Source organism: Nocardioides sp. Root1257 (assembly GCF_001425175.1).
Taxonomy (GTDB): Bacteria; Actinomycetota; Actinomycetes; order Propionibacteriales; family Nocardioidaceae; genus Nocardioides.
On sequence record NZ_LMDV01000009.1, the window covers coordinates 223,710 to 278,941 of the forward strand.

General features: G+C 71.7%; 57 protein-coding genes, 3 tRNA genes and 1 pseudogene (2 of these 61 cut by a window edge). 24 read left to right on the top strand and 37 right to left on the bottom strand.

From position 1 onward, the window contains the following. The 11 genes in view from ASC77_RS15330 to ASC77_RS15380 are tightly spaced (at most 10 nt apart) and all read right to left on the bottom strand, a layout consistent with a single transcriptional unit that may run on beyond the window. On the bottom strand, nt 1-49 hold the 5' portion of the coding sequence (locus ASC77_RS15330; protein ID WP_056154726.1) for a hypothetical protein. Its footprint begins 311 nt before the window's first position; 49 of the gene's 360 nt are visible here — the first part of the coding sequence; it begins with the start codon at nt 47-49; its stop codon lies beyond the left edge, outside the window. Further along, nucleotides 46-333, bottom strand: coding sequence for a hypothetical protein (locus tag ASC77_RS15335; protein ID WP_056154728.1), 288 nt, complete (start codon nt 331-333; stop codon nt 46-48). The genes ASC77_RS15330 and ASC77_RS15335 overlap by 4 nt, the downstream gene beginning before the upstream one ends. A 1-nt stretch (nt 334) precedes the next feature. Next, nucleotides 335-577: a hypothetical protein gene (locus tag ASC77_RS15340; RefSeq protein ID WP_235547705.1), complete on the bottom strand. Its 243-nt coding sequence runs from the start codon at nt 575-577 to the stop codon at nt 335-337. A 2-nt stretch (nt 578-579) separates the two neighbouring features. Further along, nucleotides 580-807, bottom strand: a complete 228-nt coding sequence (locus ASC77_RS15345) for a hypothetical protein (protein WP_056154732.1) — start codon at nt 805-807, stop codon at nt 580-582. Nucleotide 808: 1 nt separating this feature from the next. Further along, complete coding sequence (locus ASC77_RS15350) at nt 809-1,063, bottom strand: hypothetical protein (RefSeq protein WP_056154735.1); 255 nt, start codon at nt 1,061-1,063, stop codon at nt 809-811. Nucleotides 1,064-1,073: 10 nt separating this feature from the next. Next, complete coding sequence (locus ASC77_RS15355) at nt 1,074-1,655, bottom strand: SRPBCC family protein (protein WP_056154739.1); 582 nt, start codon at nt 1,653-1,655, stop codon at nt 1,074-1,076. A gap of 3 nt (nt 1,656-1,658) precedes the next feature. Further along, on the bottom strand, nt 1,659-2,573 hold the full coding sequence (locus tag ASC77_RS15360) for an XdhC family protein (protein WP_056154741.1): 915 nt from the start codon (nt 2,571-2,573) through the stop codon (nt 1,659-1,661). Then, entirely contained in the window at nt 2,570-4,975 is a 2,406-nt protein-coding gene (locus tag ASC77_RS15365; protein ID WP_056154744.1) for an aerobic carbon-monoxide dehydrogenase large subunit, read from the bottom strand. Before ASC77_RS15365 ends, ASC77_RS15360 begins: the two co-directional genes overlap by 4 nt. Beyond that, complete coding sequence (locus tag ASC77_RS15370) at nt 4,972-5,496, bottom strand: (2Fe-2S)-binding protein (protein ID WP_056154746.1); 525 nt, start codon at nt 5,494-5,496, stop codon at nt 4,972-4,974. The genes ASC77_RS15365 and ASC77_RS15370 overlap by 4 nt, the downstream gene beginning before the upstream one ends. Continuing rightward, a complete protein-coding gene (locus ASC77_RS15375; protein ID WP_056154751.1) occupies nt 5,493-6,368 on the bottom strand; it encodes an FAD binding domain-containing protein in 876 nt (291 codons plus the stop codon). The genes ASC77_RS15370 and ASC77_RS15375 overlap by 4 nt, the downstream gene beginning before the upstream one ends. Continuing rightward, complete coding sequence (locus ASC77_RS15380; protein ID WP_056154753.1) at nt 6,368-6,607, bottom strand: hypothetical protein; 240 nt, start codon at nt 6,605-6,607, stop codon at nt 6,368-6,370. Before ASC77_RS15380 ends, ASC77_RS15375 begins: the two co-directional genes overlap by 1 nt. Nucleotides 6,608-6,855: 248 nt before the next feature. Here ASC77_RS15380 and tsaA point away from each other — a divergent pair, with 248 nt between their 5' ends. After that, the gene (gene tsaA / locus ASC77_RS15385) at nt 6,856-7,371 is read left to right on the top strand and encodes a tRNA (N6-threonylcarbamoyladenosine(37)-N6)-methyltransferase TrmO (RefSeq protein WP_056154757.1); all 516 of its coding nucleotides are present in this window, start codon (nt 6,856-6,858) and stop codon (nt 7,369-7,371) included. Between the two features lie 5 nt (nt 7,372-7,376). Here tsaA and ASC77_RS15390 read toward each other — a convergent pair whose 3' ends face one another. The 6 genes and pseudogenes from ASC77_RS15390 to ASC77_RS27870 form a co-directional block, all read right to left on the bottom strand. Next, a complete protein-coding gene (locus tag ASC77_RS15390) occupies nt 7,377-8,336 on the bottom strand; it encodes a LysR family transcriptional regulator (RefSeq protein WP_056154760.1) in 960 nt (319 codons plus the stop codon). A gap of 9 nt (nt 8,337-8,345) precedes the next feature. Beyond that, nucleotides 8,346-10,721 (bottom strand): aerobic carbon-monoxide dehydrogenase large subunit, encoded by a 2,376-nt coding sequence (locus tag ASC77_RS15395; protein ID WP_056154763.1) that lies wholly within the window; start codon nt 10,719-10,721, stop codon nt 8,346-8,348. After that, the gene (locus ASC77_RS15400; RefSeq protein WP_056154766.1) at nt 10,718-11,188 is read right to left on the bottom strand and encodes a (2Fe-2S)-binding protein; all 471 of its coding nucleotides are present in this window, start codon (nt 11,186-11,188) and stop codon (nt 10,718-10,720) included. The genes ASC77_RS15395 and ASC77_RS15400 overlap by 4 nt, the downstream gene beginning before the upstream one ends. Beyond that, a complete protein-coding gene (locus ASC77_RS15405; protein WP_056154769.1) occupies nt 11,188-12,072 on the bottom strand; it encodes an FAD binding domain-containing protein in 885 nt (294 codons plus the stop codon). Before ASC77_RS15405 ends, ASC77_RS15400 begins: the two co-directional genes overlap by 1 nt. Before the next feature lie 9 nt (nt 12,073-12,081). Next, nucleotides 12,082-12,453, bottom strand: a complete 372-nt coding sequence (locus tag ASC77_RS27475) for a hypothetical protein (protein WP_056154772.1) — start codon at nt 12,451-12,453, stop codon at nt 12,082-12,084. A gap of 36 nt (nt 12,454-12,489) precedes the next feature. Next, nucleotides 12,490-12,654 (bottom strand): annotated as a pseudogene (locus tag ASC77_RS27870) (TetR/AcrR family transcriptional regulator); the annotation flags it as partial. Nucleotides 12,655-12,753: 99 nt separating this feature from the next. Between ASC77_RS27870 and ASC77_RS15415 the strand changes: the two are divergent. Then, nucleotides 12,754-13,548 (top strand): phosphatase PAP2 family protein, encoded by a 795-nt coding sequence (locus ASC77_RS15415; protein WP_056154774.1) that lies wholly within the window; start codon nt 12,754-12,756, stop codon nt 13,546-13,548. Beyond that, nucleotides 13,479-13,859 (top strand): DUF4267 domain-containing protein, encoded by a 381-nt coding sequence (locus tag ASC77_RS15420; protein WP_056154778.1) that lies wholly within the window; start codon nt 13,479-13,481, stop codon nt 13,857-13,859. The genes ASC77_RS15415 and ASC77_RS15420 overlap by 70 nt, the downstream gene beginning before the upstream one ends. Before the next feature lie 82 nt (nt 13,860-13,941). On the opposite strand, the gene ASC77_RS15425 is transcribed toward ASC77_RS15420, so the two are convergent. Together ASC77_RS15425 and ASC77_RS15430 are read right to left on the bottom strand one after the other, a co-directional pair. Then, the gene (locus ASC77_RS15425) at nt 13,942-15,816 is read right to left on the bottom strand and encodes a phosphoenolpyruvate carboxykinase (GTP) (protein ID WP_235547706.1); all 1,875 of its coding nucleotides are present in this window, start codon (nt 15,814-15,816) and stop codon (nt 13,942-13,944) included. 124 nt (nt 15,817-15,940) lie between these two features. Beyond that, nucleotides 15,941-17,107 (bottom strand): ROK family transcriptional regulator, encoded by a 1,167-nt coding sequence (locus tag ASC77_RS15430; RefSeq protein WP_235547707.1) that lies wholly within the window; start codon nt 17,105-17,107, stop codon nt 15,941-15,943. 216 nt (nt 17,108-17,323) lie between these two features. On the opposite strand from ASC77_RS15430, the gene ASC77_RS15435 reads away from it, so the two are divergent. From ASC77_RS15435 to dhaL, 6 genes are all read left to right on the top strand, one after another. Further along, nucleotides 17,324-18,610 (top strand): ABC transporter substrate-binding protein, encoded by a 1,287-nt coding sequence (locus tag ASC77_RS15435; protein WP_056154786.1) that lies wholly within the window; start codon nt 17,324-17,326, stop codon nt 18,608-18,610. Nucleotides 18,611-18,772: 162 nt separating this feature from the next. Further along, nucleotides 18,773-19,609 carry a carbohydrate ABC transporter permease gene (locus ASC77_RS15440; RefSeq protein ID WP_082574797.1) on the top strand — a complete coding sequence of 279 codons (837 nt, stop codon included), beginning with the start codon at nt 18,773-18,775 and terminating at the stop codon, nt 19,607-19,609. Next, the gene (locus tag ASC77_RS15445; RefSeq protein WP_056154792.1) at nt 19,606-20,496 is read left to right on the top strand and encodes a carbohydrate ABC transporter permease; all 891 of its coding nucleotides are present in this window, start codon (nt 19,606-19,608) and stop codon (nt 20,494-20,496) included. Before ASC77_RS15440 ends, ASC77_RS15445 begins: the two co-directional genes overlap by 4 nt. Then, nucleotides 20,496-21,686, top strand: coding sequence for an AGE family epimerase/isomerase (locus ASC77_RS15450; RefSeq protein WP_056154793.1), 1,191 nt, complete (start codon nt 20,496-20,498; stop codon nt 21,684-21,686). The genes ASC77_RS15445 and ASC77_RS15450 overlap by 1 nt, the downstream gene beginning before the upstream one ends. A gap of 39 nt (nt 21,687-21,725) precedes the next feature. After that, nucleotides 21,726-22,739: a dihydroxyacetone kinase subunit DhaK gene (locus ASC77_RS15455; RefSeq protein ID WP_056154797.1), complete on the top strand. Its 1,014-nt coding sequence runs from the start codon at nt 21,726-21,728 to the stop codon at nt 22,737-22,739. A gap of 7 nt (nt 22,740-22,746) precedes the next feature. After that, entirely contained in the window at nt 22,747-23,364 is a 618-nt protein-coding gene (dhaL, locus tag ASC77_RS15460) for a dihydroxyacetone kinase subunit DhaL (RefSeq protein ID WP_082574799.1), read from the top strand. A 4-nt stretch (nt 23,365-23,368) separates the two neighbouring features. Here dhaL and ASC77_RS15465 read toward each other — a convergent pair whose 3' ends face one another. The 3 genes from ASC77_RS15465 to ASC77_RS15475 all read right to left on the bottom strand — a co-directional run bounded on the left by ASC77_RS15465 (nt 23,369) and on the right by ASC77_RS15475 (nt 29,547). Next, on the bottom strand, nt 23,369-24,337 hold the full coding sequence (locus tag ASC77_RS15465; RefSeq protein ID WP_056154800.1) for an endonuclease/exonuclease/phosphatase family protein: 969 nt from the start codon (nt 24,335-24,337) through the stop codon (nt 23,369-23,371). Nucleotides 24,338-24,388: 51 nt separating this feature from the next. After that, complete coding sequence (locus tag ASC77_RS15470) at nt 24,389-29,212, bottom strand: carboxypeptidase regulatory-like domain-containing protein (RefSeq protein ID WP_056154803.1); 4,824 nt, start codon at nt 29,210-29,212, stop codon at nt 24,389-24,391. Nucleotides 29,213-29,334: 122 nt separating this feature from the next. Beyond that, on the bottom strand, nt 29,335-29,547 hold the full coding sequence (locus tag ASC77_RS15475) for a hypothetical protein (RefSeq protein ID WP_056793435.1): 213 nt from the start codon (nt 29,545-29,547) through the stop codon (nt 29,335-29,337). 119 nt (nt 29,548-29,666) lie between these two features. Between ASC77_RS15475 and ppdK the strand changes: the two genes are divergently transcribed. Further along, nucleotides 29,667-32,339: a pyruvate, phosphate dikinase gene (gene ppdK / locus ASC77_RS15480; RefSeq protein WP_056154807.1), complete on the top strand. Its 2,673-nt coding sequence runs from the start codon at nt 29,667-29,669 to the stop codon at nt 32,337-32,339. 51 nt (nt 32,340-32,390) lie between these two features. Here the strand turns inward: ppdK and ASC77_RS15485 are convergent. Continuing rightward, a tRNA-Arg gene (locus ASC77_RS15485) sits at nt 32,391-32,463 on the bottom strand. A gap of 73 nt (nt 32,464-32,536) precedes the next feature. On the opposite strand from ASC77_RS15485, the gene ASC77_RS15490 reads away from it, so the two are divergent. The 3 genes from ASC77_RS15490 (at nt 32,537) to ASC77_RS15500 (ending at nt 36,257) form a co-directional block, all read left to right on the top strand. Further along, the gene (locus ASC77_RS15490) at nt 32,537-33,043 is read left to right on the top strand and encodes a hypothetical protein (RefSeq protein WP_056154810.1); all 507 of its coding nucleotides are present in this window, start codon (nt 32,537-32,539) and stop codon (nt 33,041-33,043) included. A 250-nt stretch (nt 33,044-33,293) separates the two neighbouring features. Then, nucleotides 33,294-35,123 (top strand): phosphoenolpyruvate carboxykinase (GTP), encoded by a 1,830-nt coding sequence (locus tag ASC77_RS15495; protein WP_056154814.1) that lies wholly within the window; start codon nt 33,294-33,296, stop codon nt 35,121-35,123. Nucleotides 35,124-35,246: 123 nt separating this feature from the next. Further along, nucleotides 35,247-36,257 (top strand): hypothetical protein, encoded by a 1,011-nt coding sequence (locus ASC77_RS15500; protein ID WP_056154817.1) that lies wholly within the window; start codon nt 35,247-35,249, stop codon nt 36,255-36,257. A 451-nt stretch (nt 36,258-36,708) separates the two neighbouring features. Here ASC77_RS15500 and ASC77_RS15505 read toward each other — a convergent pair. Both ASC77_RS15505 and ASC77_RS15510 read right to left on the bottom strand, forming a co-directional pair. Continuing rightward, nucleotides 36,709-36,802, bottom strand: a tRNA-Ser gene (locus ASC77_RS15505). Nucleotides 36,803-36,867: 65 nt separating this feature from the next. Next, nucleotides 36,868-37,338 carry a hypothetical protein gene (locus ASC77_RS15510; RefSeq protein ID WP_156391123.1) on the bottom strand — a complete coding sequence of 157 codons (471 nt, stop codon included), beginning with the start codon at nt 37,336-37,338 and terminating at the stop codon, nt 36,868-36,870. A 109-nt stretch (nt 37,339-37,447) separates the two neighbouring features. Here ASC77_RS15510 and ASC77_RS15515 point away from each other — a divergent pair, with 109 nt between their 5' ends. Then, nucleotides 37,448-37,831, top strand: coding sequence for a hypothetical protein (locus ASC77_RS15515; protein WP_056154823.1), 384 nt, complete (start codon nt 37,448-37,450; stop codon nt 37,829-37,831). Nucleotides 37,832-37,895: 64 nt separating this feature from the next. Beyond that, nucleotides 37,896-37,980 (top strand) — tRNA-Ser (locus tag ASC77_RS15520). A gap of 121 nt (nt 37,981-38,101) precedes the next feature. On the opposite strand, the gene ASC77_RS15525 is transcribed toward ASC77_RS15520, so the two are convergent. Beyond that, nucleotides 38,102-38,335, bottom strand: a complete 234-nt coding sequence (locus ASC77_RS15525; RefSeq protein WP_056154824.1) for a biotin/lipoyl-binding carrier protein — start codon at nt 38,333-38,335, stop codon at nt 38,102-38,104. 68 nt (nt 38,336-38,403) lie between these two features. Here ASC77_RS15525 and ASC77_RS15530 point away from each other — a divergent pair, with 68 nt between their 5' ends. After that, on the top strand, nt 38,404-39,045 hold the full coding sequence (locus ASC77_RS15530) for a hypothetical protein (protein WP_056154827.1): 642 nt from the start codon (nt 38,404-38,406) through the stop codon (nt 39,043-39,045). Here ASC77_RS15530 and ASC77_RS15535 read toward each other — a convergent pair. Together ASC77_RS15535 and ASC77_RS15540 are read right to left on the bottom strand one after the other, a co-directional pair. Beyond that, a complete protein-coding gene (locus ASC77_RS15535; RefSeq protein WP_235547708.1) occupies nt 38,957-40,165 on the bottom strand; it encodes a hypothetical protein in 1,209 nt (402 codons plus the stop codon). The two genes, ASC77_RS15530 and ASC77_RS15535, sit on opposite strands and share 89 nt — an antisense overlap. 11 nt (nt 40,166-40,176) lie before the next feature. Next, nucleotides 40,177-40,941 (bottom strand): carbon-nitrogen hydrolase family protein, encoded by a 765-nt coding sequence (locus tag ASC77_RS15540; protein WP_156391124.1) that lies wholly within the window; start codon nt 40,939-40,941, stop codon nt 40,177-40,179. An 18-nt stretch (nt 40,942-40,959) separates the two neighbouring features. On the opposite strand from ASC77_RS15540, the gene ASC77_RS15545 reads away from it, so the two are divergent. The 4 genes from ASC77_RS15545 to ASC77_RS15560 are packed head-to-tail and all read left to right on the top strand — an operon-like array spanning nt 40,960 to nt 43,524. Beyond that, nucleotides 40,960-41,508: a molybdenum cofactor guanylyltransferase gene (locus ASC77_RS15545; RefSeq protein WP_056154833.1), complete on the top strand. Its 549-nt coding sequence runs from the start codon at nt 40,960-40,962 to the stop codon at nt 41,506-41,508. A gap of 55 nt (nt 41,509-41,563) precedes the next feature. Continuing rightward, nucleotides 41,564-41,917 carry a DUF6457 domain-containing protein gene (locus ASC77_RS26210; RefSeq protein WP_082574801.1) on the top strand — a complete coding sequence of 118 codons (354 nt, stop codon included), beginning with the start codon at nt 41,564-41,566 and terminating at the stop codon, nt 41,915-41,917. Nucleotides 41,918-41,953: 36 nt separating this feature from the next. After that, nucleotides 41,954-42,928, top strand: coding sequence for an NAD(P)H-quinone oxidoreductase (locus ASC77_RS15555; RefSeq protein ID WP_056154836.1), 975 nt, complete (start codon nt 41,954-41,956; stop codon nt 42,926-42,928). 23 nt (nt 42,929-42,951) lie between these two features. Next, complete coding sequence (locus ASC77_RS15560; protein ID WP_056154839.1) at nt 42,952-43,524, top strand: bacterial proteasome activator family protein; 573 nt, start codon at nt 42,952-42,954, stop codon at nt 43,522-43,524. Between the two features lie 2 nt (nt 43,525-43,526). Here the strand turns inward: ASC77_RS15560 and ASC77_RS15565 are convergent, their stop codons facing one another. The 5 genes from ASC77_RS15565 to serS are packed head-to-tail and all read right to left on the bottom strand — an operon-like array spanning nt 43,527 to nt 47,512. Next, nucleotides 43,527-44,102, bottom strand: a complete 576-nt coding sequence (locus ASC77_RS15565) for a hypothetical protein (protein WP_056154841.1) — start codon at nt 44,100-44,102, stop codon at nt 43,527-43,529. Nucleotides 44,103-44,118: 16 nt separating this feature from the next. Continuing rightward, nucleotides 44,119-44,940, bottom strand: coding sequence for an HAD family hydrolase (locus ASC77_RS15570; RefSeq protein WP_056154844.1), 822 nt, complete (start codon nt 44,938-44,940; stop codon nt 44,119-44,121). Next, a complete protein-coding gene (locus ASC77_RS15575; protein ID WP_235547709.1) occupies nt 44,933-45,430 on the bottom strand; it encodes a GNAT family N-acetyltransferase in 498 nt (165 codons plus the stop codon). Before ASC77_RS15575 ends, ASC77_RS15570 begins: the two co-directional genes overlap by 8 nt. Then, the gene (locus ASC77_RS15580) at nt 45,427-46,254 is read right to left on the bottom strand and encodes an HAD family hydrolase (RefSeq protein ID WP_056154851.1); all 828 of its coding nucleotides are present in this window, start codon (nt 46,252-46,254) and stop codon (nt 45,427-45,429) included. Before ASC77_RS15580 ends, ASC77_RS15575 begins: the two co-directional genes overlap by 4 nt. Beyond that, nucleotides 46,247-47,512 carry a serine--tRNA ligase gene (gene serS, locus ASC77_RS15585; RefSeq protein WP_056154853.1) on the bottom strand — a complete coding sequence of 422 codons (1,266 nt, stop codon included), beginning with the start codon at nt 47,510-47,512 and terminating at the stop codon, nt 46,247-46,249. The genes ASC77_RS15580 and serS overlap by 8 nt, the downstream gene beginning before the upstream one ends. Nucleotides 47,513-47,599: 87 nt before the next feature. Between serS and ASC77_RS15590 the strand changes: the two genes are divergently transcribed. Continuing rightward, complete coding sequence (locus ASC77_RS15590) at nt 47,600-49,171, top strand: diacylglycerol kinase family protein (RefSeq protein ID WP_056154855.1); 1,572 nt, start codon at nt 47,600-47,602, stop codon at nt 49,169-49,171. 111 nt (nt 49,172-49,282) lie between these two features. On the opposite strand, the gene ASC77_RS15595 is transcribed toward ASC77_RS15590, so the two are convergent. Further along, on the bottom strand, nt 49,283-49,750 hold the full coding sequence (locus ASC77_RS15595; RefSeq protein ID WP_056154859.1) for a nitroreductase family deazaflavin-dependent oxidoreductase: 468 nt from the start codon (nt 49,748-49,750) through the stop codon (nt 49,283-49,285). 21 nt (nt 49,751-49,771) lie between these two features. Continuing rightward, on the bottom strand, nt 49,772-51,355 hold the full coding sequence (locus tag ASC77_RS15600) for an MFS transporter (RefSeq protein ID WP_056154862.1): 1,584 nt from the start codon (nt 51,353-51,355) through the stop codon (nt 49,772-49,774). A gap of 106 nt (nt 51,356-51,461) precedes the next feature. On the opposite strand from ASC77_RS15600, the gene ASC77_RS15605 reads away from it, so the two are divergent. Then, a complete protein-coding gene (locus ASC77_RS15605; RefSeq protein ID WP_082574803.1) occupies nt 51,462-52,355 on the top strand; it encodes a MarR family winged helix-turn-helix transcriptional regulator in 894 nt (297 codons plus the stop codon). An 11-nt stretch (nt 52,356-52,366) separates the two neighbouring features. On the opposite strand, the gene ASC77_RS15610 is transcribed toward ASC77_RS15605, so the two are convergent. Then, nucleotides 52,367-52,762: a DUF4446 family protein gene (locus tag ASC77_RS15610; protein WP_056156507.1), complete on the bottom strand. Its 396-nt coding sequence runs from the start codon at nt 52,760-52,762 to the stop codon at nt 52,367-52,369. Nucleotides 52,763-52,832: 70 nt separating this feature from the next. On the opposite strand from ASC77_RS15610, the gene ASC77_RS15615 reads away from it, so the two are divergent. Beyond that, the gene (locus ASC77_RS15615; RefSeq protein WP_056156509.1) at nt 52,833-53,678 is read left to right on the top strand and encodes a prephenate dehydratase; all 846 of its coding nucleotides are present in this window, start codon (nt 52,833-52,835) and stop codon (nt 53,676-53,678) included. Here the strand turns inward: ASC77_RS15615 and ASC77_RS15620 are convergent. Continuing rightward, a complete protein-coding gene (locus ASC77_RS15620) occupies nt 53,675-54,451 on the bottom strand; it encodes a VOC family protein (protein ID WP_056154870.1) in 777 nt (258 codons plus the stop codon). The two genes, ASC77_RS15615 and ASC77_RS15620, sit on opposite strands and share 4 nt — an antisense overlap. Before the next feature lie 100 nt (nt 54,452-54,551). On the opposite strand from ASC77_RS15620, the gene larB reads away from it, so the two are divergent. Further along, nucleotides 54,552-55,232: the 5' portion of a nickel pincer cofactor biosynthesis protein LarB gene (larB, locus tag ASC77_RS15625; protein ID WP_056154872.1), read on the top strand. It continues 18 nt past the right edge of the window; 681 of the gene's 699 nt are visible here — the first part of the coding sequence; it begins with the start codon at nt 54,552-54,554; its stop codon lies off the right edge, out of view.

Consider the following 55,232-nt stretch of genomic DNA (forward strand, 5'->3'; position numbering starts at 1 on the left):
CGATGAGCGCGAGGACGTCGACGACCGTGAGTACGACGAGCGTGGTCACATCCGCACCTTTCCGAGGACCCGGCCGAGGAAGAGGTGGTGCTCGAGGCCTTCGGCCAGCACCGCCTCGACGCCGTCGGCGGTCTGCGCGATCAGCACCGTGTCGTCGGTGTTGCGCTCGGCCGCGAGCAGCGTCTCCTTCACGCCCGCGACCCGCTGGTCGATGGTGCGTACCAGCAGCACGAGGATCGTGAGCAGTGCCGCGACGGCGAGCACGACGACGAAGCCGCCGATCACCGCACCCCACCACAGCGAGCGCTGCGTGTCCGTCAGCAGGATCGTCATCTCAGCCACCCAACCTGGTCCGGCCGCGGTGCAGGCCCGCGACGATGATCCCGGCACTCTCGATCGTGGTGTGCAGGCCGGCCAGGCCGGCGGTGTTGGTCACCGACTCCTGCAGCGACTCGTCGATAGCGGCCGCCTGCTTCCCGATCCGGTGCGCCAGCAGCAGGATCGGCACGACGAGCGCGACGACGACCAGCACCACGACGATGCCGACCGTGTAGCCGATCGCCCAACCTGTGTCCACGACTACACCCCCTCGCAGAAGTCGCGGACCGGCTTGAGGTAGCCGTTCACGGCCTCGACCGACGCCGGCACGGTCGACGTCCGGGCGGCGACCACGCCGACCCCGCCGATCACCCCGTCGAGGGTCTTCGACACGGCCCGCAGGTGGCCGATCACGCGGATCAGGCCGAGCGCGGCGGCCGCGATGATCAGTACGGCGAGCACCACGGTCACCCAGGCGACGACTGGCATCTCAGCTCCCCAGCAGCTTGGCGACGGAACCGGCGTACCGGACGGCACCGGAGGAGACGGCGTCGACCGTGGCCCCGGTCTTCGCGAGGGTCTCGGGCACGTCCTCGAGCTCGGCGGCGAGCGCGCCGCCGCCGGCGAGGATGTCGTCGGAGGCCTGCCGGATGCGCTCCAGGGCCGCGAGCACGCGGTTGAGCAGCGCGACGAGCACCGGTACGACCACGACCAGCAGCACGATGTTGCCGATCCACCACAGCATGGGTGCCTCCTCAGCTCGGGTTCGGTTGGTAGGGCAGGAAGAAGCGGCGGAAGACGCGCATCAGCGCCATCCGCATGGCCTGGAGGCCGATCGAGAGCCCGCTGGCCGGCTTGGCGGAGAGGTCGTCCACCGACTCCCCGCGCTGCAGCGCACCGATCCGGCGCTGGGCGTTGTCGGCGAACTGGCCCATCAACACCTTGGTGACGTCCGAGATCATGCCGCGGCCGTACTGCGCGGCCGCACCGGAGAGCTGGATGTCCTGATCCATCCGCACCGTCGTGCCGCTGCCCTTGCCGGTCAGCACCGCGGTGACGGTCATCGCCGCCTGGCCGCGGCCCTTGAGGTCGGCGCCCGAGGCGTCGATCAGCATCCGCTTGGTGGCGTCGTCGCGCTCGACGATCGTCGCCTTGCCGGCGAACTCCAGCTTGACCGGGCCCATCCGGATGCCGACGGTGCCGCCGTACGCGCCGTTGCCGAGGTCCTCGGTGAGGTCGGCGCCGGGCAGGCACGCGGCCACGCCGGGGATGTCGCCGAAGAACTCCCAGACCCGGTCGATCGGCTGGGCGACGTCGAACTCGTTGCTGATCAGCATCGGTCAGGCTCCCGTCCTGGCGAGGAAGGCGTCGTGGCAGCCGACGCAGCAGAAGTGGTATGTCGCGCCGTCGACCTCGGCCGGGAAGTGCGCGTCGTCGGCGGCCACCGTCATGCCGCACACCGGGTCGAGCACCTCGGCGGTCTGGACGAGCGGCAGCGACCTGCCCACCCCTTCGACCGCGAACCCTCCGGCGGCGCGTGCCTGGACCAGCTCGGCGAGGATCGAGACCGCGATCTCCTGGTGCGTGGTGCGGCCGAGGTCGAGACCGACCGGCGTGTGCACCCGGTCGAGCAGGTGCTGCGGCACGGAGCGCTCGGCGAGGTAGCCGAGCACGGCCTCACCGCGCTTGCGGGAGGCCACCAGGCCGACGTACGCCGGCATCGACGCGGCCGCGTGCTGCACGACGTCCTCGTCGTTGTGCCCCTGCGTGGCCACCACGACGACGGACCGGTGGTCGACGGGGGCGCCGACGAAGTCGGAGCCGTCGACGCGCTCGGCCCGCCAGCCGAGCGTCAGGGCGAGGTCGGTCAGCGTCTGCGTCATCGGCGAGTGGCCGACGACGACGAGGTGGACGGGTGGCAGGACGGGCTCGACGTAGATCTGCAAGGCACCCTCGCTCTGGCAGGACATCGGGATCGCGGTCATCCCCTCGGGCAGCACCAGCTCGTCGCTCGCGCCCAGGAAGAGCAGCTTGGACTCGCCCGCGCGGATCACCCGCTGCGCCTCGCGGATGACGGTCGGCTCGGCGCAGGCGCCGCCGATCCAGCCGTGCAGCTCACCGTCGGCGGTGACGATCGCGCGCGAGCCGATCTGCCCGGACGACGGCGCCTGGCGCCAGACGACCGTGGCGACGGCGTACTCGATCCCCCGGCGCTCCAGGCCGAGGGCGACCTCGTCGAGTCCGACCTGAGTCATCGGTCGGTCCTGATCGGTGGTGCGCCGGACACGTCGTGGCGCTCGGTGATGGCCTCGTAGACCCGGTCGGGCAGCAGCGGCATGTCGACGTTGCGGACGCCGTGGCCCTTGAGGGCGTCCATGACGGCGTTGACGAAGGCGGCCGGTCCGCCCACGGTCGCGCACTCGCCGACGCCCTTCGCGCCGATCGGGTGGTGCGGGCAGGGGGTCACGACCTCGTGCAGCTCCCAGCCGGGGGTCTCCCAGGCGGTGGGCAGCAGGTAGTCCATGAAGTTGGAGCCGATGCAGTTGCCCTCCTCGTCGAAGGTGATGAACTGCATGCTGGCCATCGCGTAGGCCTCGGTGAGGCCGCCCATGATCTGGCCCTCGACGATCATCGGGTTGATCCGCACCCCGCAGTCGTCGACCGCCACGAACCGCAGCACGTCCCACACCCCGGTCACCGGGTCGATCTCGACGGTGGCGATGTAGCAGCCGAACGGCCAGGTGAGGTTGGGCGGGTCGTAGTAGGCGTTGGCCTCCAGGCCGGGCTCGAGGCCGTCGGGCATGTTGGAGTACGCCGCCATCGCGCACTCCTGGATCGTGACCCCACGGTCGGGCGCGGACCGGACGTAGAACCGGCCGAGCTCCCACTCGACGTCCTCCTCCGAGACCTCCAGCAGGTGGGCGGCGAGCTTGCGCGCCTTGGCCTTCACCTTGCGCGCCGCCATCGCGATCGCAGCACCCGCGACCGGCGTACTTCTCGAGGCGTAGGTGCCCATGCCGAACGGCGCGGTGTCGGTGTCGCCCTCCTCGACGACGATGTCGTCGGCGGGCAGGCCGAGCTCGTGGGCGACGATCTGCGCCCAGGTCGTCTCGTGACCCTGGCCCTGCGTCTTCGCGCCGGTGCGCAGGATCGCCTTGCCGGTCATGTGCACCCGCAGCTCGGCGGAGTCGAACATCTTGATGCCGAGGATGTCGTACTCGCGGCTGTTGCCGGCGCCGAGCGGCTCGGTCATGCACGAGATGCCGATGCCGAGGAGCCGGCCGTTCTTGGCCGCCTCCTCCTTCTCCTTGAGGAAGCCCGGGTAGTCGATGGCGTCGAGACCGACCTGCAGGCACTTCTCGTACTGCCCGGAGTCGGTGAGGAAGCCGAACGGCGTCCGGTGCGGGAAGTCGTCGTCGCGCACGAAGTTGATCCGCCGGAACTCCGCCTGGTCCATGCCCAGGTCGTCGGCCGCGGCCTGCACCATCCGCTCCTGGAAGAACATCGCCTCGGTGACCCGGAAGGAGCACCGGTAGGCGACGCCGCCGGGCGCCTTGTTGGTATAGACGCCGCGCGCCGTCAGGTGCGCGGTCGGGATGTCGTAGCAGGCGAACGCCGAGTGCAGCAGGCCGATCTTGAACTTGCTGGGCTGGGCGTCGCCGAAGAACGCCCCGTGGTCGGAGTCGGTGTGCATCCGGATGCCCAGGATCCTGCCGTCCTTGCGCAGCGCCATCTCCCCCTCGAGGTAGACGTCGCGCCCGAAGCCGGTGGAGATGAGGTTGCCGGTGCGGTCCTCGATCCACTTCACCGGCCGCTCGGTGAGGATCGAGGCGAGGATCGACATCACGTAGCCGGGGTAGACCGGCACCTTGTTGCCGAAGCCGCCGCCCAGGTCGGGCGAGACGATCCGGATCAGGTGCTCGGGGAGCTCGGCGATCAGCGCGACGGCGGCGCGCACGATGTGCGGGGCCTGCGTCGTCATGTAGACGGTGAGCTTGCCGGTCGCCCGGTCGAAGTCGGCCACCGAGCCGCAGGTCTCCAGCGGCGACGGGTGCGAGCGCGGGTAGTGCAGCTGGATCTTCGAGACCACGTCGGCGTCGGCGAAGGCCTGGTCGGTGCGATCGCGATCGCCGACCTCCCAGTTGAAGCAGACGTTGTCGGGCTGGTTCTGCTTGTCGTCCCGGATGATCGGAGCGTCGGGGGCGAGCGCCTGGGTCGGGTTCACGATCACCGGCAGCGGCTCGTAGTCGACGACGATCGCCTCGCACGCGTCCTTGGCGATGTAGGGGTCGTCGGCGATGACGCACGCGACCTCCTGGCCCTGGAAGCGGACCTTGTCGGTGGCCAGCACCGCCTGGGTGTCGTAGCTCAGCGTCGGCATCCACGCGAGGTTGCGGGTCGCCATCATCTCGCCGGTCAGCACCAGGCGTACGCCGGGGATGTCCCAGGCCGCGCTGGCGTCGATCGACTTGATCCGGGCGTGCGCGAGCGGGCTGCGCAGGATCTCCATGTGCAGCATCCCGGGCAGCACGACGTCGTCGACGTAGTGACCCCGGCCGCGGATGAAGCGGTTGTCCTCGACGCGCTTGCGGCTCGCGCCCATACCGCCGATCTTGATCTCGTCCAGCGCACGGCTGGTGGGCTCGGTGACCGTCATGCCTCACCCCGCATCGTCGCGGCGGCCGCGAGGACCGCCTTCACGATGTTCTGGTAGCCCGTGCAGCGACACAGGTTGCCGGACAGCCCGAACCGGACCTCGTCCTCGGTGGGGTCCGGGTTCTCGGCGAGCAGCGCCTTGGCGGCCAGCATCATGCCCGGCGTGCAGAAGCCGCACTGGAGACCGTGCTCGTCCTTGAAGCCCTCCTGCAGCGGGTGCAGCGAGCTCGGCCCGGCCAGCCCCTCGACCGTGGTCACCTCGTGGCCGTCGGCCTGGACGGCCAGCATCGTGCAGCTCTTCACCGGCAGGTCGTCGACGAGCACCGTGCACGCACCGCAGTTGGTGGTGTCGCAGCCGGTGTGGGTGCCGGTCAGCTTGAAGCCCTGGCGCAGCAGGTGGGCCAGCAGCAGCCGTGGCTCGACGTCGGCGGTGCGCGGCTGGCCGTTGACGGAGATCGTCACCCGCCGGACCGGGACGCCCTCGGCGGCCGCCTGCGGGATCTCTTCGAACAGGCTCGTCATGCTGCCCTCTCACTGGTGGTGGTGATCCGGGTGAGGATGCGGGTCACGAACGTGTGGATCACGTGCCGCTTGTACGCCGCGCTGCCGCGGTGGTCCGAGTTCGGCTGGGCCGCCTCGGCGGCGAGGTCGGCGGCCTGGGCGATCGCCTGCGCGCTGAGCACCTGCCCGATCAGCGAGTCGGCAGCAGCCCGGGCGTCGATGGTCCGGCTGCCCACCCCGGTCAGGGCGATGCCCGCCCTGCTCACCCGGTCGCCCGTCAGCTCGAGCGCGACCGCCGTGCCGGCGGTGGCGAAGTCGCCGACCCTGCGCTCCAGCTTGAGGAAGCCGCCGGCGACCTGCCCGGTCGGCGCCGGGATCACGGCCTCGACCGCCACCTCGTCGTACGCCAGGACGTTCTGGAACGGCCCGGTGACGAAGTCGGCGATCGGGATCGTGCGGCGCCCGCCGGGGCCCTGCGCCACCACGTGTCCGCCGACCGCCGTGACCGCCGCCGCCCAGTCCCCCTGGGGATCGGCGTGGCACAGCGAGCCGACGAGCGTGCCCCGGGTGCGCACGATCGGGTCCGCGATGAGCGGCGCCGCCGCGGCCATCACCGGCTGCACGCGGGCCAGGTCGGTCGACCTCTCGAGGTCGCGGTGGCGCACCAGCGCGCCGACCCGGATGCTGCCGTCGGCCGCGACGTCCAGCGTGTCGAGCCCGGGCAGCCGGTTGATGTCGACGAGCAGCTCGGGTGACGCGAACCGGAGCTTGATCAGCGGCACCAGGCTCTGGCCGCCGGCCAGCACCTTCGCCTCACCGGCCCCCTGGTGGAGCAGGCCGATCGCCTCGTCGAGGCTGCTGGGTGCTTCGTACGCGAAGCGGGACGGGTACATCAGCTCCCCTCCCCGGGGTCGGGGATCGCCACCGGCAGCGACTCGATCTCGGTCGGGTCCGGGCGCGGCTGCTGGTGCGGCGGCCACGGGCCCTGCACCGGCTGGCTCGCGACCTTCATGAACTCCACGAGCTGCGGGAACGCGAACACCGTCGGGCTCGCGCCCTCCTTCGGGGCGTTCTCGATCAGCTCGTACATGCGCGGGTTGCCGCGGCTGTGTCCGTCCGACTCGATCGGCACGCGCGCCTCCTCAACCTCGGGTCCACCTCGGGTCGAGAATCACTGTGCTCCCCGTCACAGTCCCCCGCAACAGCGGATCAAGAGAACCCTTAGGTGGGGGACGGCGGGTCTGCGGGTTTCACCGGTCAGCCGCCGAAACCCGCACGACACGCCGCGGGCCGGCGGCGCGTCCTCCGGGTCTTGGCTGACAGGTCCGCGGGTTCTGGCGGCCAGCCGGTGAAACCCGCAAGGCGCGTCATGATGAACAGGTGGACGCGACCTTCACCCCCGTCGGCGTCGTACGCACGCCGTACACCCGCGCCGAGGACACCCCCGTCCAGGCGGCGCTCAACCGCGGCCAGGACGCCGTCGTCGAGATCGCGCCGGAGTACGCCGCCGGGCTCGACGGACTGGCCGGCTTCTCGCACGTCTGGCTGGTGACCTGGCTGCACCGGCCGCACGACGGCGCCGAGCCGGCGACCCGGCCGGCGCCGCTGCGCCTGGTGCCGTTCCTGCTGCGCGGCACCGGGCGCGAGCTCGGCGTCTTCGCGACCCGCGCGCCCCGACGGCCGAACGCGATCGGCCTGTCCCTGGTGCGGATCCGCTCGGTCGAGGGCGCCCAGGTGCACGTCGTCGGCGTCGACCTCCTCGACGGCACGCCGGTCCTCGACCTCAAGCCGTTCTTCCCCGACGCCGACACCCCGGACCCACCGCTCAGCGGCGGGTGGTTCGACGAGGTCGAGCTGCGCGACGGCATCCGGCCGAGCGACGTCGGCCCGCCCTGACGGCGCTAGCTCCAGAGCGTCACGTGCACGGCCGGCTTGAACCGGCCGTGCGTGACACCGCGGCCGCGCAGCATCGCCTGGGTCGCGCGCGGGGTCGTGACGAAGCGGGCCATCTCCTCGGCGGCCGGCGTCGCGCGGTCGCCGGCCAGGATCGAGATGTTCCAGGTGCCCTGGCCCTGGAGGGCCCGGCCGGGCACCCGGGCGAGGGTGCCGGCGGCGAGGTCCTGGGCGACGGCGAACGCCACGGCCAGGCTGATCCCCCCGCCGCGCTTGGCCTCCTCGACCGCGGCCGCGTGGCTCTGGAAGATCTGCTGGCGGTCCTCGGGTACGCCGATCCGGTGCAGCATCCCGGGGATCACGCCCGAGTCGTCGGCGGCCGACGGGCCGAGCAGCCAGGTCTGGTCGCGCAGCAGCGCGGCGCCGGGCTGGCCGGTGCGGGTGAGCGGGTGGTCGGGCGCGACGACGCCGAGGATCTGGTAGTTCAGGAAGAGGGTGCTCGTCACTCCCGGGTCGCTCGTCGCCGGCCGCGGGCCGACCGTCGCGTCCACGGTCCGGGTGAGCAGCATCGACTCGAAGTCCCGGGCCCGGTGCACGCTGAGCTCGACGTCGAGGTCCTTGGCCCGGTCGGCGAAGATCCCGATCAGCCCGGGTGCGGCGTACTCCGCGAAGAGCGACGTCGTCGCCAGCCGCAGCATCCGTCGGCCGGCGCCCGCCTCGCGCACCTCCAGCACGGTGCGGTCCTGGAGGCCGAGCAGCTCGACCGCCCGACTGGCCAGCCGCAGCCCACCGGGCGTGAACGCCAGACCGGACGACGTCCGGTTGAAGAGCTGGTCGCCGAGCTCCTTGCGCAGCTGGCCGACGTGCAGCGAGACCGCCGCCTCGGTGACGCCGATCTCCGCGGCGGCGGCCTTGACCGACCCGAGCCGGACCACGGACGCGAACGCACGCAGCTGGGTGGGGGTCATATGGAGACCTCAGAAGGGAGCAGTCGCACGGCCCTGCATCGCCTCCCACACGCGGGACGGGGTGAGCGGCATGTCGGCGTGCCGGACGCCGTACGGCGCGAGCGCGTCGACGACCGCGTTGACGACCGCCGGCGGCGAGCCGACCGTCGCCGACTCCCCGACGCCCTTGGCACCGATCGGGTGGTGCGGCGACGGCGTGACGGTCGTGCCGCACTCCCAGTCGGGTACCTCGAGGGCGGTCGGGATGAGGTAGTCCATCAGCGAGCCGCCGAGGCAGTTGCCGTGCTCGTCGAAGCCGATGAACTCCATCAGCGCCATCCCGATCCCGTCGGTCAGACCACCGTGGATCTGCCCCTCCACGATCATCTCGTTGATCCGGGTGCCGCAGTCGTCGACGGCGATGAAGCGGCGCACCTTCACCGCCGCCGTCCCGGGATCGATGTCGACGACGCAGATGTAGGCGCCGAACGGATAGGTCAGGTTGTCCGGGTTGTAGGAGATCTGCGCGTCCAGCCCGCCCTCGACGCCCTCGGGCAGGTCGCCGGCGCCGTGGGCGCGCATCGCGACCTCCTGGATCGTCACTCCCACGCCGGGCACGCCGCGCACGTCGAAGCGCCCCTTGGTCCACTCGAGGTCCTCGGGCGCGACCTCGAGCATCCCGGCCGCGATCAGCCGCGCCTTGTCCCGCACCCGTCGCGCCGCCAGCACCGCCGCGGCACCCGACACCGGCGTCGAGCGGGAGCCGTAGGTGCCCAGCCCGTACGGCGTGTTGTCGGTGTCGCCGTGCACGACGTCGACGTCGTCGGGGTGGATGCCCAGCTCCTCGCCGACGATCTGGGCGAACGTCGTCTCGTGCCCCTGCCCCTGGGTCTGCACCGCCAGCCGGATCACCGCCGACCCGGTCGGGTGCACCCGCAGCTCGCAGCCGTCCGCCATCCCGAGCCCGAGCATGTCCATGTCCTTGCGCGGCCCGGCGCCTACGGCCTCGGTGAAGAAGGAGACCCCGATCCCCATGAGCTCGCCACGCGACCTCTTGTCCGCCTGCTCGGCGCGCAGCTCGTCGTACCCCGCGATCCGCAGCGCCTCGTTCATCGCCGCCGGGTAGTCGCCGGAGTCGTAGACCCAGCCGGTGCGGCTCGTGTAGGGGAACTGCTCGGGCCGGATGAAGTTCTGCATCCGGAGGTCCACCGGGTCACGACCGAGCTCGGCGGCCAGCAGGTCGACCATCCGCTCGACCAGGTAGACCGCCTCCGCGATCCGGAAGGAGCAGGCGTACGCCACCCCGCCCGGCGCCTTGTTGGTGTGCACCGCCGTCATCGAGCAGTACGCCGCGTCGATGTCGTAGCTGCCGGTGAAGACGCCGAAGAACCCGCCGGGGAACTTCCGCGGCGCCGCCGTCCCGTTGAACGCGCCGTGGTCGGCGAGCACGTGGCTGCGCAGCGCGAGGATCCGCCCGTCCCGGGTCGCGGCGATCTCGCCCTGCATCACGTAGTCGCGGGCGAAGCCGGAGGCGACCAGGTTCTCGGTGCGGTCCTCGGTCCACTTCACCGGCCGGCCGGTCATCATCGAGCCGACGATCGCGCAGACGTAGCCCGGGTAGATCGGCACCTTGTTGCCGAAGCCGCCGCCGATGTCGGGCGAGATCACCCGGATCCGGTGCTCGGCGATCCCGGCGAACATCGAGAGCAGGGTGCGGTGCGCGTGCGGTGCCTGCGTCGTGGCCCAGAGCGTCAGCTTGTCGTCGACCCGGTCGTAGTCGGCGATCGCGCCGCAGGTCTCCATCGGCGCCGGGTGCACGCGCGGGAAGACCAGCTCCTGGCGCACCACGACCTCGGCGCGGTCGAAGACCGCGGCGGTGGCGGCCTCGTCGCCCGTCTCCCAGTCGAAGCAGTGGTTGTCGCGCTTGCCGTCGACGTCGTCGCGGATCAGCGGGGCGTCGGGCTCGAGCGCACGGCGTACGTCGACGACGGGCTCGAGCACGTCGTACTCGACGTCGATCAGCTCGAGCGCGTCGCGCGCGGAGTAGCGGTCCTCGGCGACGACGAACGCCACCTCCTGGCCCTGGAAGCGGACCTTGTCGGTGGCCAGCACCGCCTGCACGTCGCCGGAGAGGGTCGGCATCCAGGCCAGCCCACGCTCGGCGAGCATGGCGCCGGTGACGACGGCCTTGACCTTGGGGTGCGCCTCGGCGGCGAGGGTGTCGACGGACACGATCCGGGCGTGCGCGACGGGAGAGCGCAGGACGGCGAGGTGCAGCATCCCGGGCAGCTGGAGGTCGTCGACGTACGTGCCGCGCCCGCGCACGAACCGCCGGTCCTCCTTGCGCAGCATCCGGCCGTGACCCAGCGGGCGCTGGTCGTTGTCGACGAACTCCTGGGCGCTCACTGCTTGCCCTCCGGGTGCGCGGCCGCCCACTGGATCGAGCGCACGATCGACGCATAGCCGGTGCACCGGCAGATCTGGCCGGAGATCGCCTCCCGGATCGTGTGCTCGTCCGGGTCGGGATCGCGGTCGAGCAGGGCCCGCGCCGACATCAGCATCCCGGAGGTGCAGAAGCCGCACTGCAGCCCGTGGCACTCCATGAATCCCTGCTGCACCGGGTCGAGGACGCCGTCGTACTCGAGGTCCTCGACGGTGCGTACGTCGTGACCGGCGGCCATCGCAGCGAGCACCGTGCAGGACTTGACCGGCTCGTCGTCGTACAGGACGACGCAGGTGCCGCAGTTGCTGGTGTCGCAGCCCCAGTGCGTGCCCGTGAGGCCGAGCTCGTCGCGCAGGAAGTGCACCAGCAGCAGCCGGGCCTCGACGTCGCGGGTGACCTGCTCGCCGTTGACGGTCAGCGTGATCTCCATCAGGCGGCGCCTTCCGCGCTGGCGCGCTCCCACGCGGTGCGGAGGGTACGGCGGGTCAGCTCGCCCGCGAGGTGGCGCTTGTAGTCGGCGGAGCCCCGGCTGTCGGTGACCGGGCGGCACTGGGCGGCGGCGATCGAGCCGGCCAGCTCCCACGCCTCCTCCGACGGCCTCCGCCCACGCAGCGCCTCCGACACCTCGGGGATACCGGTGGTGTTGGGACCCACCGCGGCGAGCCCGACCCGGGCGTCCGCGATCGCGTCGTGGTCGTCGAGCCAGATGGCTGCCCCGGCCGCCGTGACTGCCCAGTCCCCCGCCCTTCGGTCGACCTTGGCGTAGGCGCTGCTGCCGCGTGGCCGGACCGGGATGCGGACCTCGATGAGCATCTCGGCATGGCCGACGACGGTCTCGTAGGGCCCGACGTGGAAGTCGTCCATGGACACCAGCCGCTCGCCCCCGGTCCCGCGGATCACGCAGCTGGCGTCGAGGGTGGTGCACACCGACGACAGGTCCTCGGACGGGTCGGCCTGGCAGAGCGCGCCGCCGAGCGTGCCCCGGTTGCGGACCGGCGGGTCGGCGATCACCCGCTCCGCGTCGCGGAAGATCGGGCAGACGGCCGCGAGCTCGTCGGACTCGAGCAGCTCGCGGTGCCGGGTCATCGCCCCGATCCGCACCTCGGTCGGGCCCACCCGGACGTAGCTGAGCTCGTCGTGCAGGTCGTTGATGTCGACGAGGTACTCGGGGTTGGCGAGCCGCAGCTTCATCATCGGCAGCAGGCTGTGCCCGCCGGCGATCAGGCGGGCCTCCTCGCCCAGGCGCTCGAGCAGGCCGATGGCGTGGTCGACGCTGGTCGCGCGCTCGTACTCGATCGGGGCCGGGACCTGCACGGCCCGATGCTACGAGCCCGCGCCGTCGGCCGCGCAGGGTTCGGCGGGGCCGAGCACCCGCGTCGACACCTCCACGAGCTGCTCGGCCAGCTCCGGCGCGCCCGGTCGCTCCGGGCCGTCCGGCGTCAGCAGCCAGGCCCGCACGACGCCGAGGAAGCCCGCAGCCGCGTAGCGGACCACGGTCGCTCCGGCCTGCGGCGCCTTCTCGGCGAGCCGCTCGGCGAACCAGGTCTCGACGGCATCCCGGGTCGCGACCAGGGCGGTCCGGCCCCCGAGGGTGCGCTGCCAGGCCCCGCGCTCGGCGTCGAGCTCGGCGAGGAAGGCGACGAGCAGCCGGTACGGCGCGTCCGGGCCGTCCGGCAGCTCCGCGCGCAGGCGCACGAAGCGGCGCTCGACGCTGGCGACCGCGACCTCGTCGATGGTGGCGAAGTGCTGGTAGAAGGTCGGCCGGCTGACGCCCGCGGCCGCGCACAGCGCGGAGACCGAGATCGCGCCCGCGTCCTGGCAGCGCAGCAGGTCGCCGAGGGCGTCGGTCAGCTGCGTGCGACTGCGGGTCGCCCGCGGGTCTGCGGTATCTGCGATGACCTTCGCCCCTCCTCCGAGTCATACCCCGTGGGCGGCTCGTTGCCGCCCCTGCACTATCTTACAGTTGTAAGAGATCTGGGAAGGACGGTCCGGACGATGGCGGTGAGCACGGTCGCGCCCGCTGCGTCCCGTCGTACCGTCCGCCCGGCCGGACTGGTCGAGCTGGCCCAGGTCCTCGGCGCGTTCCTGGTCTACAACCTCGGCCGCCTGCTCGCGACCCAGGAGCTGGGCCGGTCCGACGCACACGCGCACGACGTCGTCCGGGTCGAGCGCTGGCTCCGGCTGCCGACCGAGGCCACCCTCCAGACCTGGGCCCTGGGTCACGACTGGCTGGTCGAGGCGGCCAACCGCTACTACGTGTCGGTCCACTTCCCGCTCACGATCGCCGTGCTGGTCTGGCTCTACCGCTACCGGCGCCCGACGTACCACTGGGCGAAGCGGGCACTGCTCGGCGCCACCGCCGTCGCCCTGGTCTTCACCGTGCTGCTCCCGGTGACGCCGCCGCGGCTGCTGACCTCGCTCGGCATGGTCGACACCGGGCACGCGGGCGGGATCTCGATCTACCAGGCGCCGGTGCTCGGCAGCATGTCCAACGAGTACGCCGCGATGCCGAGCCTGCACGTCGGCTGGGCACTGCTGATCGCCGTCGTGCTGATCGCCGCGTGCCGGACCCGGTGGCGCTGGCTGTGGCTGCTGCACCCGCTCGCGACGCTCTTCGTCGTCGTCAGCACGGCCAACCACTACTGGCTCGACGGCATCGCCGGCGCTGCTCTGGTGCTCGGGGCGTTGTGGCTCACGCGCCCGGCCACTAGCGTCCGGGCATGCCGAACGTCGACCGAGCCGCCCTCCTCGCCGGCTCCATCCGCCTCGCCTCGGGCGTCTCGTTCCTGATCTCGCCGATCAAGGCCAACCGCTTCTGGGGCGACCGCTCCGAGCCTGACCCGACCACGCGCCTGCTGCTGCGCTCGATGGGCTACCGCGACGCGCTCATCGGCGGCGCGCTCGTCGTGACCGCGATCCGTGGTCGCGACACCCGCCGCTGGTTCCTGGCCTCGGGGGGCGTCGACGCGTCCGACCTGCTCGGCGGGCTCGCCGTCCACGACCAGATGTCGGCGTCCCAGAAGGCGATCGGCCTCGGCGGTGCCGTGGTCGGCATCGGGGTCGGCCTCTGGGGTGCGGCTCGGCCCCGGCGTCAGCTGTAACGCCGGGTTAGCCACTGTTCCCACCAGGTTGCAACACCCTGGGAAGAGCAGACAACCCGGCGTTACAAGCGGTACGGCGGGTTCAGGCCTCGGCGTCGAGGGCGGCGGCGACCCGGCGGTGCGCCTCCCAGATCTCCTCGGGGACGCGGTCGAAGCCCTTGAGGTGCGCCTCGCGGAAGCCCATCTCCTGGCGCCACCGCTCGTTGTCGATCGACAGGACGATCTCGAGGTCCTCGGGGGTGATCTCGACGCCCTCGAGCTCGAGCTCCTCGACGGTCGGGAGCACACCCACCGGGGTCTGGCGGCCCTTGACGTCGCCGTCCTTGAACCGCACGAGCCACAGCAGCGCCCGCAGGTTGTCGCGGTAGCCGGGCCAGCGGAAGTGGCCGTCGTCGCCGCGCTGGAACCAGTTGACGTGCGCGAAGATCGGCTGCTCGGTGGCCGAGCCGATGATCTTCAGCCAGTGCGCGGCGTAGTCGCCCTCGCCGTACGCCATGAAGGGCCGCATCGACATCGGGTCGTAGCGCAGCTGGCCGTCGACGCCCTCGGCGGCGAACGTCGCCTCCGCGCCGAGCGTCAGGCCGTCGTAGACGCCCTCGGCGAGGTCGGTGATCGCGCGGACCAGCGGCTCGCGGTCGCTGGTGCGGCCGCCGAAGATGATCGCGTCGATCGGGACGCCGGCGGGCGCCTGGAAGTCACCGGCGACGTTGGGCACGTTGGCCAGCGTCGTCGTGAAGCGGCTGTTGGGGTGCGCCCACGGCGACGTGTCGTCGGCGGCGCGCTCCGAGATCAGCTCGCCCTTCCAGTCCTGCCAGTCGGTGACGTCCTCGGGCGGGTTCTTCGTCATGCCCTCCCACCAGACCTCCTGGGTCCGGGGGTTGTAGGCGACGTTGGTGAAGATGACCCCGGTGCCCTCGCGGATCGACTCGAGAGCGCCCGGGTTGGTCTTCTCGTTGGTGTCCTTGGCGACGCCGAAGACACCGAACTCCGGGTTCATCCCGTAGACGCGGCCGTCGTCGCCGACCCACAGCCAGGCGATGTCGTCGCCGTAGAACTCCACGTGGTAGCGGTCGCCGAGCGCGTCCGGCGCCAGCGTCATCGCGAGGTTGGTCTTGCCCGACGCGCTCGGGAAGCCGCCGCAGATGTGCCAGCGCTGGCCGGTCTCCTTGTCGGTGATGCCGAGCAGCATGAACTGCTCCGCCAGGAAGACGCCCGACGCGCGACCGTCGTAGCAGGCCTGTCGCAGGCCGTGCGCGATCTTGCCGAGCAGCGCGTTGCCGCCGTACGACGAGCCAAAGTGCAGGATCGTCCGTTCGTCGGCGACGGTCGCGAAGTAGCGCTGGTCATCGGGGGTGCCCTGGCCGAGGTTCTCCAGGTCGCCGGTGACGTGCACCGCGCGCACGAAGCTGTCGGGGTCCTCGAGGTCGTTGACGTACGACGCGGCCACGCGCGACATCCGGATCATGTGCAGCACGACCGGGCGGCTGTCGGTGAGCTCGACGCCCGCGGCGTACGCCTCGAGCGGAGATCCCGGGGGCGCCATCAGGTAGGGGATGACGTACATCGTCTTGCCGGCGGACGCACCGGTCATCCGCTCGGTGAGCAGCTCGGTCATCTCGGCCGCGGGCTTCCAGTTGTTGTAGACGCCCCGGTCGTCCTCCTTGCTGGTCGCGACGACGGTGCGCTCCTCGGAGCGGGCGGTGTCCTTGTGGTAGCTGCGCGAGTAGTAGCGGCCCTCGCCGGCGGGCAGCAGCTCGCCCGCGTCGACGGCCTCCTGGAGCAGGCGCGCGTCGTCGGCGGCGCTGACGACCTCGACCCGGTCGGGTCGGGTGATCGCGGCCCAGTGGGCCACGTACTCCCGCACGCGAGGGTTGGTGAGCCCTGCCTCGTCCAGCGCGCTGTTCACGTCGACCATGTTCGTCGCAAGCCTCTCGATCCGTCCGGCGGTGCTGGGCACGGTACCCACAATTCGAGGAACCGTAGCCGTCGGGTAGGGCCGAAGTGCCCAGATCCCAATGCACACTGTGCTTTCGTCTTCGGAGGGCTTAAGTACCGGGGTCCGGAACGGGTCTTCGCGGGGCTCAGCGACGGGCGGTCGGCGAGCTCGCGGCGAGGGCCACGGCGATCGCTCCCATCAGCTCGGCGCGTACGCCGAGCTCGCCCCGCACGACGTCCGCGGCGGCCGCGGAGTTGGGCTGCGCGTGGCGGTCGAGCGACTCCCGGATGCCCGCGATCGTGGCGCTGGCGGAGCCGATGTCACCACCCATCACGATCCGCTCGGGGTTGAGCATCGTGCAGAGGTCGGCGAGGACGCGCCCGATCCGTCGGCCCGCATCGCTCAGCGCGCGGTTGACCCCGGCATCGCCCTCCTCCGCCAGGACCAGGACCCGCTCGAGGGTGAGCGGCTGGTCGTGGGCGGCCTGGAGCAGCTCGAGCATCTTGGGGATCGACACCTCGGTCTCGAGGCAGCCGCGGCTGCCGCAGCGACACATGATCCCCTTCTCGTCGACCTGGACGTGGCCGAGCTCGCCGGCCTCGCCCGTCGAGCCACCGACGAGGCGGCCGTCGACGATCACGCCGGCACCGATCCCGGTCGAGGCCTTCACGTAGATCACGTCCCTGCGTCCCCGGGCGGCGCCGTACGCCAGCTCGCCGCGGGCGCCCATGTGCGCGTCGTTGTCGACGACGGCGGTGAAGCCGGTCCGCTCGGCCAGCGCGTGGACCGGGCGGGCTCCGCGCCAGTAGGGGAGGATCCCGGAGGTCATCCGGCCGTCGCGGTCCACGGGCCCGGGGACCCCCATCGCGACGGCGCGCACGTGCTCGCGGGCGCTGCCGTTCTCGGCGAGCAGCTCGTCGATGAGTGCCGCGACCCGGTCGATGGTCGCGTCCGGCGAGTCGTCCACGTCGAGCGCGAACGAGCGCTCCAGCGCGATGCTCGAGTCGGGCCGGGCCAGGGCGGCGCGGACGTGCCGGTGCCCGAGGTCGACCCCGACCACGATCCCGGTGCCGCCGGAGAGCTCGAGCAGCGTCGGCGGCCGACCGCCGCGGCCGTTCAGCGGCGTGCCCCGGCCCTCGCGCTCCTGGAGGAGGTGGTCGTCGATCAGCTGCGCGACCAGGTTGGAGACGGTCGAGCGGGAGAGGCCGGTGTGCCGCATCAGGTCGGCCCGGGAGAGCGGCCCGTTGGTCTCCAGGACCCGGACCAGCTGGTCGCGGTTGGCGGCGCGCAGCTCACCCAGGGACCCGGTCATGGCCAGAGAGTAGCCAACACCGCCACGTTCTGGTTACTCCACAATCAAAACTAATTACTGCTCGATTGTTGCTGTTTTATGTCTTGACGCGGACTAACTGACGCTCCTACGTTGCCAACGCGACCGCCACTCGGCAACAGTTTTGCTTTACGTGCGCGCTCGTGTCCGTGTCCGCGGCGAGGGCTGGACCTCAGCGGACCTAGCAATGGAGGAACGATGACACGCACACGACGCGCGCTCGGCGCGCTGGTGGCGACCGGCGCCATGCTGGCGTTGGCCGCCTGTGGTGGAAGCAGCAGTGACGACGGCTCGTCCGCGAAGGGCGGCGGCGAGGTCGAGGTCTTCACCTGGTGGGCCGAGGGCAGCGAGAAGGCCGGCCTGGACGCGCTGGTCAAGGTCTTCGACCAGCAGAACCCGGGGGTCAAGTTCGTCAACGGAGCCGTCGCCGGTGGTGCGGGCAGCGACGCGAAGGCCGTCCTCGCCTCGCGCCTGCAGACCAACGACCCGCCCGGGACCTTCCAGGCGCACGCCGGTGCCGAGCTCACCGACTACATCAACAACGGGCAGATCGAGGACCTGTCCGACCTGTACGAGAAGAACGGCTGGAACGACCAGTTCCCGCAGTCCCTGCTCGACCGCCTGACGGTCGACGGCAAGATCTACTCGGTCCCGTCCAACATCCACCGGGCCAACCTGGTGTGGGCCAACCCGGCCGTCCTCCAGGACGCCGGGGTCGACCCGGCCGCGACGTACGACTCGATGGACGCCTGGATCGCGGACCTGAAGAAGATCAAGGCCGCCGGCAAGATCCCGCTCTCCATCGCGACCGACTGGACGCAGGTCAACCTCCTGGAGACCGTGCTGCTCTCCGACCTCGGCGTCGACGGCTACAACGGCCTGTGGGACGGCTCGACCGACTGGGCCGGGTCCGACGTCACCGACGCTCTGGACGACTACAAGACCCTGCTCGACATGACCAACGAGGACCGGCAGTCGCTCGACTGGCCGGACGCCACCCAGCTCGTGATCGACGGCGACGCCGCGTTCAACGTGATGGGTGACTGGGCGGTCGCCGCGTTCGAGGGCCAGGACAAGGAGTTCAACAAGGACTTCCTCGCCTACCCCGTGCCCGGCACCGACGGGGTCTTCGACTTCCTCGCGGACTCCTTCACGATGCCGGTCGGCGCCCCCGACCCGGCCACCACCGAGGACTGGCTCAACACGGTCGCCAGCCCGGAGGGCCAGGAGGCGTTCAACAAGGCGAAGGGCTCGATCCCGGCCAACACCGAGGCGGACACCTCCGACTTCGGCGCCTACCAGCAGACCGCGATCGAGTCGTACGCCCAGGACGACATCGTCTCGTCCCTGGCGCACGGCGCGGCGGCGCCGATCACCTGGCTGACGGACATCACGGCCGCGGTCGCGAAGTTCGGCTCGACCGGCGACGTCGACGGCTTCCAGTCGGACCTGGCCGACGCTGCCGACAAGAACGCCGCCGGCTGATCCGTCGCAGCCGGTAGCACCCCCTGCGCCGGCCCGGTCCCACCCTCGACCGGGACCGGGCCGGCGCAGCACCCGCACCCGCCGTACCAACCTTGTGAGGAGCACCCGGTGAACCGAGGATGGCGATCATGGGGACCGCCGGTCCTGCTGGTCCTCCCGTCGATGATCCTGATCGGGGTCTTCGTCTACGGACTGATCGGCGTGAACATCAACACGTCGCTGACCGACCAGCACCACCGCCTCGGCGGCGGCAGCTTCGTCGGCCTGGAGAACTACCGCACCCTGTTCCACGACGACACGTTCGTCTACTCGCTGCGCAACCTGGGGATCTACACGGTCACCTTCGTGTGCGGCACCCTCTTCTTCGGGTTCCTGTGGGCCTGGCTGCTCGAGAAGGGCGTCCGGGGCGAGGGCGGCTTCCGCGCCGTCTACCTCTTCCCGATGGCGGTGTCCTTCATCGCGTCGGGCGTCGTGTGGCGCTGGCTGCTCAACAGCGCCGAGGGTGACCGGGCCGGCGGGCTCAACCGGCTCTTCGAGAACGTCGGCCTCGGCTTCCTGGCCAACCCGTGGTGGACCAACGAGACCTGGGGCATCGTCGCGATCGCCATCCCCGCGATCTGGCAGCTGTCCGGGTACGTCATGGCGCTCTTCCTCGCGGGCTTCCGCGGGATCCCCGACGAGCTGCGCGAGGCGGCGCGCGTCGACGGCGCGTCCGAGTGGCAGCTCTACCGCCACGTCCTCTTCCCGCAGCTGAGCCCGGTCGCGCTCTCCGCGATCGTGATCGCCGGCCACATGTCGCTGAAGGTCTTCGACCTGATCATGGCCATCGCCGGTCCGACGAACTACACGACGCAGGTGCCGGCCACCCAGATGTGGACCAAGTTCACCAGCGGCGACTACGCCACGTCCGCCGCGATCGGCACCATCCTGCTCTGCATCGTGGCGCTGCTGATCGTCCCCTACCTCGTCTACACCTACCGGCAGGAGCGCAGGTCGTGAGCGCCTCGACGTTGACCGCGGCCATCCCCGCGGAGACCCACCACGACCGGCCGCCCGCGACGGGCCGGGGCCGGCGCGCCCTGGTGCGGTCGCTGCGCTACGCGCTGCTGCTCGCCTTCGTGGTCATCGTGCTGACCCCGGCGTACGTCCTCATCGTGACGTCGTTCAAGGGGCTGGGCGACGCGAGCCCGTCGCGGGCCTGGGACCTCCCGCAGAGCTGGGAGACGGCGGGCTGGTCGCGCGCCTGGACGACGCTGTCCCCCGCACTGGGCCGCACCTTCGCGATGGTGATCCCCGCCGCCCTCATCTCGGCGCTGCTCGGCTCGATGAACGGGTTCGTGCTGTCCCGGTGGCGCTTCCCCGGCGCCGACATCGTCTTCACCCTGATGCTCTTCGGGATGTTCATTCCGTACCAGGCGGTGATGATCCCGCTCGTGCAGCTGATGCAGGACCTCGGCGTCCCGAGCGGGGTGCCGAGCCTGATCGTGCTGCACGTCGTCTACGGCATCCCGATCACGACCCTCATCTTCCGCAACTACTACGCCGGGGTGCCTCAGGAGCTGATCGAGGCGGCGCGGGTCGACGGCGCGGGGATGCTGCGGACCTACGCCTCGATCATGCTGCCGCTCTCGGCACCGGCGTTCGTCGTCGTGATCATCTGGCAGTTCACGTCCGCGTGGAACGACTACCTGTTCGCGCTGTTCTTCTCGAACTCCCGCAACGGGCCGGTCACGATCGCCCTCAACTTCCTGGCGAGCGGCCAGCTCCAGGACTACTCCGCCAGCATGGCGGGTGCGCTGATCGCGTCGCTGCCGACGTTGGTCGTCTACGTCATCCTCGGGCGCTGGTTCGTCGGCGGCCTGATGGCCGGCTCGGTCAAGGGCTGATGGACCTCGACGCCGAGGGGCGACGGCTGCTCGCCTTCGCCGCCGGCGGCGAGCTGCCGGGGACCGGGTTCGGGTGGCTCGACGACGCGGGCGCGGTCGACCGCTCCCGGGGCGTGCACACCTGGATCACGGCCCGGATGACCCACGTCTTCTCCCTGGCCGCGCTGGCCGGCGAGCCCGGAGCCGCGGCCCGGGCCGCCACCGGGGTCGAGGCCCTCCTCGCCGGGCCCCTCCGGGACCGGTCGTACGACGGGTGGCTCGGCGCCGTCGACCTCACCGGGTCGCCGCTCGACGAGCACAAGCGCGCCTACGACCACGCCTTCGTGGTCCTCGCGGCCTGCAGCGCCGTGACCGCCGGCGTACCGGACGCGGAGACCCTGCTCGACGATGCCGTCGCCGTCTTCGACGAGCGGTTCCTCGACGACGCCGGTCTCGTGGTCGACGGCTACGGCCGCGACCTCTGCCGGGCGGACGACTACCGCGGAGCCAACAGCAGCATGCACACGGTCGAGGCCCTGCTGGCGCTGGGCGACCTGCGCGGCGACCGCCGCTGGCACGACCTCGCCCTCGGCATCGCCGAGCTCCTCATCCACCGAGTGGCGACCGCGTACGACTTCCGACTGCCGGAGCACTACGACCCGGCGTGGACGCCGCTGCCGGCCTACAACGCGGACCGGCGCGACGACCAGTTCCGTCCGTACGGCGTGACCCCCGGCCACCTGCTCGAGTGGTCGCGCCTGCTGCTCCAGCTGGAGGCCTCGGTCACCGATCCGCCGCCGTGGCTGGCGTCCGACGCGATCCGGCTCTTCGACGTCGCCGTCCGGATCGGCTGGGCGGTCGACGGTCGGCCTGGCTTCGTCTACACCACCGACCTGCAGGACGCGCCCGTCGTACGCCACCGGATGCACTGGGTGCACGCCGAGGCGATCGGCGCCGCCGCTGCGCTCGGCGCCCGCACGGGTGCCGCGCCGTACGCCGTGTGGCAGTCGACCTGGTGGGAGTTCGTCGAGCGGCACCTCCGCGACCCCCGCACCGGCACGGCCAACTGGCACCACGAGCTCGACGCCGAGAACCGGCCGGTCGCCCAGGTGTGGTCGGGGCGCCCGGACGTCTATCACGCCTACCAGGCGATCCTGCTGTCCCGGCACCCGCTGGGGGCGTCGCTGGCGGGAGCCCTCTCCCGGGCCTGAGACCTCGCGGGCAGGCCGGCGGCCGCGACACAATGCCCCATGCGACGAAGCCTGGTGAACGACCCCGACGACCTGGTCGTGGAAGCCCTGGAGGGCCTCGCCCTGGCCCATCCCACCCTGGTCCGGCACGACGCGGAGCACGGGTTCGTCGCGCGCGCGACGCCGGCCCGCGACAAGGTCGGCCTGGTCTCCGGCGGCGGGTCGGGGCACGAGCCGCTGCACGCCGGGTTCGTCGGGCACGGCATGCTCGACGTCGCCGTCCCGGGTGCCGTGTTCGCGAGCCCGACGGCGCTCCAGCTGTACGACGCGACGCGGGCGGCCGACGCCGGGCGCGGGGTGCTGCACATCGTGAAGAACTACACCGGCGACGTCATCAACTTCACCGTCGCGCGCGAGCTCGCCGACGAGGACGACGACATCGCGACCGAGGTCGTGCTGGTCGACGACGACCTGGCGACCGACCTCGGTGAGGAGCCGGACGACCCGGACGCACCCGGACGCCGCGGCACCGCCGCCGTCGTCGCCGTGGAGAAGATCTGCGGCGCGGCCGCCGAGGAGGGCGCCGACCTCGGCTCCCTCGCCGAGCTCGGGCGGAGCGTCGCCGCCCGCGCGCGGAGCATGGCGTTCGCGATCGAGGCGGGCACCCACCCCGGCTCGTCCCGGCCCGCCTTCGACCTCGACGCGGACGAGGTCGAGCTCGGCGTCGGGATCCACGGCGAGCGTGGGCGGTCTCGGGTGCCCTTCGGGCCCACCGACGAGCTCGTCGCCCGACTCGTCGACCCGCTCGTGGAGGCGCTTCGGCCCGCCCGCGGCAGCGGCGTCATCGCGATCGTCAACGGACTGGGATCGACGTACCCCTTGGAGCTGTACGCCGCCGCCCGCGCCGTGCACGGCGGCATGACGGCTCGGGGTGTCCGGGTCGACCGGTTCCTGGTCGGCAGCCTCGTCACCTCGCTCGACATGCACGGCGTCTCCGTCACCCTGCTGCCCGTCGACGACGAGCTGCTCCGCCTGTGGGACGCACCCGTCCGCACTCCCGCCCTGACCTGGTGAGGCCACGATGAACGCACGCGACACCGCCCTGGACGCCGGCTTCGGCGAGCGCTGGACCCGGGCCATGACCACCGCCTTCGCCACCGAGGCCGACCGGCTCGGCGAGCTCGACCGCCTCGCCGGGGACGGCGACTTCGGCCGCAACCTCACCTCGGCCTTCGGACGCGTGCAGCAGGAGGTGGACGCCGCCGGGCCGACGACGTACGCCGCCTGGCTGACGTGCGTGTCCCGCGGCTTCCTCGGGACGGGTGGGACGAGCGGCCCGCTGTTCGGGATGTTCTTCCGCGAGCTGGCCCGCTGCTCGACCGGGGACGAGCCCACCGTCGCGGAGCTCGGCCGGGGACTGTCCGCCGGTCTGGCGACGGTGCAGCGCTACGGCAAGGCCCAGGTCGGCCACAAGACGATGGTCGATGCCCTGGCGCCGGCGGTCGACGCGCTGGGCGCGACGGACGGCACCCTGCGCGGCGCGGCGGAGGCCGCCGACGAGGGCGCCCGGTCGACGGCCGACATCATCGCGAAGCGGGGTCGGGCGAGCTACGTCGGCGAGGCCTCGCGCGGGGTGCTCGACCCCGGGGCGGTGGCGATGGCGATGGTGCTCGCCCTCGCCGCGGACTCGGCGAGCTGACCAGTCAACCGGTGAGCCCGAACTCGATCCAGAGCGGGTAGTGGTCGCTCACCCGCCACGACAGCGCCGACTTCGACGTGCTCGGGTAGACGTACGGGACGAAGTCGAAGTTGCCGGCCCGGCCGGTGAACTCGAGACCGTGGAGCAGGCTCGTGACGGTCCCGGCGTCGTCGACGGTGGAGAACCAGGCGATCTGGTCGTAGTGGTGCGGCTTGGTCGGGCTGTCGAAGATGGTGCGGGGCAGGGTCGAGAGCTGGCCGGGGGGAAAGAGCCCGGTGGAGACGAAGGCCCGGTAGACGGGAGTCCCGGGACCCTCGAGGTTGAAGTCCCCCAGGACGAGCAGGTTGGAGTTCCAGTCGCGCGGACGGTCGGCCCAGTCGCGCATCCAGCGGGCGAACGCCGTCACCTCCGGCACCCGCCTGGCGGGCGCCCCGTCCCAGACGACGTGCACGGTCGTGAGGATGACCTCGACGCCGTTGCGGCTGAAGGACGCGGCGTACGGCGTGCGGGCGAACTGGCGGACCGCCCGTCCCGCCTGCGGCGGGAGCACCACCTCCCCGACCAGCCCGGAGGAGACGACCCGGGTCCTGTCGAAGAGGAACGTCAGCCGCTCGCCGTTGCCACCGTCACCCTCGGTGACGTCGCTGCACACGAAGTCCCAGCCTGGCCCGAGCTCGGCGAGCACGGCCCGCAGGCCGCTGATGTCGCGCCGGACCTCCTGGACGGCGACGACGTCGAACCTCGAGATGACCGCAGCGATGAGCGCGACGGCCCGCCGGTCCCGCTTCGGGGACGCGGTGTCCGGGGCGTCCCAGGAGTCCGTCAGCCCCGCCAGGGCCCGGATGTTCCACGAGCCGATGAGCAGGTTGCCCGGCGTACGGCGCGGCACGACCCTCGACGCGGCGGTGCGCAGGCGTCGTACCTCCGCACGCACGGCCGCCGGCTTCGTCCCCGCCGCAGTGGTGTCGGGCATGCCTCCACGAGAGCACCGGGACACGCCCGGCGCCATAGGTCGTCTGGGCGGTCAGACGATCTTGCGGCTCGGCTTGGTCTTGACCGTCGTCGCCTGGTAGCCCGCCGCCGTGGCCGTGACCTTGACGAAGACCTTCTTGCCCTTCAGCGCCCTGCTCAGCTTCAGCTTGGACTTGGTGGCCCCCTTCACGGCCTTGGCGCCGACGAACCACTGGTACGTGAGCCTGACACCCGGCGCCGACCAGGTCCCGCCCGACACCGTCAGGGTCTTGCCCACCTTCGCCGTGCCGGTGATCGCGGGCGCCCGCGTGGCCGTGATCGTGCCCGCCGCCACTCGGGCACTCGCCGCGGACGTCGCTGTCGCCGCTGCGAACCCGGCCGCGGATGCCGTCACCCGCACCTTGAGCACCTTGCCGACGTCGCCGGCCACGGGCGTGTAGGTGGACTTCGTCGCCCCTGCGACCGGGACGTCGCCCGCCAGCCACTGGTAGGCGAAGGTCGCACCGGCCGGCGTCCAGCTCCCGGGGTTCGCGGTCACGACCCGCCCGACCACCGGCGTTCCCGGGATGCCCGGCGCCGTGTTGTTGACGACCGACGCCGTCCCCGCATCGACGACGGGACCCACCCCGGCCGAGGTCACGGAGGCCGACGGCGTACCCGCCTTCGACGCGGTCACCCGCACCTTGATCGTCTTCCCGATGTCACCAGCCACCGGCGTGTACGTCGACGCGGACGCCCCGCCGATCGCCACATCGTCCGCCAGCCACTGGTAGGCGAACGTCGCGCCCGACGGCGTCCACGTGCCGGGCGCCGCGGTGAGAACCGACCCGACCCGTGGCGTCCCGGAGATCGACGGAGGCACCGTGTTCGCCATCGGAGGCACCACGGACGCGGCGAGCTGGGCGTTGCGGCCACCCACCGTCGCGCCGGCGGGCACGACCACGTCGGTCCCCGCCGCCACGGTCGCGACGTTGTCGAAGAACTCGCTCTGGTAGGTACCGGCCGGGTCGGCGAATCCGAGACGGTAGGTGCCGGCAGGCAGCTGGAGCGAGTACGTGCCCCCGAGACCGGTCGAGGCGGACGCAACCTGCGGGAACGAGCCGCCGTCGTTGCGGTATGCCGTCACCGTGATGCCCCCCAGCGCCTGTGCCGAGGGGCCGGTGACCGTGCCGGTGACGGTCCCCCGCTGCTGCATCGAGAAGCTGATGCTGTCCGCGCCGCCGGCCGCCCCGAGGACGATGTCGGTAGCGGTCGCGAGCGTCGCCTTGTCGTTCCAGTACTCGTCGATGTAGCCATCCCAGCTCGCGCTGGCACCGACCCGGTAGGTGCCCGGTGCGAGGCCCTCGAAGAAGTAGAGACCGGTGTCGCGGCTGCCGACGTCCTCCAGGGCCACGTAGGAGCTGCCCACCAGCTGGTAGAGCGTGACGTCCGCGCCGGTGACAGGACCGCCGCCCTGCGCGGTGATGACACCGGAGATGTGACCGCCGGCGCCCAGCACCGCGTTCCGACCGGTGGTCATCGCGCCACCTGCGACGGTGACGTCGCTGGCGGTGGCGATCGTGGGCTGGTCGTTCCACAGCTCGCGCCCGTACACGCCGTCGGGGTCCCGGAACCCGACGCGGTAGGCACCGTCGGCCAGCCCCGCGAGCACGTACGCGCCGGCGTTGTCGGTGTCGTCCTCCGCGACGGCCACCCAGTTCCCGCTGCGCGAGGTGTACGCCGTGACCTCGATGCCCGGCAGGGCGCCGCCGGCGTCGCTGACCGTGCCGCTGATGCCTCCGGACTTCGCGAGGCCGGCGTCCCGGGTCACGGTGGCGCCGGCGGCGATCGCGATGTCGTCGGCCTGCTCGACCGACGCCTTGTCGTTCCACCACTCGAGCTGGTGGCCGGCCGGCGGGTCGAACTGCAACCGGTAGGTCCCGGCACGCAGGCCCTGGATGCGGTACGTGCCGGAGCTGTCGGTCGAGACACCACGGACGTCGTCCCAGAACCCGTTCGTGAACTGGTACATCGAGACCCAGACCCCGGACAGGGGCCCGCCACCGGTCTCGGTCACCGTTCCCGTCAACGTCGCACCGGCCTCGAGGGCGGCGTCGACGGTGCTGAGCGTGGCTCCGGCCGCGAGCACGATGTCGTCGGCGGTGTCGAACGAGGCCCGGTTGTTCCAGTACTCCCCGAGGTAGGCGCTGCCGTCGGGCGCGTCGAAGCCGACCCGCCAGGTCCCCGCCTGCAGCCCGTTGAACGAGTAGCCACCCGTGGCATCGGTGTCCGTCGAGGACCAGTACCGCCACGCCGTGCCGACCTTGCGGTAGGCGGTCACGGATGCGTCCGCGAGCGCCGCACCACCGGTGCCGGTGACGTGGCCACCGATCGTCGCGCCCCCGGCGAGCTGCGCGTTCTTTCCGGTGACCGCCTGGGAGGCCGCGACGGTCACCGCGGTCGCACCGTCGCGCTCCGGCTGGTTGTCGAACCACTCCGGGGCGAACCCGCCGGCCGGGTCGCTGAACTGCAGCCAGTACGTGCCCGGGTCGAGATTCGACACGATGTACGAACCGGACGCGTTCGTCGTCGCCGACCCGGCGAAGCTGTCGAAGCCGCCCGCGTCCCGGTAGGCCTGGATGCGAATGCCGGCGAGCGCCGTACCCGAGCTGTTGGTCACCGTGCCCGCGATGCTGCCGCGCGGTGCGAGCGTGGCGTTGCGGCCGCTGGTGGTGGCTCCGGCCGTGACGACGACATCGGTCGCCGCGTCCACACTCGCCTTGTCGTCGTAGTACTCGGTCAGGTAGGCCGGGTGGGCGTAGCGGAGCCGGTAGCTGCCCGGCGTCAGCCCGCTGAGGTCGAACGCGCCGGTCGCGCTCGTGTTCGTGGTCGTGAGCGCGCTCCAGCCCGACCCGTCGTTGCGGTAGGCCGTGACGGAGACGCCCTGCAGGTTCCCGCTGGGGCCGCTCACCGTGCCGGTGATGTGGCCGGCCCTGGCGAGCACGGCGTTGGTGCCGGCGACGGTGCCGGCCGCCGGGACCGCGATGTCCGTGCCCGACCTGAGGTCCGGCTTGTCGTTCCAGGCCTCGGAGAGGTAGCGGCCGCTCGGGTCGCTGAAGACCACTCGGTGGGTGGTGGCCCGCAGGCGCGAGAGCGTGTATGCGCCTGCGGCGTCCGTGGTGGCGGTCTGCGCCGACTCCCAGTCGCCGCGGACGAGCTCGTACGCCGTCACCCGGACGCCCTGAGCCGCTCCGGTGCCGTCGGTGACCGTGCCCGAGATGGCTCCCGACCGGGTCAGCTGGGCGCTGATGCCGGGCAGGGTCGCAGAGGCCGGCACGTGCAGGATCTTGGCCTTGCCGAGCAGCGTGACATCGTCGAAGAACTCCTCGGAGTACGTGCCCGTGCCGTCGGCGAACCCGATCCGGTACGGGCCGGGGTCGAGTCCTCCGACGTCGTAGGTGCCGTTGGCCGCGGTCGTCGTCTCGCGGAACGAGTACCAGCCGTCGTCGTAGCGGTAGACGGTGACGTCGACGCCCGGGACGCCGACACCGGTCGAGCTCGTGACCGTGCCGGTGATGTGGCTGGCGGAAGCGAGCGACGCGTTGCGACCGGTCACGGTCTGCGACGCCACGACGGCGATGTCGATCGCCGTCTCGAGGGTGGCCTGGTCGTTCCAGTACTCGCCGCGGTAGACACCTGCCGGGTCGGCGAACCCGAGCCGGTAGGTCCCCGAGTCCAGCCCCGAGAGCGTGTAGGCGCCCCTCGCGTCCGTGGTGGCGTCGGCGACGCTGTCGTAGCCGAACTCGGTGCTGCGGTACGCCGTCACGTGGATGCCGGTCAGGGCCGCCCCACCGGCCGCAGCGGTGACCGTTCCGGTGATCCGCCCCGGCGTCGCCAGCTGGGCGTTCCGACCGCTGGTGGTCGAGCCCTGCACCACCGCGACGGCGTCCGCAGTCTCCACTGTGGGCTTGTCGTTCCAGTACTCCGAGAGGTACCCGGTCGCCTCGAACCCGAGCCGGTACGCACCGGTCGCCAGGCCACCGATCGAGTAGGTGCCGTCGGCTGCGGTCTGGTCGCTGCCCACCTCGTCGAAGAAGCCGCCGTCCGGCTGGTAGACCGTGACCGTCGCGTCGGCGATCGGGGCGCCTCCGGGCGCCGTCACGGTGCCGGTGACCCGGCCCGGCTCGGCGAGGACCGCGTTCTTCCCGGTCACGTCGGTGCTCGCCGCGACGACCACGGGATCCGCGGTCGCCAGGTCGGGCTTGTCGTTCCAGTACTCGCCGACGTGAGCACCGCTGAAGTCCTCGAACCCGATCTTGTAGGTGCCGGCGCTCAGCCCTCCGACGGTGTACGTGCCGTCCGCGGCCGTGAACGCATCGCCCACCCAGTTGCCGTCCGACGCCCGGTAGACCGATACGTCGACGTCCGCCAGGCCCGTCGCGCCGTTCGTGACCGTCCCGGAAATGGTGCTCGCGCGGGCGAGCGTCGCGTTCCTCCCGGTCACCGCCTGACCGGCACCGACGACGACGTCGTCGGCAGTCTCGACGCTCGGCTTGTCGTTCCAGTACTCCGACTGGTAGCCGGAATCGGAGAAGTCGTCGAAGCCGACGCGATAGGTCCCCGCGGGAAGGTCGGTGACCGCGTAGTGCCCGCTCGCGTCCGTGGTGGCACCGGACACGTAGTCCCAGAAGTCGAAGTCCTGGTCGTAGGCGTAGACGGTGACCTGGATGTTCTCGAGGGGTGCGGCGCCTCCACCCGTCACGGTGCCGCTGATGGATGCGGTGTCGGCCGCACGGGCCGGTGCGGCGAGGACGCCGAGCGGCACCAGCACGGAGCTGACCAGGAGGAGCGATGCGAGGAGCCGTCCACGACCGGGACGCTGCGAGGGTGCCGACATGCTGACCTCCGGGGTGCGGGATCAGCGCAACGTAGGACTCCTGGCCGGGCCTGCCTGCCGGCGTTCACCGCATTCCCCTGTTTGTGGGGTCCGGTCCAGTCCAGTCCCACGAGCAGCCGGCTCTACTGCTGGGGGGCCTCCGTCGCGCGACGGCCCTTGGGCCTCCGCGCCTCCCACTCCGCCCAGGTCATCTCCTCGTCCAGGTCCCACTCGGGATGGTCCGCCACAGCGGTGGCCTGGCTCTGGGCCGCCTGCTCCTGCGTGGCACCGCCGTCGATGATGGCCTGGTAGGCAAGGAAGTGTCGCCGGCTGAACCTGTCGTTCGTCTCGGTCACGCCACGATCCTCCGTCAGCACTCCGGGGGAGGCGGGAGTCGTCGGGCGCACATACCCTGAATGGTCGATGACCAGCGGTCACTGGGCCCGCGGGCTGGTCGATGCGGAGGTAGGACGGCATGGTCTACGTGTACGGGTTCGCGAGCGGCAGCAAGGAGCAGCGAGACCTCCTCGGCGGCAAGGGGGCGAACCTCGCCGAGATGACCAACCTCGGTCTGCCGGTGCCGCCCGGTTTCACGATCACCACCGAGGCGTGCCGCGCCTACCTCGCCGACGGCGGCGATCCCGAGGGGCTGGCGGAGGAGATCACCGAGCACCTCGCTGCTCTCGAGGAGAGGATGGGGCGCCGGCTCGGGCAGGTCGACGACCCGCTGCTCGTCAGCGTGCGGTCGGGAGCGAAGTTCTCGATGCCCGGGATGATGGAGACCGTCCTCAACATCGGGCTCAACGACGAGTCGGTCGTGGGCCTCGCCCGCCAGAGCGAGGACGAGCGGTTCGCGCAGGACTCCTACCGCCGGCTCCTGCAGATGTTCGGCGTGACCGTCCTCGACATCGACTCCGAGCACTTCTCCGACGCGCTGGAGGCGGCCAAGAAGGCCCGCAGCACCGACGACGACCTCGGCCTCGACGCCGATGACCTGCGTGAGCTGGTCAGCACGTTCAAGCGCATCGTCCGCAAGCAGACCGGTCGGGACTTCCCGCAGGACCCGCGCGAGCAGCTCGACCTCGCGATGCGCGCGGTCTTCGACTCGTGGAACGGCGACCGGGCTCGGCTCTACCGCCGCCAGGAACGCATCCCCGACGATCTCGGCACCGCCGTCAACGTGCAGGCGATGGTGTTCGGGAACTTCGGCATGAGCTCGGGGTCCGGCGTCGCGTTCACGCGCGACCCGGCCAGCGGGTCCCAGGGCGAGTACGGCGACTACCTGCAGAACGCCCAGGGCGAGGACGTCGTCGCCGGCATCCGCAACACGGTCAGCCTGGCCGAGCTCGCCGAGATCGACGCGACCTCCCACGACGAGCTGCTGGCGATCATGGCGCGCCTGGAGCGGCACTACCGCGACATGTGCGACATCGAGTTCACCGTCGAGCGCGGCAAGCTCTGGATGCTCCAGACCCGGGTGGGCAAGCGAACGCCGGAAGCGGCGTTCCGGATCGCCATCCACATGGTCGACGAGGGCCTGATCCAGATGGACGAGGCGGTCACCCGGGTCACCGGGGAGCAGCTCGCCCAGCTGATGTTCCCGCGGTTCGACGAGTCAGCCGAGCGCGTCCTGCTCGCGACCGGCATGAACGCCTCCCCGGGCGCCGCTGTCGGCAAGGCCGTCTTCGACTCCGACACCGCCGTCGAGTACGCCGCACGCGGGGAGGACGTGATCCTGGTCCGCAAGGAGACCAACCCCGACGACCTGCGCGGCATGGTCGCCGCCCGCGGCATCCTCACCAGCCGTGGCGGCAAGACCTCGCACGCGGCGGTCGTGGCGCGCGGCATGGGCCGCACCTGCGTGTGCGGCGCCGACGCGCTCGAGGTCGACACCGTGGCACGCGAGTTCCGCACCCGCGACGGCGAGACGGTGCGCGAGGGCGAGCTGATCTCGATCGACGGCACCACCGGAGAGGTGTACGCGGGCGAGGTCCCTGTCTCGGCAGCCCTGGTCGTGCGCCACTTCGAGGGCGAGAAGGTCGACGACGACCTGGTCAGCGCGGTGGCCCGGATCATGGCGCACGCCGACGGCGCCCGACGGCTCCGGGTGCGCGCCAACGCCGACACCCCCGACGACGTCGCCCGGGCACGACGGTTCGGCGCTCAGGGCATCGGGCTGTGCCGTACCGAGCACATGTTCCTCGGCGAGCGGCGCGAGCTGGTCGAACGACTGGTCGTGGCGGAGAGCGAGGACGACCAGGCCGCAGCGCTCGAGGCGCTCCTGCCCCTCCAGCGTCAGGACTTCACCGAGATCTTCGAGGCGATGGACGGTCTGCCGGTGACCATCCGTCTGATCGACCCACCACTGCACGAGTTCCTCCCCGACCTGACCGAGCTGTCGGTCAAGGTGGCGCTCGCGGAGGAGCGCGGGGAGGTCGACGAGCACGACCGGGTGCTGCTGCGGCACGTCCGCCGGCTGCACGAGCAGAACCCGATGCTCGGCCTGCGCGGCGTACGCCTCGGCATCCAGATCCCCGGCCTCTTCCGGATGCAGGCCCGCGCCATCCTCGAGGCGGCCGCCGAGCGCACCGCGGCCGGGATGCGACCGGTGCCGGAGATCATGATCCCGCTGGTCGCCAGCGTCCGGGAGCTCGAGATCGTCAAGGCCGACATCCTCGCCGTGGCCCAGGAGATCGAGGAGGACCGCGGGATCACCCTCGCCTACTCGGTCGGCACCATGATCGAGCTCCCGCGGGCGGCGTTCCTGGCCAACAGGATCGCTGCGGAGGCGGAGTTCTTCTCGTTCGGCACCAACGACCTGACCCAGATGGCGTGGGGCTTCTCCCGTGACGACGTGGAGGCGTCGTTCTTCTCGCGCTACTTCGAGCACGCGATCTTCGACGTCTCCCCCTTCGAGTCGCTCGACCAGCTGGGCGTCGGCGGGATGGTCGAGATGGGCACCAAGAAGGGCCGGAAGACCAAGCCCGACCTCAAGGTCGGCGTCTGCGGCGAGCACGGCGGGGACCCCCGCTCGATCCACTTCTTCGACAAGGTCGGGCTCGACTACGTCTCCTGCTCGCCGTTCCGCATCCCCGTCGCACGGCTCGAGGCCGGCCGATCGGTGCTCATCGCGAGGACGAACGGCTGAAATCGAAGGAGCCGCAGGTCAGCTGGCTGACCTGCGGCTCCTCGTGTCCTGCGCGCCTGTAGGGATTCGAACCCCAAACCTTCTGATCCGTAGTCAGATGCTCTATCCGTTGAGCTACAGGCGCTCATCACCACTCGTGAGAGCGACTGGACGAGGATAGCCGAATGCACCGAGGTTGCCGAAATCAGTGGCGGGGCGTGGTCCTCGCGGTCGCGGTGGTGCTCGCGCTGGCCGGCTGCCAGGGTGACGAGACGCCGGACGCCGCGACGACGAGCGTGCAGGCTTTCCCGGACGCGCCGCACGTCTCGGGGCCGCTGACCGTCGAGCTGCGACCGGCCCTGTCGCTGGTCTTCGACGACCGGCGCTGCCGGCCGGACCCGGCGGCCGGCCAGCTCTGCTCGAGCGACGGATCGGGCGGCTACCGGGTACTGGGCACCAGCGGGCCGCTGGTGGTCGCCGAGGTCGGCACCGCGCCGTCCGCCGACCACACCTCCTGGCGGACGACCGTGCGGTTCGCGCCCGGCTCGCGCGACGCCGTACGACGGGTGCGGGAGCAGACCGCGGGGATCGGCGGCGTGGTCGTCGTGACGGTCGGCGACGCCATCGTCATGGTCGCCACGCCGCCCGAGCTGCACCCGGGACGGATCCTCCGCTTAGGTCTCGGAAAGGCCGAAGCGTGGTCTCTTGTGGACGCATTCGGATAGCCCAGACCCGCTCAAAACAAGGGATGTGACGCTTCCCACGGTCCGTTGATCGATCCAATGTGTGCACGCCAGACTCCCCGGTACTGTCGCCGCATCCTGGACCCCGATCAGGTCCTCGGACCGGGATGCACACCACTCGCCGACAACGACGCCGAGCGATCCACCACTACTCCACGACACACCGTCGATGCGCTCGACGGCCGGCCGCCACCTCCACCGGGCGGGCCGCGAATCGCGAGAGGGACGCAGCATGACCGCCACCGAGGCTCCTATCACCCACCCCACCACCCACCAGGGCATCGTCGACTTCGTCAACGAGGTCGCCGAGCTCACCCAGCCCGACCGGATCCAGTGGTGCACCGGCTCCGACGAGGAGTGGACCGAGCTCACCCAGACGCTGATGGCGACCGGGACGTTCACCCAGCTGAACCCGGCCATCAAGCCCAACTCGTTCTACGCCGCGTCCGACCCGATCGACGTCGCCCGCGTGGAGGACCGCACCTACATCTGCTCCGTCGACGAGCACGACGCCGGCCCCACCAACAACTGGATGGCGCCGGACGAGATGAAGGAGCTCATGCGCGGCCTGTACGCCGGCTGCATGCGCGGACGCACCATGTACGTCATCCCGTTCGTGATGGGCCACCTCGAGGCCGAGAAGCCGATGTTCGGCATCGAGCTCACGGACTCGGCGTACGTCACCGCCTCGATGCGCGTGATGGCCCGGATGGGCAGCCACGTCCTGGAGCGGATGACCGAACTGGACGCCGAGTTCGTCCCCGCGATCCACTCGGTCGGCCACCCGCTCGCGCCCGGCGAGGCCGACGTCGCGTGGCCCTGCAACGACACCAAGTACATCGTGCAGTTCCCCGAGGAGCGCGCGATCTGGTCCTTCGGCTCCGGGTACGGCGGCAACGCGCTGCTCGGCAAGAAGTGCTACGCGCTCCGCATCGCGTCGGTCATGGCCCGCGACGAGGGCTGGCTCGCCGAGCACATGCTGATCCTCAAGCTCACCTCGCCGCAGGGCGTCGTCAAGTACATCGCCGCGGCCTTCCCGAGCGCCTGCGGCAAGACCAACCTCGCGATGCTCAAGCCGACCATCCCGGGCTGGAAGGTCGAGTCCATCGGCGACGACATCGCCTGGATGCGGATCGGCGCCGACGGCCGCCTGTGGGCGGTCAACCCGGAGTACGGCTTCTTCGGCGTGGCTCCCGGCACCAACGAGCACACCAACCCGCACGCGATGGCCACCATCAACAAGGGCAACTCGGTCTTCACCAACGTCGCGCTCACCGAGGACGGCGACATCTGGTGGGAGGGTCTCGAGAACCCGCCGGCCAAGGCGACCTCGTGGAAGGGCGAGGAGTGGACCCCCGAGTCCGACTTCGACTCCAGCCACCCCAACAGCCGCTACTGCACCCCGATCAAGCAGTGCGACATCCTCGCGCCCGAGTTCGACGACCCGCGCGGTGTGCCGATCGACGCGATCCTCTTCGGCGGTCGCCGCAAGACCACGGTCCCGCTGGTCTTCGAGGCCCGCGACTGGACGCACGGCACCTTCCTCGGCGCCACGCTCTCCTCCGAGACGACCGCCGCCGCGGTCGGCGCGGTCGGTGTGGTCCGGCGCGACCCGATGGCGATGCTGCCCTTCATCGGCTACAACGCCGGCGACTACTTCAGCCACTGGATCAACGTCGGCAAGGACAACGACGCCGCCAAGCTGCCGAAGATCTTCTACGTCAACTGGTTCCGCCGCGACGAGGACGGTGGCTTCCTGTGGCCCGGCTTCGGCGAGAACAGCCGCGTCCTCAAGTGGGTCGTCGAGCGCATCGAGGGCCAGGCCGCCGCGGTCGAGACGCCGATCGGCCACGTGCCGACCCCGGACTCGCTCGACACCGAGGGCCTCGACATGACCCGGGAGGCCCTCGAGGCCGCGCTCGCCGTCGACGCCGACGAGTGGTCCGCGGAGCTGCCCCAGATCCAGGAGTGGTTCGAGAAGTTCGGCGACGACCTGCCGGCCGTGCTCTGGACCGAGCTCGACGGCCTCCGTGAACGGCTGGGCGCCCGGCCGGGGCGCTGACCCGCCGCTCCGCCGTACGACCACCTCACGAGGGCCCCGTCCGCTGGACGGGGCCCTCGTGCTTGGGCCGCTGTGGGATCATCGGGCTCACGGGGACGGCAAGGGGGACTGGCAGGAGGGGATGTGGGGACACCCGACGCTGAAGGGCGCGCGCTCTTCGGAACTGCGGGGACGCAGCTCTACGAAGAGATCCTGGCCTCCGGTGGTCTGGTCGCCGGGGAGCCGCGGATCGTCGTGGGGGGCGAGCTGCACGACGCCTTCGAGCAGCTCCGGGAGCTCGGGCTCGTCCACCTCGACCCGGAGAAGGACACCTGGGTGGCCGAGGACCCGTCCCTCGCGCACACCCGGGTCGTCGCGCCGCTGACCCAGCAGGGCGCCGAGCTCCTCCAGGAGTCGTTGCGCTGGACCGAGTCGTTCGCCACCCTCACCCAGGCTTGGCGCAAGGCGCCCGGCGCAGCCGAGGGCGGCCCGTTCCGCTACCTCCGCGGCGGGGCCGACATCGGGAACTACGTCCTGAGCGTGGCCGAGGACGCGGAGGACGAGGTGCTGACCGCGCAACCGCAGAGCGACCACCGCGGGGAGTACACCGAGGACGCCACGCGGACCGAGCGCCGGCTGCTCGAGCGGGGCGTGCGGATCCTCACGCTGTACCAGCACAGCGCCCGACGCAGCACCGCAACGCGCGCCTACGTCGCCGAGCTGAGCCCGATCGGTGCGGAGGTGCGCACCCAGGACGAGTTCTTCAACCGGATGATCGTCGTCGACCGCCGGGTCGCGATCATCCCGTCCACGCACGACATCGGGACCGCCTTGGCGGTCCAGGAGCCCACGATCGTCGGCTACCTGGCCGACGTCTTCATGCGCTCGTGGGAGCGGGCCCGACCGTTCACCAGCCAGGAGGCCTCGGTCGTCAAGCACATCGCCGACGAGCAGCGGGCGATGACGATGCGGATGCTCATCGAGGGCCACTCCGACCCGGTCTCGGCCAAGCGGCTCGGGGTCAGCCCCCGCACGTACGCCGGGTACGTCGCCGACCTCAAGGACGAGTTCGACGCGGAGACCCGCTTCCAGCTCGGCTACTCGCTCGGCCGCCTCGGGGTGCAGGCCGAGGTCGACAGCCCGGAACAACCCTGACGACGTGATTGAGGGCAGTGGTCCGATGGACCACTGCCCTCAATCAGTTGAGGCGAGCTCTGGGGGGAGAGCCTCGGAGCCAGCGACGGTGGGGGGTGTGTGCCGTCTCCCGCCTCAGGTTCTGGGTGCCGTCAGCGACGGACCGAAGTCGTCCAGTTGAGGTCGGCATGCGCCGGAGCGGAGATGCCGACGAGACCGATGCTGAGCGTCGCGGTGGCGACCACGACTGCGACCTTGCGCGCAAGCTTCATAACGTTCACCCTCTGACTTGTCGGACCCCACGGTTGGCCCGTTACGACAAGTGTGAGCGATGGAAGAGCGGCCTCTCACCCAAATTGTGCCTCAGATATCTGCATTGCAACATCCTGCAATCTGCAACGAAATGCACCCGACTCTACGCCTGAAATCGGCTCCGGCCCCCGACACGCGCAGCGTGTGGGGGCCGGATCACTGGCGGAGGCGGAGGGATTTGAACCCTCGATGGGGTTGTAGCCCCAAACCCGCTTAGCAGGCGGGCGCCATAGACCGGACTAGGCGACGCCTCCCGACAGCCAGGACAGGCTACAAGCACGCGACGGCGGGTGCCGAATCAGGGCCCACCACGCGCGCGTCAGGTCAGCGGCCGCAGGCCCTGACCCCGGCGGAGGTGACCCTGGAGGTCCCGCACGAACTGCTCGCGGTCCACGTCGAGCAGGGTGACCGGGATGGTGGTCTCGCGCGCGTCCGTGAGCCTGAGGACGACGACCGGCAGCCCCTGGGGCGTCGCGGTGACGGCCTCGAGCACCTCCCGCCAGGCGGCGGCGTGCACCCCGGCGCCGCGCACCATCCGCACCTGGTAGCCCGTGGTGTCCATCCGGACCACCGGGACCCGCCGGGTCACCAGGTGCCCGGCGACGAACACGGCAGCGACCCCGGCCAGGGCACCGGCGACCAGCACGAGGACCGACAGGCCCGCCAGCGCGACGACCAGCGTCAGCACCGCCAGCAGCACCGCCACCACGACCAGCAGACCGCCGACGATGCGGGCGGACACTGCCGGCGCGAACCGGTACTCGGAGACGTCGGGAGGCACTGCTGGCATGCACTGATTGAACAAGACATCGGATTGGTGGCCCACAGCGGGTTGTCGCGAGCCCGATGCCGGGCGACACTCGAAGTCCCCCACTCCTCCGGGCCCCCGGGAGGCTGCCATGACCGTCACCGACACCGGGTTGCCGGCCGCGATGCAGAGCCTGGGCCTGGCCGCCGAGGCGTACGGCGCGCCGGGGGTCTCCGTCGGCCAGTGGCGCTGGCGCGTCCGGCAGCAGTTGGCCACCGTCCGCGACGCGCTCGTCGCCGAGGCCGGCAACGGTGCCGACGGGTGGACCGTCGCCCGTCAGGGCGGCATGCTGCGCGAGCGCAACGCCCTCCTCGCGCGGGTGGGGACGCTCGGGTCGCGGGTCCTGGAGCACCCGGACGCCGACGCGGTGCACCTCGACGTGCAGCGGCTGCTCGTCGACGTCGGCCACCACGCCCAACGTCTCCACGACCTCGCCTACGACGAGGTCGAGCTCGAGCTCGGCGGCTCCGAGTAGGCACCGGGTCGCCCCGGGTCGCGCCCTACACTGCTCCCGTGCGTGGGCTCCGGCCCGCGCGCGAGGAGGGGTGCCGGAGCGGCCGATCGGAACCGCCTTGAAAGCGGTCGTAGGGAGACCTACCGCGGGTTCGAATCCCGCCCCCTCTGCTCAGCTGCCTCGGTCCGAGCTTGCGAGGACCGAGACCCAGCAGCAGAGGTTGAGGAGCCGCGCGACCGAGGAACGAGGTCGCGACCGGCGTCTCGAAACCCGTTCAGGGACGCATACCCATCAACCGAGCACGACCTCGACGAGGACGTCACCCTCCTGCACGACATCGCCCGGGGCGACCTTGATCGCGCGGACGGTGCCGGGGGCCTCGACGAGCACCGGGATCTCCATCTTCATCGACTCGAGCAGCACCACGGTGTCGCCGGCGGCGACCGGGTCGCCGGGCGAGACCGCGACCGACAGCACGTTGGCCACCATCTCCGCGACGATCTCGGTCACCTGTTCACGCGCCATGCTGCGAACCTAGCCGTTACCCGTACGTAGGCCGGTATCAGGGCGCCCGCACCCGGCTCCTCGGGAGCATGACCACTCTCCGCATCCGCGTCGCGGTCGCCACCCTCGGAGGCGCGGACCTCCCGCAGCCCTACGTCTGCGAGGACCTGGACGCCGTGGTGCGCCTCGACGCCGACGTGTACGTCGGGTGCGGGGTCACCACCGGACGCCACCAGCAGGCCTGGTGGCGCAAGATGCGGGAGGCGGGGCTGGAGACCTACCACCGCCACGACGACGCCCCGGTCTCCACCCGGCTCCCGGTCCTGCACCCGTGGACCGCCGCCATCCGCCTCGACCTCGCGCCGGCCACGCAGGTGCTCGGGCCGCAGTTCTCGGGACGGCGCCTCGAGCGGTGCCGCGGACGTGGCGTCACCAGCATCATCGCCGGCGAGCTCGGCGAGCGGCCGCCGGCGTACCACCCCGAGCAGGTCGTCGTCGCCCACGTCGGCACGGTCGGCATCGTGGTCGTGCCGGCGCCCGGCGTCGAGGTCGTCCTGAGCGGCGAGCTGGGCGTTCCCACCACGGACCTGCACGGCGAGGTGCCGGTCTTCGCCGCCGACCTGGACCTGCGCCAGGTGTCGGTCAGAGCAGGGCGCGGGTCCGCCGAGGCTCCGGTCGCAGCGCCGTGGCCTCCTCGGCCCGTCGACCGCGACGTCCGCGTGGCCCGGTGAACGCCAGGTCGAGCCGGATCACCACGAACCCGATGACCAGGCCCACGACCGCGCCGTAGGTCACCGCCAGGGCGCTCTCGGTGAGCGTCACCGTCGGGTTGACCAGCGCGTTGGCGACCGGGGTGGTGGCGGCGACGCCGAAGGCGCACACCCACCAGCCCTGACGGCGGCGGGCGCGCATGTGCACGCCCCAGGCGAGTGCGGGGATGCCGAGGACGGTCTCCAGCGGGCGCGGGAAGGCACCCAGGTTGTCGCGCGACCAGACGACGACGTCGAGCAGGCTGCTGACCAGGCCGGGGGTGCCGTAGCGCCGCAGCAGCTCGGCGTACGCGAGCGTCAGGGCCAGCACGCCGGTGCCGATCAGCACGATCACGATGCCGCGCCGGCCGAGGCCGTGGAGGCCCGCGCCGAGGCGGTAGACGAGCGCGAACACGCCGAGCAGCGCCAGCCCGAGGGTGACGTACTCGAAGCGGGCGACCTGGACGACCGGCTCGAAGCCGACCGTCGCGAGCGCACCCACGGACGCGATCACGACCGCGATGACGACCTCGCGCACGGCCGAGACGAAGCGGACCGAGGGGACGGTCGCCATGACGGCGAAGACCGCCGACACGACGCAGGTCAGCACGGCGGCCCCGGTTTGCAGCGCGTCGTCGTCGCTCAGGACGGCGACCAGGCCGAGCACCAGCGCCAGGCCTCCGGCGACGATCGGACGGCCGCCGGTGCGGACCGCCAGCGCCCAGGAGTACGTCGTCGCCACCGTGACCGCGCCCGCTCCGCAGGCCCAGCCCGGGCCGACGTCGAGCAGGCAGCCGACGAGCGCGACCAGGCCGGCCAGGGTGACGACCGACCACAGGACGAACGGCCACCGCGACCGGACGAACCGCTCCCGGCGGGTGTGCGAGCGCTCCGCCCTGTCGACGCTCGCGGTGGCCGCGGGAGCAATGGCCGGCGACTCCGCCGGGGTCTCGACCGGGGTCGCGGGCGGCGGTGCGGTGACCTTCGGCGGCTTCGGGGCCTTGGGGGCCTTCGCGGCCTTGGGCGGCTTCGGCGGCTTCGCGGTCCGGCGCTGCCGCCGCGACGCCGGCTCGGCGCGACGACGGGGGGCGGACCTGGACACGGGGAGGAAGGTTACAGACGCCGGTTGGCCAGGGAGGGGTTGGTCCTGCGGGCCCGCTCCAGGACCGTGTGCTCCAGCACAGCGGTGAGGACCTCGGGACCCTCGCCGCCCTCTGCCAGCACCTCGCCGAGCGGGTCGACCACGAGCGAGTGCCCGGTGTAGCGCGGGCCTGGCTGACCGACGGCCACCACGAACGCGGTGTTCTCGATCGCCCGGGCTCGCACCAGCGTGCGCCAGTGGTCGACCTTGTGCGGGCCGGCGACCCAGGCCGCCGGGATCACCAGCACCTCGGCGCCGGCGTCGACGAGCGAGCGCGCCAGCTCGGGGAAGCGCAGGTCGTAGCAGGTCATCAGCCCGACCCCGAAGCCCTCGAGGTCGAACACCACGGGCTCGAGGGGCCCCGCGGAGAGCCGGTCGGACTCGCGGTAGCCGAAGGAGTCGTAGAGGTGGATCTTCCGGTACGCCGCCTCCGCGGCGCCGCGCGCGACCAGGGTGTTGAACGGCCGGTCGGCGTCCTCGCCGGGCTCGAACATCCCGGCGACGACGGTGGCACCGCGCTCGGTCGCCACCCGGGCGACCTCGGTCGCGAACGGGCCGTCCAGCACCTCGGCGTACGCGCTCACGTCGGAGCCGGCCTCGCCGAAGTCGCGGGCGAAGGCCTCCGGGAAGACCACGAGGTCGGCGTCCTGCGGGGCGAGCTCGTCGAGCAGGCCCCGGTTCGCCTCCGGCTCGAGACCGGAGGCGTGCTGGACGAGGGCGACGCGGAGCTGGGCCACGGTGCGAGACTGCCACACATGTCCTTCGCCGTGATCGTGCTGGCCGGAGGCCGTGCCTCCCGGCTGGGCGGCTCGGACAAGGCGTCGATCGAGCTCGACGGACGGACCCTCCTCGAGCACGCGCTCGACGCCGTGACCGACGCGGACGAGGTGGTCGTCGTCGGAGACCCGGTGCCGACCACGCGCCCGGTGACGTTCGTCCGGGAGAGCCCGCGGTACGGCGGTCCGGTCGCCGCCCTGCTCACCGGGCGCGACGCCCTGCTCCGCGCACCGTCGACGCTGGGGCTGCTCGCGGTCGACATGCCCCGGGTCAGCGCGTGGACGTTCCGACGGCTGCGCGACGCCGCCGTCGGGCACGACGGCGCGTTCCTGACGGACGTCGACGGCCGCCGGCAGCTCGCGGGCGTGCTCGTTGCCGATCGCCTGGACGTCGTACGACCGGATCACGAGGCGCAGCACGGCATGGCCCTGCGGGCGCTGCTGGCCGACCTCGACCTCGCCCTGGTGCCGCCCGACGGGGACGAGGGCCGCGACGTCGACAGCTGGTCGGACCTGCGCGACCTCTGAACCAACCCGGCGAAAAGGTTGCGACACGCCCGCCGATGCGGCAAACCTTGGACCCGTGAACCTGCACGACTGGATCGACGAGGTGTGCGACGTCCTGGACATCGACACCGAGGTCGACGAGGGACTGGTGCTGGACCTGGCTCGGGTCGCGGCTCACAACGTCGCACGCCCGGCGGCGCCGATCACGGCGTACCTCCTCGGGTATGCCGCCGGCAGCCAGGACGCGGACCCGGAGGCCGTCGAGGAGCTGGCCGCTCGCGCGCAGGTCCTCGCCGAGGCGTGGGACCGGCCGGCGGGCGCTCCTGACCCCGACGACATCAACGACGAGATCCCCGACGACCGGGCGGTCGACCACACCGGCGACGTCGTGGACGACGACGAGGACGACCAGGCCGACGAGGACGAGTGAGGGCGGGTCCTGGGCCCCGTCCCTAGGGTGGGGTCCATGCGTGCCGTGATCGCCACCGAGCCCGGTGGCCCCGACGTCCTGACCGTCACCGAGATCGCCGACCCCGAGATCGGTCCCGGCGAGGTGCTGCTGGACGTGGCGGCTGCGGGTCTCAACCGCGCCGACCTGCTGCAGCGGCAGGGCTTCTACCCGCCGCCGCCGGGGGCGTCGGACGTCATCGGGATGGAGTGCAGCGGCACCGTCGCGGCGGTCGGCGCGGACGTGACCGGCTGGTCCGTCGGCGACCAGGCGTGCGCGCTGCTGGCCGGGGGTGGGTACGCCGAGCGGGTCGCCGTACCGGCCGGACAGCTGATGCCGGTCCCGGAGGGCATCGACCTGGTGACCGCGGCGGCGATCCCCGAGGTCGCGGCGACCGTGTGGTCCAACGTGTTCATGGTGGCCGGGCTCCAGCCGCAGGAGACGCTGCTGGTGCACGGCGGCGCGGGCGGCATCGGGTCGTTCGCGATCCAGCTCGCGCACCGGCTCGGCTCGCGGGTGGTCACCACCGCCGGGAGCGCCGACAAGCTGGCGGCGTGCAGGGCACTCGGCGCGGACGTCGCGATCAACTACCGCGAGCAGGACTTCGTGGAGGTCGTCGCCGAGCAGACCGACGGCGGCGTCGACGTCATCCTCGACAACATGGGCGCGAAGTACCTCGACCGCAACATCGACGCCCTGCGCATCCAGGGGCGGCTGGTGATCATCGGCATGCAGGGCGGCTCGAAGGCCGAGCTCGACATCAACAAGCTGCTGCGCAAGCGCGGGGCGGTGATCGCGACCAACCTCCGCGGCCGACCGGTCGAGGAGAAGTCCGCGATCTGCGCCTCCGTCGTCGAGCACGTCTGGCCACTGGTCGCCGAGGGCCTGGTGCAGCCGATCGTCGGCCGCTCGTTCCCGCTCGCCGAGGCGGGTGCCGCGCACGCGTACATGGAGTCCGGCGACCACAGCGGGAAGATCCTGCTCACCGTCTGAGGGCGCCCGGCTACGGTGAACCCATGAGCGAGCCCGACGCGTCACAGCCCGAGCAGCAGGTCGTCGTCATCGGCCCGGACGGCCAGCCCGTCGCCGTACCCGCGTCGGCGGTGTCGGTCGCGCCCGAGCCCGACGACGCCGACTCGGACGGGATCACCGACCTGGTCGAGCAGCCGGCCAAGGTGATGCGGATCGGCGGCATGATCCGCCAGCTGCTCGAGGAGGTGCGCTCCGCACCGCTCGACGAGGCCAGCCGGATCCGGCTCAAGGAGATCCACACGGCCTCGATCAAGGAGCTGGAGACCGGCCTCGCCCCCGAGCTGGTCGAGGAGCTGGAGCGGCTGTCGCTGCCGTTCACCGACGACGCCGTCCCCACCGACGCGGAGCTGCGGATCGCCCAGGCTCAGCTCGTCGGCTGGCTCGAGGGGCTCTTCCACGGCATCCAGACCGCGATCTACGCCCAGCAGATGGCGGCGCGGGCCCAGTTCGAGCAGATGCGTCGTGGGCTGCCGCCCGGCAGCGGGCGCCCCGAGGGAGCGCCTGCGCCCGAGGGCGGCACGGCCGCTCCGGGTGACTCGGGCGGCATGTACCTCTAGCTCTACGCGCGCCGCCGGCTGCGCCAGGCGACGAGCACGAGGCCGAGCACGCCGATGATGACCAGGGCGGCGCCCGGGGCGGCCAGCCGCTGCACGTCGGCGGGGGCGTCGGCGACGGTCGTGAACGTCGCGGTGTCCGGCGTCGGCGGCACGGCCGGACGACCGTCGCCGAGGAGCTTCTCCACGCGGCCGATGTAGACGTCGCTGGCGGGCGCGGTGCCGCCACCCTGCGCGATCGTGAGCGCGTCGTCGGCGCCGGCCGCGGCGAAGAAGACGTACGGGTCGCCGACCACGAGGCTCGGCAGGCCGCAGGCACGGGGCCGGATGTCGGTGGTCACCGCGGCCTGCTCGTCCGTGACGGCCTCGCCCTTGTAGATGCGGTCGACGTCGACGGTGAAGGTGGCGATGTTGCCCGCGACCGTCTTGTCGGAGATCACTCCGGTGAAGACGTCGTCCGCACCCATCGTGCGCTGCTCGAGCGTGAGCGGCGCGCTGGCCGGGCACGCCTGCGACGGCGCGGCCAGCGCCACCACGCCCGCGGGGGCGAGCAGCAGGACGGCGAGGAGTCGGCGGATCACTGAGCCATTCAACAGATCAGAGGTCGAAGACACCAGCCAGCACCTGGGCCACGCCGTCCTCGTCGTGACCGGGCGCCAGGTGGTCGGCGGCGGCGACGACGCTCGGATGGGCGTCCGCCATCGCGTACGACGTGCCCGCCCACGTCAGCATCGGGAGGTCGTTGGGCATGTCCCCGAACGCGATCACGTCCGCCGCGTCCACACCGAGGCCGGAGGCCACCTGCGCGAGCGTGGAGGCCTTCGTCACCTCGGGCGCACTGATCTCCAGCAGGGCGGTCGAGGACGACCAGGTGATCACCAGCCGGCCCTGCACGACGTCCTCCGCCAGGGCCCAGAACTCCTCCGGGTCGAGCTCCTCGTGCCGGGCGAGCAGCTTCAGCGCGGGGCGGTCGAAGAGCTCGGCGACCGGCGCACGGCGTACGCCCGGCGGCAGCGAGGCCCGCTCCATGAACTCGGGCTCCAGGTCGATGCCGTCCAGCGACTCGACCGCGAACGTCGTGCCGGGCACGGCGGCCCGGAGCTCCTCGGAGACCGCGATCGCGGTCGCGGCGTCCATGGTCCGGACCGTGCGGGGCTCGTGCCGGGCGACGTCCCAGACCAGCGCGCCGTTGGAGACGATCGCGAGGCCGTGGGACCCGACGTGCTCGAAGACCACCTCGGTCCAGCGCAGCGGGCGGCCGGTCACGAAGACGACCGGGACGCCGAGCGCCTCGACGGCGGCCAGCACGCCGGCGGTGTACGGCGAGACGGAGCCGTCGGTGCGGACCAGGGTCCCGTCGAGGTCGGTCGCGACCAGCTTGGGTCTCGAGACAGGCGCTGGCGCGCCTTCCTCAACCACCGAGGTTTCCGGGAAGCGGCCGGGCCATCACGAGCTCGCCGTCCTCGTTGGCGCCCCGGAGCTCGGTGAAGCCGCACTTCACGAGCACCCGGATGCTGGGCTTGTTGGTGGGCTCGACGCTGGCCCGGACGCGCACGCCGGCGGCGTCCGTCTCCGCCAGCAGAGCCTTGAGCGCCTCGGTCGCGAAGCCGTAGCCGTGGGCCTCGTCGACGAGCCCGTAGCCCACCTCGACCTCGGGCGTGCCGTCCGCCGCGTCCTCGGGCGGGCCGAAGAAGCCGATCGAGCCGAGCGCGGTCGCGCCGCGGATGATGTGCCGCGGTGCCCAGGGGTCGCCGCGGTGGTACATGCCGGCGGCGTCCTGGTCGTCCTGGCGCGGGTAGTCACGGTGCCACCCCTCGCGGCTGCGCCCGGCGCGGATGTCGGCCGCCTCGTCGGGGGTCCAGACGGGCAGGGTGAGCCGTTCGCTGGTGACGAGCTCGGGGAGGCTCACGGGAACCACCGCGACAGCTCGGTGGCCAGGCCGTCGTCGTAGACGCTGCCGGTCACGTCGTCGGCCGCGTCGAGGACGGGCTGGATCGCCTGCCCCATCGCGACCCCGCGACGCGCCCACTCGAACATCTCGAGGTCGTTGCGGCCGTCGCCGACCGCGAGGGCGTCGGCGGCGCTGAGGCCGAGCTCGCGGGCGACGTGCTCGAGACCCGAGGCCTTCGAGACGCCGACCGGCGCGAGGTCGAGCCAGGCGGTCCAGCCGACGACGTAGTTGGTGCCGTGCAGGCCGAGGTCCGCCGCCAGCGCGACGAACTCGTCGGCCGTCGAGTCGGGGTCGCGGATGATGACCCGGCTCACCTCGGCGGCGAGCAGGTCGGCGACCTCGGTGAGGATCATGTCGCCGGAGAGCTCGCCCTCCGGGAAGTGCGAGTTGACCCGGTAGCCGACCCCGCGCTCCTCGACCGCGACCAGGGCGCTCGGGTGCCGCTCCAGGATGGCCTCGACGGCGGGCCGGGCGTCGAACTTCTCCTCGTGCACGACCTCGAGCGGCGGGTAGCGGAAGACGACGGCTCCGTTGGACGCCACGATCCACAGCCGGCCGCGCTGCTCGTCGTACAGCTCGAGCATGTCGGCCACGCCGGTCATGCCGTGCGGCGAGCGACCACTGGCGAGGACGACGTGCGCGCCGGCGTCGAGAGCGCGGTGCACGGCGTCCTTGACCGCGGGCGAGATCTCCTCGTGGGTCATGCCGGCACCCTCGACCCACTTCAGGATCGTGCCGTCGATGTCGAGGGCGACCAGCGCGGGCCGCCAGGTGTCAGCCACCGATGGGCTCCAGGACCTCGCGCCCGAGCCACTTCTGAAGCGCCTTCGGGACCTTCACCGAGCCGTCGGCCTGCTGGTGCGTCTCGAGGATCGCGACGATGGTGCGGGTCGAGGCGCACAGCGTGCCGTTGAGCGTGGCCACCGGCTCGATGCCACCGTCGAACCGGCCGCGGATGTCGAGGCGCCGGGCCTGGAAGTCGAGGCAGTTGGAGGTCGACGTGAGCTCGCGGTACTTGCCCTGGGTGGGGATCCAGGCCTCGCAGTCGAACTTCCGCGTCGCGGACAGGCCGAGGTCGCCAGCCGCGGTGTCGATGACCTGGTAGGCGAGCTCGAGCTTGTCCAGGAACGCCTTCTCGATGCCGAGCAGGCGCTGGTGCTCGGCGTACGACTCCTCGATCGTCGTGTAGACGAACATCTCGACCTTGTCGAACCAGTGCACCCGGATGATGCCCTTGGTGTCCTTGCCGTGCGAGCCGGCCTCCTTGCGGAAACAGGGGCTGAACGCGGCGTACCGCAGCGGGAGCGCGGCGCCGTCGAGGATCTCGTCGGAGTGGTACGCCGCCATCGGGACCTCCGAGGTCCCGACGAGGTACATGTCCTGGCCCTCGATCCGGTAGACGTCGTCGGCGGCCTGGCCGAGGAAGCCGGTGCCCTCCATCGCCCGGGGCTTGACCATCGAGGGCGCGATCACCTGGGTGAAGCCGTGTTCGCGGGCCGTCTCGTTGGCGAGGTTGATCAGCGCGAACTCGAGCTCGGCGCCGACGCCGGTCAGGAAGTAGAAGCGCGAGCCCGACACCTTGGCGCCGCGCTCGATGTCGATGGCGCCGAGGATCTTGCCGAGCTCGATGTGGTCGCGCGGCTCGAAGTCGAACTCGACCGGCGTGCCGACCCGCTCGATCAGCCTGAAGTAGTCCTCGCCGCCCGCGGGCGCCTCGTCGGCGGCCAGCGCCGGGATGCTCAGCAGCGCCGCCTGCCACTCCTCCTCGGCGGCGTTCTGCGCGGCCTCGGCGGCCTTCACCTCGCCCGCCAGGGTCTTCGTCTGGGCGAGCAGCGCCTGCTTCTCGTCGCCCTGCGCCTGCGGGATCAGCTTGCCGAGCTGCTTCTGCTCGCCACGCTTGCCCTCGAACTCGAGGATCGCCTGCCGCCGGGCGGTGTCGGCCGCCAGCGCGCGGTCCACGACGTCGTCGGACAGACCCCGCTTGGCCTGGGCGGCACGGACACGGTCGGGGTCGTCTCGGAGGATGCGCGGGTCGATCATGCCGTCAGGCTATCGGGGGTGGCGCGGACCACGCGCGCGAGATAGCGGTCGCTGGGGATCAACCCGGCGACGGGCATACTTCGGGGCGTGCTCGACCGCCCCCGCGCCATCGTCCTGAGCTGGGCAGCGCTCTGCTTCGTGCTGCTCGGGCTGCTGACCCTCGCGGTCGTCGACGAGGCGGCGTGGCTGGTCGACCTCGACAACCGCGGTCAGTCGTCGCAGGAGTGGGCGACCGACGTCGCCTGGCTGCACGACGTGCTGCGCGTGGTCGAGATCGCGTTCGGCACGATCGCGATGACGGCGTACACGGTCGTGCTCGTCGCCCTGCTGCTGCGCCGCTACCACCGCGCGGCGTTCTTCACCGCGGGCGTGATGATCGTGACCCCGCTCCTGACGACGCTGCTGAAGCTGGTCGTCGACCGGGATCGGCCGTCGTGGCAGAACGCCGACGCGCTGCTCAGCAGCAACGCGTTCCCGTCGGGGCACGCATCCGCGGCGACCGCCCTCGGCGGCATCGTCGTCGTGCTGGTCTCGATGCTGGTGCGTCGCAAGAGCGTGCGCCGCCTCGCGTACGTCGGCGTGGTGGTCATGGTCGTCGTCGTGTGCCTCGACCGGGTGCTGCTCGGGCGTCACTACCCGTCCGACGTCGTCGGCGGCGTGCTGCTCGGCCTGGGCGTCGTGCTGCTCGGGATCGGCGTCTACAACCCGCTCCCCCGCAGCCACGCCGCCAGCGTGGAGCCGCTGCCCGAGGTGTTCGTCTCCGAGCGGCAGCTCGCCGTGGTGCTCAACCCGATCAAGGTCGAGGACGTCGACCAGTTCAAGGCGATCGTGACCGCGATGGCTGCGGAGACCGGCTGGTCGACGCCGTCGTGGCACTACACGACCGTCGAGGACCCGGGCACCGGGATGGCCGCCGCGGCCTCCGTGGGCGGCGCCGACCTGGTCCTCGTCTGCGGCGGTGACGGGACGGTGCGCGAGGTGTGCGCCGAGCTCGCCGGCACCGGGATCCCGGTCGGGATCATCCCGGCCGGCACCGGCAACCTGCTGGCCCGCAACCTCGACATCCCGCTCTACCTGCGGGCGGCGATCGACGTCGCGCTCACCGGCCAGGACCGGGCGATCGACCTGGTCGAGGTGTCCGGCGACGGCTTCGAGGACACGCACTTCATGGTGATGGCCGGCATGGGCTTCGACGCCGCGATCATGGAGGGCGTCAACGAGGACATCAAGAAGCGGGTCGGCTGGCTGGCCTACGTCCTCTCGGCCCTGAAGTCGCTGATGTTCCCCGCCGTACGCGTGGAGGTGTCCGTCGACGGCGGCGAGTTCACCAAGCACCGGGCGCGCACGATCGTCGTCGGCAACGTCGGCTTCCTCCAGGCCGGCATGCCGCTGCTCCCGGACGCGGCGATCGACGACGGCGTCCTGGACGTCGTGATGCTGCACCCGCGCAAGTTCCTGTCCTGGATCCCGCTCGCCTACCGCGTGCTCGCCCGCCGACCCCGCACCGACGAGCTCGTCAACCGGATGACCGGTCGCACCATCGTGATCCGCGCCGCCTCCGACACCCCGCGCCAGCTCGACGGCGACTCCATCGGCCCCGGCCGCGAGCTGCACCTCACCTGCGTGCACGGCCGGCTGCTGGTGCGGGTGCCGCGCTAGCTGTCGCGACACGCCGGTGCGGGTTTCACCGGCTGACCGCCAGAACCCGCACGACACGCCGTCGGCGCACGGCGCGTCGTGCGGGTCTTGGCGGCTGACCGGTGAAACCCGTCAGCGCGGCGTGAGCCAGAAGAGCGGCAGCTCGCGCTCGGTGCGTTCGGCGTACCTCGCGTAGTTGGGCCAGCCGGCGACGGCGACCGCCCACTTCTCGTCACGCTCGGGGCCGGAGAGCTCGCGGGCGTCGACGGCCATGGTCCGGCCCTTGTACGTCACCAGGGGCTCCTCGGCGACCCGCAGGTTCCCCGCCCAGGCGGGCGGGTCCTGGGCGCCCCAGTTGGAGCCGACGATCAGCCAGCCGTCGCCGTGCGGCACGGTCAGCAGCGGCGTCGAGCGCAGGATGCCGGTCTTGCGGCCGGGGACCTGCAGCACGAGCTCGTGGAGGCCGGTCGCCATCATGATGGTGACCCGCCCCCACGAGATCCGCTGGAGGAGCTTGTCGGTCCCGACGATCAGGCGCGAGTAGCGCGGCAGCCAGGGCTGGGCGCCGAGCTTGATCGCCATCCACCGCATCGGGTTCATGGCCGGACCCTAGCGGTCCTGTCAGGCCGGGGTCCCGACTTCCTCGGGAGCCTCGGGGGCCGCCTCCGGGGCGCCGTGCTGGACGAAGTCCTGCTGCCGGATCAGCACCAGGCAGAGCGCCCCCACGGCGAAGGCGGTGACCGCCGCGATCAGGCCGATGTGGTTGAGCGCGTCGACGAAGCTCGACGTCGCCGCGTCGGCCAGGGTCGGACGTACGGCGGGCGGTGCGGCCTCGATGACCCGCGCGACCTGGCCGCCGGTGACCGCATCGGCGATCTGGTCGGACCGCCCGGCCACCGGCGTCCCGGCCAACTTGTCCTGCAGGCCGGCCGCAACCTGGTGGCTGAAGATCGACCCCAGGGCGGCGATGCCGGTCGCGATGCCGACCTGGCGGAAGGTCGAGTTCACGCCGGACGCCATGCCGGCCCGGGCGGGCGCGACCACGCCGACGGCCGTCGAGACCAGCGGCGGGTTGATCATGCCGACGCCGACGCCGGACACGATGAGGCCGGGGACCAGGTGCGTCCAGCTCGATCCGGGATCGATGCCGATCACGAGCAGCAGCCCGACGCCGAGCACCAGGAAGCCGGGCCCGATGAGCCACTTCGTCGGCAGGTGGTCCATGAACCGGCCGGTCACCGCGGAGGCGACGAACGTGGCCGCCGAGAGGAAGAGCAGCCGGACGCCGGTCTCGACGGCCGAGTAGCCGAGGACGTTCTGGAGGTAGATCACGATGTAGGTGAGCAGCGAGAAGATCGAGGCCGAGACGCCGAACGCCGCGAGCAGACCGGCGGTGAAGGTCGGCTTCTTCAGCAGCGTCAGGTCGAACATCGGGTCCTTCTGGAGCAGCTGGCTGACCACGAAGGCGGCCAGCAGCACTGCGGAGGCCACCAGGCTGGCGACGACCGTGCTGTCCCCCCAGCCGTCCTTGCCGGCCTCGATCAGCCCGAACACGAGCAGCCCGAGGGCCGAGCTGAAGGTCGCGAAGCCGACCCAGTCCGGGCGACCGGCGTACGGGTTGCGCGACTCCTGGACCCGGGTCATCGAGATGAACATCGCGACCAGGCAGATCGGCAGGTTCACGAAGAAGATCCAGCGCCAGGACAGGCCGCTGGTCAGGATGCCGCCGAGCACCGGGCCGATCGCCACGGCGACGCCGGTCGTCGCGCCGAAGGCGCCGAAGGCGACACCACGGTCCTTGCCGGTGTACGTCGTGCCGAGGATCGCCAGCGAGGTCGCGAACATCGCGGCACCGCCGATGCCCTGTCCGGCCCGGGCGATCGCGAGGAACTCGATGCTCGGGGCGATGCCGCACAGCAGCGAGCCGATCGTGAAGAGCGCCGTGCCGATCACGAACACCTTGCGCCGGCCGTAGATGTCGGCGAGCGAGCCGGCGGTCAGCAGCAGGGCGGCCAGGCTGAGGGCGTAGGCGTCGATCACCCACTGCAGCCCTGAGAGCGAGGCGTCGAACTGGCTCTGGATGTCGGGAAGCGCGACGTTCACGATCGTCACGTCGAGCAGCAGCATGAACACGCCGGTGCAGACGGCGACCAGCGTCCACCAGCGGCCCGTGTCGGGTTCGGTCTCTGTCACGTGCTGGGTCATGTCCTCACCTGCTGATTCGTTCGGGGGTCAATCATCATCTACTTAACGATTACTCGCAGTACGATACGCTGGTTCGTGAATTCGTCAAGTGCCTAACGATCAGGGGATGGATCACATGGGGATGCCCGACGCCTCCGGCAGTCGCGAGCTGCTCCCTGCGCTGGCCGAGCACCCCGGCCACCTCTTCTGGCGCGCCGCCGCGCGGGTCAACGTCGCGCTCAGCGAGGCGCTCCCGCCGAACGTCGACGTGCACGCGTACGCCGCCCTGCTCGCGCTCGCGGGCGGAGCCGAGCGGTCCCAGCAGGCGATCGCGGAGTCGATCAGCATCAGCCGCACCACGATGGTCAAGGTGGCCGCCAGCCTGTCCGACCAGGGTCTCGTGACGCGCGTGCGCAACCCGAACGACCGACGCTCCTACGCCCTCGCCCGTACGCCGGAGGGCGCCGCCGCGGCGCGGCGCTGGCGCCGGCACATCGAGGACTTCGAGGACGCGATCACCGCCGGCTTCACGCTCGAGGAGCGCGAGGACCTGAGCCGGATGCTGGTGCGCATCGCCGGGCCCGAGCTCGCCCCCGACACCCCGGCACCCCTGCTCGACAGCCTCGGGTTCCTGATCACCCGGGTCCACTTCCGGCTGCACCGCGACTTCGCCGAGATCCTGGAGCCGGTCGGCATCGAGCCACGCCACGTCGGGTGCCTGACGGCGCTCGACGCCGCCGGGCCGATCCCGCAGGCCCAGCTCGCCCGCATCCTGGGGGTCAGCGGCGCGAGCGTCGTGCAGATGGTCGACGACCTCGAGCGCCGGGGCCTGGTCGAGCGCCGGCGCCTCGCGACCGACCGGCGCACCCAGGTGCTGCACCTGCTGCCCGAGGCCGCGGAGGTCGCCGTCGAGGCTCGTCGGCTCAGCGGCACCGTGCTCGCCGAGCGGCTCGCGCCGCTGAGCGCGGCCGATCGCCAGCGCCTGACCGGCTACCTGGTCCGGTTCGTCACCGCGCCCTGACGAGCGCCCGGTCAGGACCCCTGGGGACGGGCGTGGTCGACCGCCTCGAGCTCCTCGGGCGAGAGCTGCTGCTCGCACCGCCAGTCGCTGATGCTCTTGGCGTAGGTGCGCGCGTCGCTGCGCCCGTGGATCGAGGTCAGCACGACCCCGTTGCCGCCGTCGTCGAGCAGCGCCACCGACCACGAGAGGTGGCCGCCCATGTCGCCGAAGGCGTCGTAGCGCACCACCGCGAGGTGGCGCAGCGCGTCGCTGCCCTCGCGGCGCAGGGCCGCGACCTCCTGCCGCAGGCCGTGCACGTCCTCGGGCACGGCCTCCAGCCCGTCGTCCGGCCGGCGAGCGCCCCGCCGCAGGCCCTCCACCGCGACCAGCAGGGCGACGACGGCGACGACGAGCGCGACGATCTCCACCCCCTGAGGGTAGGTCTGCCCGCCGGACACGAGCCGTAGCGGCACGCGCCAACGTGGGACCATGACCGGCGTGACAGGACGCATCGCCTACCAGGGCGAACCCGGCGCCAACTCCCACCAGGTGTGCAACGAGCACTACCCCGACTGGGAGGCCGTGCCGTGCGCGTCCTTCGAGGACGTCTTCGCCGCAGTCGAGGGTGGCGACGCGGATCTCGCGATGATCCCGATCGACAACTCGATCGCCGGCCGGGTGGCCGACATCCACCACTTCCTGCCGAGCTCGAGCCTGCACATCGTCGCCGAGCACTTCCTGCGGATCCGGTTCTGCCTGATGGGCCTGCCCGGCACCTCGATCGACAAGATCCAGACGGTGCACAGCCACGTGCACGCGCTCGGCCAGTGCCGCAAGATCATCCGCGAGCACGGGTTCAAGGCGGTGATCTCCGGCGACACCGCCGGCGCCGCGCGCGAGGTGGCCGAGCTCGGCGATCCGACGATGGGCTCGATCTCGCCGCCGATGGCCGCCGGCATCTACGGCCTCGAGGTGCTCGCCGAGGACGTCGAGGACGAGGACCACAACACCACCCGCTTCGTCGTGCTCTCCCGCGACCTGGTCGAGGCGCCGCACGGCAACGGCCCGGTGGTCACCTCCTTCATCTTCAACGTCCGCAACCTGCCGGCCGCGCTGTACAAGGCGCTGGGCGGGTTCGCCACCAACGGCGTCAACATGACCAAGCTGGAGAGCTACATGGTCGACGGCTCCTTCGCCGGCGCGACGCAGTTCCTCGCCGAGGTCGACGGCCACCCGCACGACCTCGGCCTGCGACGCGCGCTCGAGGAGCTCGCGTTCTTCACGACCGACGTGAAGATCCTCGGCGTCTACCCGGCCGACGCCTTCCGCGACCAGGAGCGCTAGGACCCCGCCGCACCCATCAGGTTGAACATCGCACCCTGCGGGTCCGCCAGGAGCGCCATCCGGCCGACGCCCGGCACGTCGAACGCCGGCGCGACCACGGTGCCGCCGAGCTCGACGACCCGGGAGACGGTGTCGTCCACCGACTCGACGTTGAAGTAGACGTTCCAGTGCGGACGGACGCCCTCCATCATCGGCGGCATCGCCCCACCGACCTGGCGGCCCTCGACCATCAGGCAGGTGTAGTCCATGCCGCCGTCCATCGCCTGCTTCTCCCAGCCAACGCCGAGCACTTCGGTGTAGAACGCGGTCGCCGCGTCGAGGTCGGGCGAGATGAGCTCGTTCCAGATCGGGGTGCCGGGCTCGTTGGCGCGGACCGTGCCGATCGTGGCGCCGGCCTGCCAGAGGCTGACGAAGGCGCCGGACGGGTCCTTGACGACCGACATCCGGCCGAGGTCCATGACGTCGAACGGCGCTGCCTCGACCGTCCCGCCGGCCGCCTCGACCTTCGCCGTGACCGCGTCCACGTCGTCGACGGAGAGGTAGACGCCCCAGTAGGCCGGGTGGTCCTCCATCCCGGGCATCGGTCCGCTGATCCCGGCGACCGAGTCGCCCTCCTTGCCTACGGCGACGTAGTAGCCGGCGTCGCCCATCGGCACGTCCTCCAGCTCCCAGCCGAACAGCGGCCCGTAGAACTCCTTGGCCGCGGCCTGGTCGGGCGTCGTCAGCTCGACGTAGCTGGGCGTGCCCTGCGCGTACTTCTCCATCTTCGGCATCTCAGTGCTCCCTCATGTGTCTCGACCGACCCCACCCGCCAGACAACACCCGACCACCGACAGTGACAACGTCTCTCGGGTGAACGAGTAGGTTCACCCCGTGGACCAGCAGGACCCCCGGATCGCCGACCTCGGCTTCGCCCGCGTCGACGTCGACCGCGCAGCACGCACCGGCGACCCCGAGGTCGTGTACGGCGCCGGCAAGACCCCCGACCAGGTCGTGGCGATCCTGCGGGCGCTGCACGACAAGCACCCCGAGCGCGCGGTGCTCGCGACCCGCCTGGCACCCGAGGCCCTGGCCGCGGTCGGCGACGCGCTCCCCGAGGCGACCCTCGACCCCGTGGCCCGCGCGGTCACCCTCGGCCCGCTCCCGACCGCGCGGGGCACCGTCGCCGTCGTCAGCGCCGGCACGTCCGACGCCCCGGTCGCCGCCGAGGCCGCCCTCACCATCGCCGTGCACGGGGCCGGGGTCGAGCGCATCGACGACGTCGGCGTCGCCGGCCTGCACCGCCTGCTCGCCGTCCGCGACCGGCTGGCCGCGGCCGACTGCCTGGTCGTCGTCGCCGGCATGGAGGGCGCGCTGCCCTCGGTGGTCGGCGGCCTGACCGGCGTACCGATGGTCGCCGTGCCCACCAGCGTCGGCTACGGCGCCTCGCTCGGCGGCGTCGCCGCCCTGCTCGCCATGCTCAACTCCTGTGCGCCCGGCGTGACCGTGGTCAACATCGACAACGGGTACGGCGCCGGCGTGCACGCAGCCCGCGTGGCCCGACAGTCCGCCCGG

Excerpts from the sequence above, each read along its gene's own strand:
- ASC77_RS15600 (WP_056154862.1), bottom strand. The coding sequence starts at position 51,355 with ATGACCCAGCACGTGACAGAGACCGAACCCGACACGGGCCGCTGGTGG.
- ASC77_RS15360 (WP_056154741.1), bottom strand. The coding sequence starts at position 2,573 with ATGACTCAGGTCGGACTCGACGAGGTCGCCCTCGGCCTGGAGCGCCGG.
- ASC77_RS15420 (WP_056154778.1), top strand. The coding sequence starts at position 13,479 with ATGCCGAACGTCGACCGAGCCGCCCTCCTCGCCGGCTCCATCCGCCTC.
- ASC77_RS15525 (WP_056154824.1), bottom strand. The coding sequence starts at position 38,335 with ATGGCGCGTGAACAGGTGACCGAGATCGTCGCGGAGATGGTGGCCAAC.
- ASC77_RS15560 (WP_056154839.1), top strand. The coding sequence starts at position 42,952 with ATGAGCGAGCCCGACGCGTCACAGCCCGAGCAGCAGGTCGTCGTCATC.
- ASC77_RS15465 (WP_056154800.1), bottom strand. The coding sequence starts at position 24,337 with ATGCCCGACACCACTGCGGCGGGGACGAAGCCGGCGGCCGTGCGTGCG.
- ASC77_RS15545 (WP_056154833.1), top strand. The coding sequence starts at position 40,960 with ATGTCCTTCGCCGTGATCGTGCTGGCCGGAGGCCGTGCCTCCCGGCTG.
- ASC77_RS15400 (WP_056154766.1), bottom strand. The coding sequence starts at position 11,188 with ATGGAGATCACGCTGACCGTCAACGGCGAGCAGGTCACCCGCGACGTC.
- ppdK (WP_056154807.1), top strand. The coding sequence starts at position 29,667 with ATGGTCTACGTGTACGGGTTCGCGAGCGGCAGCAAGGAGCAGCGAGAC.
- ASC77_RS15345 (WP_056154732.1), bottom strand. The coding sequence starts at position 807 with ATGCCAGTCGTCGCCTGGGTGACCGTGGTGCTCGCCGTACTGATCATC.
- ASC77_RS15515 (WP_056154823.1), top strand. The coding sequence starts at position 37,448 with ATGACCGTCACCGACACCGGGTTGCCGGCCGCGATGCAGAGCCTGGGC.
- ASC77_RS15455 (WP_056154797.1), top strand. The coding sequence starts at position 21,726 with ATGCGACGAAGCCTGGTGAACGACCCCGACGACCTGGTCGTGGAAGCC.
- ASC77_RS15370 (WP_056154746.1), bottom strand. The coding sequence starts at position 5,496 with ATGACGAGCCTGTTCGAAGAGATCCCGCAGGCGGCCGCCGAGGGCGTC.
- ASC77_RS15555 (WP_056154836.1), top strand. The coding sequence starts at position 41,954 with ATGCGTGCCGTGATCGCCACCGAGCCCGGTGGCCCCGACGTCCTGACC.
- ASC77_RS15375 (WP_056154751.1), bottom strand. The coding sequence starts at position 6,368 with ATGTACCCGTCCCGCTTCGCGTACGAAGCACCCAGCAGCCTCGACGAG.
- ASC77_RS15335 (WP_056154728.1), bottom strand. The coding sequence starts at position 333 with ATGACGATCCTGCTGACGGACACGCAGCGCTCGCTGTGGTGGGGTGCG.
- ASC77_RS15470 (WP_056154803.1), bottom strand. The coding sequence starts at position 29,212 with ATGTCGGCACCCTCGCAGCGTCCCGGTCGTGGACGGCTCCTCGCATCG.
- ASC77_RS15595 (WP_056154859.1), bottom strand. The coding sequence starts at position 49,750 with ATGAACCCGATGCGGTGGATGGCGATCAAGCTCGGCGCCCAGCCCTGG.
- dhaL (WP_082574799.1), top strand. The coding sequence starts at position 22,747 with ATGAACGCACGCGACACCGCCCTGGACGCCGGCTTCGGCGAGCGCTGG.
- ASC77_RS15495 (WP_056154814.1), top strand. The coding sequence starts at position 33,294 with ATGACCGCCACCGAGGCTCCTATCACCCACCCCACCACCCACCAGGGC.
- ASC77_RS15510 (WP_156391123.1), bottom strand. The coding sequence starts at position 37,338 with ATGCCAGCAGTGCCTCCCGACGTCTCCGAGTACCGGTTCGCGCCGGCA.
- ASC77_RS15620 (WP_056154870.1), bottom strand. The coding sequence starts at position 54,451 with ATGCCGAAGATGGAGAAGTACGCGCAGGGCACGCCCAGCTACGTCGAG.
- ASC77_RS15355 (WP_056154739.1), bottom strand. The coding sequence starts at position 1,655 with ATGCTGATCAGCAACGAGTTCGACGTCGCCCAGCCGATCGACCGGGTC.
- ASC77_RS15430 (WP_235547707.1), bottom strand. The coding sequence starts at position 17,107 with ATGACCGGGTCCCTGGGTGAGCTGCGCGCCGCCAACCGCGACCAGCTG.
- ASC77_RS15415 (WP_056154774.1), top strand. The coding sequence starts at position 12,754 with ATGGCGGTGAGCACGGTCGCGCCCGCTGCGTCCCGTCGTACCGTCCGC.
- serS (WP_056154853.1), bottom strand. The coding sequence starts at position 47,512 with ATGATCGACCCGCGCATCCTCCGAGACGACCCCGACCGTGTCCGTGCC.
- ASC77_RS15530 (WP_056154827.1), top strand. The coding sequence starts at position 38,404 with ATGACCACTCTCCGCATCCGCGTCGCGGTCGCCACCCTCGGAGGCGCG.
- ASC77_RS15435 (WP_056154786.1), top strand. The coding sequence starts at position 17,324 with ATGACACGCACACGACGCGCGCTCGGCGCGCTGGTGGCGACCGGCGCC.
- ASC77_RS15440 (WP_082574797.1), top strand. The coding sequence starts at position 18,773 with ATGATCCTGATCGGGGTCTTCGTCTACGGACTGATCGGCGTGAACATC.
- ASC77_RS15350 (WP_056154735.1), bottom strand. The coding sequence starts at position 1,063 with ATGCTGTGGTGGATCGGCAACATCGTGCTGCTGGTCGTGGTCGTACCG.
- ASC77_RS15450 (WP_056154793.1), top strand. The coding sequence starts at position 20,496 with ATGGACCTCGACGCCGAGGGGCGACGGCTGCTCGCCTTCGCCGCCGGC.
- ASC77_RS15365 (WP_056154744.1), bottom strand. The coding sequence starts at position 4,975 with ATGACGGTCACCGAGCCCACCAGCCGTGCGCTGGACGAGATCAAGATC.
- ASC77_RS15605 (WP_082574803.1), top strand. The coding sequence starts at position 51,462 with ATGGATCACATGGGGATGCCCGACGCCTCCGGCAGTCGCGAGCTGCTC.
- ASC77_RS15390 (WP_056154760.1), bottom strand. The coding sequence starts at position 8,336 with ATGACCCCCACCCAGCTGCGTGCGTTCGCGTCCGTGGTCCGGCTCGGG.